The sequence below is a fragment of the Sporomusa sp. GT1 genome (genome assembly GCF_014634905.1).
GTDB classification, from domain to species: Bacteria; Bacillota; Negativicutes; order Sporomusales; family Sporomusaceae; genus Sporomusa; species Sporomusa sphaeroides.
The window spans coordinates 1-56,861 of record NZ_BMBX01000021.1 but is presented as its reverse complement, the minus strand read 5'-3'; the positions used below and the strand labels follow the sequence as shown (position 1 = coordinate 56,861).

Below are 56,861 nucleotides of genomic sequence, written 5' to 3'. Positions count from 1 at the left end.
AAGCCTTACACCCTGTATTCTAACAGGAGGTACTTTTTTGTTCAAAACTCTTTTTTGTTCGTTACAGGAATGCTCCTATCAGTAACATAAGGGGGGGAAGGCTGCAAAGCTACAGGCTTCCCCCGGGATACCGCCCGTTTACTCTTCTTCTGTCGCGTCTACCACATCACTGGATGCCTTTTGGACAAAGAACACCTTGCCTGCCGCGATAATTTGGAACAGGAATATAAAAAGCACCAAAAATCCGCCTGCCGTTGCCAGCGCCTTAACGCCGTCAACACCCTGGGCGCCGCCGCCGAAGGCTGCCATAACCACAGCCACAACGCCGATGATAATGCCCCAAATGATCTTAATGAAGCCGGGAGGCTCGGTACCGATGGGAACGTCCTTCATGCACATGGAACCTACGTTTGTCAGGGTGGCATCAGCCGCCGTAACAAAGGAAATGATGATGATAAAGATATTCACAGGAATAACGATGGCCCCAAGACCGAAGGGCAAATGCTTGAGGAACTCCCACATGGCCATAACCGCACCGCCCTGGTTGATAGCACCCACCAAGTCAGCCGTGCCGGTCATCTGCATGTGGAGTGCGTTGTTGCCCCAGATACTGAACCATACCAGGCCGAACACAGAAGGAAGAATCCAGTTGACAACAAGAAATTCCCGGATGGTGCGCCCCCTGGCCATCATGGCCAGGAAGATGCCGGTTACCGGTGCATAGGCGATCCAGCAGGCCCAGTCAAACAAGGTCCAGGAACGGGTAAGGGCTGCGCCGCCGATATCGATGGGATCCAAGCCCCATAACCAAAAGTAATGCAGCCACTCGGCCAGTCCGGCGGTGCTGTTGCGCAATATGAACAGCAGGGGGCCGGTGAACAGCAGCAGGGCCAAAATGCCGTAATAGAACCAGGCGTTGAGATTGCCCAACACCTTCAGACCCCTGTCCATGCCGACATAGGATGAGAATGTGAAGATGAAAATTAGTGCCACGCCAATCATTACAAACAGAGACAGGCTTTCCTGTATGCCGTAGGTGCGCAGGCCGGTAACTACCAGAGTAATGCACATGGCAAGGCCACCGCAGATACCTACCCCCAGAGCCATCATGGACAGGCAGTCCACAGAGGCAGCCAGAGCGCCTTGGGTAATCCGCTTGCCGAAAACAGGCTGAAGGGTGGCGGTAACATTGAGCTTTTGCTTTTTATTAAAGTACAGGTAGGCTACCAGTACGCCACACAGGGCATAAATCGCATAGGGAAGAAATGTCCAGTTATAAAAACTGCGCCCCATGGCAAATCGCGCCGCTTCGGCGGTAAAAGGTTTGATGCCTAATGCATCCAGCTCGCCCCAGACATTGCCGTAGTAGATCAGTGGCTCATTGACACCCCAGGTAACAATACCTGTGGCCACGCCGCCTGTGAGGGTCATGGCAAACCAGGTCCAGAAGGGGTATTTGGGCTGGGCGTCCGCACCGCCCAGTTTGATGTTGCCCAGCTTGGAAAACGTAATTATGGCCACCATAATGGTGCTGCCCATTACCACATACTGGTATAACCAGCCAAAGCTCTCCAAAGACCAGACAAAGAACGCCTGGGAACTTTGGGTCAGCGCCTTGTTGTTCATAATTCCTATAATTGCCGCAATACCGAAAAGAATGATGCCTGGAATAAAAACGTCCTTACGGACACCCTCCCAAAGGCTCTTACCGGAGTTTTTCTCTACCGGAGTATGGGTTTGTGTGCTCATAAGCTCTGCCTTCCTTTCATCAGTAAAATATTAGCCTTTCTTACAACACCGCTGCACGAAACTGCAACTATCACCTCCAACGTATAGGATATTGAACAGCCATTCGACCTCCCCCGCTCTCAATTACCGAGTGCTGTGGAAGTCTATTTCATCGGGCCGATGATTTCCTCGGCCAGCTCAACCAGCCTTCCGGTATGAATCATATCCCGCAGAAACTCGATGTGAGGGTGTAGGAAAATATCCTCCTTCATCACAGGTACCGATTTGCCGATTTCCTCCAGAATGCGGGCTGTTACCTTGCTACGGGCAAGAGTTGGGTCTAAAAATTGCTGTGCCTGATAGCCTGAAAGCAATTCGATCGCCAGGATATACTCCAATTTTTCCACTACCTGCAGCGCCTTTTTCGAGGCATTGTACCCCATGGCCACATAATCCTCCTGGTTGCAGCAGGTGGGGGTGTTGTCGATGACAGCGGAGGTGGAGAGAATACGCATGTCGCCCAACAGTCCTGCCTGGCTGTACTGAGCAAGCATCAGGCCGGAATTTAGCCCCGGATTATCCACCAGAAATGCCGGATAGCCTGACAGGCTCTCATCAATGATGCGGTTGTTGCGCCGCTCCGACATTTTGGCCAGCATAGTGGCGGCGATGGCAGCGCTGTCCATGGCAATGCCTACATAAGCCGAGTCGCAGTTGCAGGCGGAAATCACGTCGGCGTCACCGTCGGCATCCCAGATGATGGGGTTGTCGCAGCAGGAGTTCATCTCAATTTCCAGCGTTCGCCTTGCGTCATAAAAAGTTTTTTTAGAGGCGCCGTGAAGCTGGGGAATACATCGCAAGGACAGAGCGTCCTGCAATCTTGTACCCTCAAAGTGTTTGAGGACAGCAGAATCGGAGAGAATACGCCGCACATTTTCGGCAGTACCGTCCTGCTCCGGGTGGGGACGCACCGACATAACCCGCGGATCAAACGCCCGCATAACACCCCTGAGCACCTCCAGGGAAACCGCCCCAATGATGTCGGCACTTTTGGCCGCCTTAATCATATCGTACAAAGCAAGACTTGCCAGTGCCGTCACCGTGGTGGTGCCGGACACCAGTGCCAGTCCCTCCTTAGCACCCAGCGGCAGGGGGGCAAGCCCTGCCTGTTCCAGGGCGTTCTTCCCGGACATCAATCGACCCTCAACATATGCCTGCCCCTCACCCATGAGCACCAGCGCCAGGTGGGCTTCGGGTGCCAAATACCCTACCGAACCCTCCCGGGGCATCCAGGGGGTAACGCTACGGTTGAGCATTTCTCGCAGCAATTCCAGCAATTCCAGTCGTACTCCGCTGTGGCCCCTGCCCAGATTTTGCAGCACCATCAGCATGGTGGCCCGGGCTTCCTCCACGGTGTAGGGTGCTCCTACCGAGGTAGAATGGGAAAGCACAATGTTGCGCTGCAGCTGCTCTACCTGCTCAGCGTTGATTATCCGGGTGCTCAGGGAACCAAAACCAGTGGTAACACCATACATTACCCGGTTTTCATCAATAGCTTTTTCGATTAGTTGGCGGGCCTTGGTAACCCGCCGGCAATATTCAGGCGAAAATTCAATCTTTGCCCCAAAGCGGACGATTTGAAGAAATTCTTCCAGATTCAGCGGGAAGCCCAATGTAATGACAGTCATACTATTCCTCCTCTCACTCCCGGATCAGGGCGGTCAACTCGCCGCTTTGCAGCAACTCGCATACCGTTTGAATGTCCTGGGTGATATTGCGGTCGGTTTTATAAAAGGGCAGTACCTTGCGGACTATTTGGAACGCCTTGCCGGTATATTGGCCCAAAGACAGCTTTTTCCGGTATTCCATGGCCTGTGTTGCATGCATCAGCTCAATGGCGAAAATGATGTGCAGGTTCCGGTATATCCGCCGTAAGTTCTGTACGGCGTAGGTGGCGTTGGTGGAAGTGTCCTCCATATCCCCCGCCAGACTGAAAGTGTCCATTGAGCAGGGATTACACAGATGGCGGATTTCCACATCCAGGCTGGTAAAGGTTTTTTGCAGAGTGGCGAAGCAGAGGACGTCCACCTCCGGGGCCAAAAATCGGGGCAGGTTGGTGTAGTTGGGGGTGACCAGCTTAATAAGCCGCATACAGGCGGTTTTAGATACGTGGGACAAAGCGATAGCCAAGCTCTCTACCCCCAGCACCCAGTTGAGGGGGTCAAAGTTGGCGGAAGGACTTATCTGTCGGTCCTCCAGCAGCAGGCAGGGGTTATCGTCGGTGGTGTTGAGCTGGATTTCCAGCCGCTCCTTGGTGTAGGCCAGCATTTCCCTGGCCGCCCCGGTAATTTGGGGAGTGCTGCGGTAGGAAAGGGGGTCATGCACTGCCTTTTTGGGGTCTACTTCATAGATATAGCTGCCCTGAAGATAGCGGGTGATACGCTTGGCACTTTCTCGCTGTCCGGTAAAGCGGCGCAGAGCGTGGTTGCGGTCATCCAGGGGGGCGGTGTTGCCGTTGAGGCCTTCCAGAGACATAGCGTAAATCAGTTCACTCAAATCCAGCAGTTCTTCAATATCCTCCAGCAGCAGGGCGCAGGCCCCGGCACTCAGGGCATTGGAGCTGACAATGGCAAGGCCGTCCTTGGGACCAAGGGTCAGAGGATTCAGACCAACCTTGGCAAAGGCCTCGGTGGAGGGCATTTCCCTGCCGTTCATCCGCACGTTCCCCTCGCCAATAATGGCAAGGCCTATATGGGAAATAAGGCCTATATCCGCCTGCCCTACCGACCCCTTTTCAGGAATCAGGGGATGTATGCCGTGATTGAGCATGGCCATGTACATTTCGGGAATTTCGGGGGAAACACCGCAACAGCCGGTAAGCATGGTGTTAAGCCGGGCCACCATGGTTGCCCGAACGTCCTCGTCGCTGGCATAAGGCGGAACGCCTATGCAATGAGAGCGGATCAGATTGCAGTTATACTCCCCGAAAAATTGCTTAAACACCTTTTTATCCTTGTTTTGACCCACTCCCACATTAAACCCGTAGATAGGATAATCGGCGTCCACCAGGTCGAATACCAGTTGGCGGGCGTCCGCCAAGCGCTGCCGGGCCGTTGGAGTAATCTCTACAGGCGCTCCATACCGGGCTATCTGTAATACCTGTGCGGTTGTCAGTTCCGCGCCACTCAGAAAAACTTTATTCATGCCTCTGTACCCTCCGGTTCACAATATATATTCATGCATTGTTTTTTACTTGATATTGCATAATTCATGCCAATGTAAGGTTTAAAACAGATAAGTCATTTTCCCCTGGGAATCCCTGTATGTAAGGCACATCCCTGAAAACTACGCTGTTAAGCAGCAGCAAGCTTTGTTTATAACCGCATCAAAGTTTTGCGCATTATTTTATTGCATTACATCTTTACTCCCAGGCATATATTGGATAAAATATTGTTATTATTGGGAGTTGGTAGGTAGAATATGGATACTATTGATAAATCATTATATTTGCAGGCTATTGCCAATTACATGCAGGATGCGGTATATGTCATCAATCAGCGTGGTGACGAATTGTTTTATAATAATCGAATTGAACGTTTTGAGCCTTCCCAGCGAAAAGCTATGCTTGAAGAACTGCGCAGTGTATTTATTACAGGCAGACCGTCTTTTGACAAATATAAAAAATACCGTACCGTAGATCACCGTGAAGTACACATGCTGTCAACAGTAATACCCATTAAACGTGAAGGTGAGATTGTTGCCGTTTGTTCAATCAATAAAAATATTACTGAAATGGCCCATTTACTTAACAAGGTCTCCCAGTTGCAGGAGAAAATACAAAGTTACTGCGGCAGCAGCAATCGGCTGCAAAACGGCACCAGCTACGACTTTTCCTGTCTGGTTGGCGAAAGCCCGCAACTCACCAGGCTTATTGACAAAGCCAAAAAAGCGGCACTTAGCTCAGCCCCCATATTACTAACAGGTGAGACCGGTACAGGAAAAGAAATTCTTGCTCAAAGCATCCATAATTATGGCCCCGCTGCGGCGCAGCCGTTTGTTGCCTTGAATTGTGCAGCCATACCTGAGACCTTGCTGGAAAGTATGATTTTTGGCACAACTAAAGGTGCTTTTACCGGAGCCGAAAACACCCCAGGATTATTGGAACAGGCCGGAAAAGGCACTTTGTTTTTAGATGAGATCAACAGCATGAGTTTGGTACTGCAGGCAAAAATGCTGCGGATTCTTGAGGAGAAAAAGTTCCGCCGTCTGGGCAGCCACCAGGAAGCTGCCGTAAACTGCCGGATCATCAGTTCTACCAATATTGACTGCCACAAGCTGCTGGCTGAACACAAAATGCGGGAAGACTTCTATTACCGCATAGCTGTTGTGAATCTGACTATTTCGCCGCTCCGCGAACGACGGGAAGATATTTTGCTGCTTGCCAGCTACTTTATCAATAAATTTAATAAAGTCTATGGCAAACATATAACCCGGCTTTCAGCCGATCTGGAAAACCTATTGCTTAGCCATACATGGCCAGGCAATGTTCGCGAACTATGCCATGTACTGGAAAATGCGGTTAGCTTTTCAGATAATGAGGCAGCTTTAAGTTCAGCCTATCTTCCTGATTATTTTCATAAACAAGTGCTGTCGCCCCAACCCAATGCCTTTCCTAAAACAACCAAACAGTCGTTGCCTCAGACACTTGACGAATTAGAGCGTAAGCTGATTATCGACGCTCTCACAGCAAGTAAAGGCAATATTACCAAAGCTGCTTTGACACTGGGCATACACCGGCAAAATCTGCAGGTTCGCATTAAAAAATTAAATATTACTAAGAGTGTGCTTTTTTCTGCCGAATAAAGAACTTGCCCCCCAAAACAACGGGCGGGGGTGATGATTCGTACTTTAAAGATATTGCATTACATTACTAGTGCAAAATCCATGCCAAATATTGCTGCAACACCCTTGTTAAGCGAAATGTTTAACGGAATATACAGAATCTAAGCACTTTTTTGTCTTTTTCTTGTAATTTAACAGAAAAAAATGTGAGCAATTTTAAAAAAACCACTCACATTTTTCACCAAATTATCTTTTGTTTTAATTTGATATCAGGCAAAACTGTCATTTCTTCAGCTTCCCACTATAATTAGCGCCAACTTTTTTTGCATTATAGGTAAGCCTTAGTAAAAACCGTTACTAATTCAAACACAGCAGACGCCAAATAATTTGGCGTCACCGAGAAAAATTTTGCACTACCATTCGTAAATGTTTAATTTCTTCATCCGGTACTGCAGACTCTGCCTGCTTATTCCCAACTGCTGGGCACTATGAGTAATGTTTCCCCCGTTCGCAGTCAGCGTCTGACGGATTAATTCATATTCAAACCGTTCCATACGTTCAGCAAAAGTCCCTGAACCTTCTGTTGCATATCCTTTCAGGTCTTGGCATTGCGAGGCCGCACAGCCTTCATTTTCCAGCGTTCTTAAATAGCCTGGAAGACAATCAAGCGTTATTATGCTTGCATCATCTGCCGCACGGTTAAAAGCATATTCAATAACATGATGAAGCTCTCTTACGTTTCCCGGCCACTCGTATTGCTCAAACACAGCAAGTACTTCTTGCGCAATCGTCACTTGTTCCCGATGATATTGCTTACACAATTCACTCAAAAAATGCCGGGCCAGCAGCAAACTGTCTTGAGAGCGGTCCTTCAAATCAGGAAGGTCCATTTTGATAGCCGATATCCGGTAATAAAAATCCATACGGATTTTTTGCTGCTTTATAAGCGCATTAAGATCCTCATTTGCCGCCGAAATAATTCGCACATCACATTGTATATATTTGCTGCCGCCAATACGCTGAAAACGTTTCTCCTGCAGTACCCGCAAAAGCTTTACCTGTATTTCCGGACTAATAGAATTAACTTCATCAAGAAAAATAGTCCCGCCATTGGCTGTTTCAAACAGCCCCGGCTTGCTGACACTGCCTGTAAAAGCCCCTTTTTCCGTGCCAAAAAAAATACTCTCAAACAGATTACCAGGCACAGCACTGCAATTAATATCAATAAAAGGCTTATATCTTCTGGAGCTAAACGAATGAATACCTTGTGCCACAAGCTCTTTGCCTGTTCCAGTGGCGCCCACAATAAGAATTGCCGAGTCAGTAAGCGAAACTTTTTTAGCAAAGTGAATAAGCTCCCGCATGCTTTCCGCTTCATGCACAATATCATCAAACGTATACATAGCCGCCTGGCCGTCAGGTCCAGTCCTGCCAATATATGCTTCCAAATTGAAGGTACGTTTTTCCAGACGTTTTAATACCGACAAATCACTTTCGAATACAACAGCCCCATACAAAAAATTATCAACGATTAATGGATACCCGGAATTTATGGTGGTTAAGGTCGTCCCATTTTTCATTTTAAACCGGTCACAGCGATTGGCAACCGGCTTTTTAGTTCTTAAAATTGTCAGAACCGTGCTGTATTCCTCGTTGACATCATAAATATCCAGCAGGTGTTTTCCCTGGTATTCCCGGCTGTCATAACCCTCCAGTGTCTCACTTGCCGGATTGGCAAACAAAAAGTACCCATTCCGGTCATATACTTGAACCCCTTCAGACATAAGCCTGCTAATTTGCTGATAAAATTCAAGAAGCACTCCGTCACTGCTTACATACAACACCTTTTCCCCTGCTTCAGCGGCGCACTGATACCGGTAAAAATTATTATCCAGTTCTACCATTCCGTACTCTTTAAGCGGAGCCCCCAGCACATGGTCAATTTCCTGCCCGATCAATTGGGTATCTGCAAGAAGCACAGGGTGTCTGCCAACCTGCTGCAAAGCCTTTATGCGGCACTCATTATCAAGTTTAATGATCAAATCAAGCATAACCATTACCCCCTAAGGCTTCCACAAGTCACTTCAATTAGTTGTTTCCGCAAACAGATACTTTTTCATAAAACAGTATTAGCCTTTAAATACAAAACTCCTGCTGATTCTGTAAAAATCAGCAGGAGTTTTGTGCTTGCTACGCTTTCTCGGCCGCCACCGCAAACATTGAGGCCTTCGTTTTGGTGGATGCGCTGCTGTATGGCCGGTTTACTTCCGCCAGCCCAAGTCTCCTGTCCAGATCAGGCTCGATCCGGATATGACGTACGCCTAATTCACTCAGCACCGCTACATCCCAGCCGGGACGCTTTTCCCATGCGATCTGACAGGCTCCGGCAATCTCGTTTCTCTCCCTCAGCTGCTCCAGTGTCTGGGTCGGATGGGTGGGCGTTTCCTTTTTTTGGTCCGCTTCCCAAAAGGCCTTTCCGTAATTGGCGTCCAGATTCAGCAGAATTCCCCCCGGCCTTAAAACCCGGTGCATATGGAAATACATCCTTTGGGCGTCTTCGACAATCCACATTACATTCCGGGTAATAACAAAATCAAAGGAATTGTCCGCAAACGTCAGGTTCTGCGCATCCATTTGTCTGAAATCAATTCCTTTCCCGCCTCTTTCCGTGGCGTTTTTACGGGCTTGCGCCAGCATTTCCGGGGAAAAATCCACTGCCGTTACCCGGCATCCCAGTTTTCGCAGAATCAACGCAAAAAATCCCGCGCCTGTTCCGATATCCAGCGCTTCCAGCGGTTCCTGCTTCGCCGGCAGAAATTCCAGCAGGAAATCTTCATACGATTGCCGCGCGACCGACGCGAATTCATTCATCCGCAGAGCGCTGAACTCCGGCGCTCTGCCTGACCAGTAAGCATTTGAACGCTCAGATAAATTCTTCATGGAACCCTCCCGGCACACAAATTTTTTTCCTGCCAACGCTTTCCACACTGACCCGGATATTATATAAATCCGTCAGGTTCCGGTCTGTAAGCAACTCCTCCGGATTGCCGATTCCAATCATTTTCCCGTCTTTCAGAATCGCCGTAAGGCTGTTTAATTCCAAGGGATGGTCCGGAAAATGCGTAGTCATTAAAACGCCCGTTCCATTCCCTGCAAGCCGCTTAACCAGTTGGATAAAACGGTACTGGTTGCCAAAATCGAGATGGGCTGTGGGTTCGTCAAGAATCAGGAGATCGGGTTCCTGGGCCAGCGCGGAGGCAAGCATCACCAACTGCCGCTCTCCGCCGGATATGTCCGTATACGGTTTGTCTTTCAGGTGTCCGATCTGGAGGAATTCCAGCTTTTCCATAGCAATTTTTCTTTCCATTTCCCCCGGATTGGCCAGGTACCCCATCCGGGAAGTCCGCCCCATCATGACAATATCGAGGACCGGAAACGGAAACGCAGGGTAGTGATTCTGCGGGATATAGGCAATAATCCTGGCCAGCTCCCGGGCATTGTACGCGCCGGCTTGTGCATCATTAATAAAGACGCTGCCGCTTTGAGCTTTCAATTCATTGATCATACACCGCAGCAAGGTGCTTTTTCCTGTTCCATTGGGTCCCAGGATACAGAAAACCTGGGGTGAGTGATATTGAAAAGAGATATCTTCAAAAATCTTCCTGGCGCCGTCATAGGAAAAGGTCAGGTTCCGTACCTCCAGCTTCATTCCCATCTCACCTTGCCTTTATAAATAAAATAGATAAAGACCGGCGTACCAATAATCCCCGTTACCACCCCCAGCGGAATCTCCGCCGCCGTTACATTCCGGCAAATATCATCAATCAACAATACATAGCAGATTCCCAACGACAGGCTGACCGGCACCAGTTTGCGGAAGTCATGCCCCGCAATAATCCTGGCTAGATGCGGAATCACAATGCCGACCCAGCCGATCACCCCTGCCAGGGATACCACCAGCGCGGTCAGGACAGAGCAAGCCAGGATGACAACGGTCCTGTTTTTTTTGACATCCACACCGTAGGATCGCGCCTCCTGATCCCCCATGCTCAGGATGTTGATTCGCCAGCGCATCAGGAAAATGACCGTCATCGCCGGAAGGTAGAGTGGCAGGATCATTGCCAGCTTCTCATACGTCACGCCCGACAGGGTTCCCATCAGCCAGAAGACAATTTGCGGCAGCTGGTCATACGGATCGGCCACATATTTGATCAACGCCACCAGGGATGAAAACAAAGCACCCACCAGCATGCCCGATAATACCAGGGTGACCGTTGATCTTCTGGCCTTGGCAGCCAACAGAAAAGTAATGCCGATGGAAAGCAGCCCGAAAGCCAGCGCAGAAAGCTGGACAAAGAAGACATTCAGCCCCGCCCCGGAGGACAAAAGAATGGCCAGAGCGGCACCGAAACCCGCACCGTTAGATACATCCAACGTGTAAGGAGAAGCCAATGGATTTCGGAAAAGCCCCTGGAAAACGGCTCCGGCCACAGATAATGCTGCCCCGACCAGAACGGCTCCCAGAATTCTGGGCATTCGGATCTTCCAGATCATGTTCTCGGCAAGAGGGTTGTCTACATAACCCGTTCCGAGAAAGCGGTCGAGAACAATCTTGACAACGTCGAAAGGGCCAATGGGATATGGCCCTAACATTAATGACGCGATAAAAAAAGCGACCGGCAGCAGAATCAAGACAACCAAAAGAGTTATATTTCCGTTTTTTTTACCCATGCGCGCTTTTACCGTTTCAATTTATATCGTTCCCGTAAAATTGATGCCGTAAATTTCTTTGTAAAATTCCTTGGCCTTGACCTCTACGACATTCCGTTTAATTTGATCAGGATAGAATTGATACGCCAGCCACAGCTCACCCAGGGCAATGGAATCCGGTCCCGGATTTCCCCAGGGCTTGGTCCAGTATGGGGCGAGAATCACCCTGTTTTCTTTAACCGCCTTAATGTCCTGCCATTTAGCGTCGGCCAGAATGCTGTCATAAACACTTTTGTACCGGTCCTGAACCACAATGACATCCGGATTCCACTGCGCAACTTTTTCAAAGTTTACTTCCTTGTAGCCTTTAATCTCTTCCGCGGCGACGTTGACCGCCCCCGCTCGTTCCAGCTGGCAGCCGACATACTTGTCCGACCCATAGGTCATATTGTTTTCATTGGCAATAAAGACGCGTACCTTCTGATCGCCGGATATATTTTTCAGATGGTCCTCCACATATGTTCTGTTAGCCACAGCGAAATCCCATATCTTAACGGCCTTGTCCGTTTTGCCGGTGACTTCCCCCAGCTTCTTGACGGACCACTCACAACCTCTCGTATAAGCAACATCGGCATTGGCCAACTCCGGATTCTGCGCCTCTTTCTGTCTGCCTTCTCCGCGCAGGGTAACGGTCATGACCGGGATGCCCAAGTTCTCCAATTGTTGAATATATTCCTTCTTAAACTGCGCAGCGACAATTACCAGGTCGGGATTCAGCTTGGCGACCTCTTCCACATTGCAGTCTTCAAGCGACCCCGGCATCGGCAATGCTTCTATTCCCGGGAAAACATCTGTCATATATTTGCCCAACAGGCTGTCCCACTTGGATACCACGCCCACCACCTGATCCTGGGCACCAAGCATGGCTAAAATGTCCAGAGAATGATGCTGCAGGGCTACAATCCTCTTGACAGGGGCTTTTACAGTGACTTTGCGGTCATTTTGGTCCAAAAAGGTAATTTCTGTTTGCTTCGCTGTCTTTTCCTGCGGCGGTGTTCCTGCGGTCTGGTTCGCACACCCGGACAAGGCAAGTGCAACAATAAGCAGGAAAACCAAAACAAAGGAACATTTTTTCAAATTCATCATTTTTCTCTCCTTTAAGCTAATGAGCTTGCCTATACTCAGGGTGTGTTCCTGAAAAGCGAATAATCCTTAGCGGCAACCTGAACCATTTTTGCCCCTGTATCGAAAAACTCTTGCCGGTCTCCCTCCTGCATCAATCGCCATACTGTCTGCTGCTCAACCACAGCGGTTCCTGCAAGTATATCAATGCCATACTCAAACAGAACCGGACTTAATGGTGTACTGGGGCCTGCCAAAACCACAAAAGCATTGCGGCTCAATTCCAGCAGCCGGGGCAAGGTCTTATTAATCAGCGTAGTTGCGGTAATAAACACAAAATCCTGCTGTGGCAAAATATATTCGCAGGCCGGATCAGGATAGTCCCCCTGCTGCGGCCGGCGTTCCAAAATGGATAACTCACACAACGGCGCCAAGAGCTCCAAATCCCGGAAGTGGCCAATAACTGCCACCTTTTTCCCGCGAAGCTGTTCCCGCATCTGGACAAACACATCCTTGGGCGGCTGTTCTTCCCACTTTACGGCTAATGTCTCCTCCAGCCGCTGCGGTGTGTTAATTACCGAGTTAATTGCCGCCAAACCCATGGCAGCCTCGAAATAATTCCAGGATTTGACCCATTGAGCTACCTCCTTTACCGGGGCTCCGTTAATTTTACCGGTAAAGCAGTAATCCCGGCTGCCCTCCGGCGGAGTCATGGCAATCCCCACGCCTTTAGATCGTACCAGGAACCAGGATAACCCGGTTAAACATGCTTCAATCCTCAGATCATCAGGGATTGAAGCAATCAGTTTGTCGTAAATATCCCACTTGAACACCTCACCCATGCTAGAACCACCTTTTTATAATAGTTGTCAGTTATTGGCCGTCAGTAAGTATGGTACCGGACACAATGGTCAAGCCTCGGCAATCAGGGAAATACGATAATCTGGCATTTTGCCCGACACCTGGCGACTAAATCAGCGGCAAACACACCTTCAGTGCTTTTGACTCGCCGGTATCGATTTCAACCACCTTGACCTTTGTCATGTACAGATCGCTTAATACCGTGTCGGTTACCACACTGTCCGGGCTGCCTAGCGCCACAATTTTCCCCTGCTTCATAATCATCACCTGGTTGCATAGCAGAAAAGCATGGTTGGGAAAGTGCGAGGTCATAATAATTGAATACCCCTGCTTTGCCAGCTTATCAATCACGCGCAATATCCTGACCTGATTGCCATAGTCAAGACTGGCTGTCGGCTCGTCCATAATGAGCAGCCTGGCGCGCTGCGTCAGCGCCCTGGCAATGAGCGTCAATTGCCGCTCGCCGCCGCTGATACGGCTAAACAAGGCCTCCGCCAGGTGCGAGATACCCAGTTCAGCCAGACTCTCCTGCGCAATGGCATAATCTTCCCGGCCTGGTACTGCAGTAAAGTCAATATGCGGTGTGCGTCCCATAACAACAATATCAAGCACTCTATAGGGAAATACCGTCGCGGCTGCCTGCGGTACATAGGCCAGATCAGCAGCCAGTTCCTTTGCCGGTATTGCATCGATCTTTTGACCTCTGAGCCTTATACTGCCTGTCCGTATTTTGGCAATCCCCAATAAACACCTGAGCAAGGTCGTCTTGCCGGCGCCATTTGGCCCCAAAAGGCAAACAACATCCCCCTTATCAACGGCAAAAGAAATATCTGTGAGCAGATTGCCTGCTGACGGATAAGCAAAACTGATATTCTCAACCACAAGCAAGTATATGCCGCTCCCTTCTATTCGCGGGTTCAGACTTCGAGACTCAATTCCGTTATCGTCCCTTCTCCCTGACCGCTATTGCTATCTTAGCCACCCCGGCCCGCTGAATTTCATCCATTACCTCCACTACCTGTCCATGGCTGACTTCCTTATCGGCCTGAATGGATACAGCAGCATTTTTTGCACCGGTTAGCAGCGCCGCCAGTTCGCCCTTAGCCACCGGCCGGCCATCAACCGCCATGCGTCCATCCTGGGCAATTAATACCGTAACATGCTGCGTCTCCTGACTCTTGGCCGCTGCCTGGGGTAAATTTATGGTAAAGCCCGGATAGACGGTAACAAACGCCGTTGTCATCATAAAAAAAATAACCAGCAGCATCATTACATCAACCATTGGCGTCATATCAATATGGACGCCGATCTGTCGTTTATTTACCTTGCGTGGCACCATTATTCTCCCCTTTTGCCTTTAATAAAGACGAAAACTCCTTTATCCTTGACTCCAGGATGCGCAGCCGCCGTTCCACCCAGTTGCGGTAATGATTGTGGCAGACAATGCAGAATATGGTGACAAACAAGCCGGCCGCTGTGTTATACAGGGCTTCGGCAATGCCTTCCGACAATAACTGGGGATTGCCTGCCCCGCTGACCGCCGCCACATGGAAGGTTTTTATCATGCCTAATACTGTACCCAATAACCCCAGGAGCGGCGCGATTGTGGCAATTGTCGCTAAGATATATAAATATTTCTCCAACCGCATGCTCTCGCTGTCTAAAGCAGTTTCGCCGGCAAGCTCCACTTCCTCGCTTGCCGCCAGATAGTGCCCGTACATAACCATCCACAGCCTTGCCAGCGGTCCGTCACCAGTGCCAAAAGGTCTGGCACTGCCGGCGGCAATCGCTTGCCGTAAATCCGGCATATATATTTGATCTTCCCGGGCTACCTTCCGGTAAAACCACCACCTTTCAATGACAATCGTCATCGCCAGCAGCGAACAGGCAATAATTACACAAAACGTAGCTCCGCCCTTAGCCACAATGTCATACATCCAAAAACCATCTCCTTAGTGTTGCCGCCAAACCTATTTCACTCCAGGCCCCTTTTGCTTCTGGCCAGTAAAAAAACAAAAAAGGGCGCCCCAATTAAGGCTGTAAGAATTCCGACCTGTATTTCCACTGAAGCAAGGCTGCGGCTTAAATTATCCATTATCAACAGATAGGCGGCTCCCAAAAGCATGGACACCGGCAGTACTATGGCAAAATTTGCCCCAAACAGCATTCTGGCTATATGGGGAATCAACAGCCCCACCCATTGGATAATGCCGCCAATACTGGTAGCCGCCGCTGCCAGCATGGTCGCGCAGGCCAAAATCACCAAGCGGGTACCCCGGACATTGATGCCGAGTGTACGCGCTTCTTCTTCGCCAACACTAAGCACATTAATCTGCCAGCGCATGAAGTATAGTATGGCCATCGGCAGCATTATGGGAACCAAGAGCAATAGTACATCCTGATTCGTAACCTTGGAAAGCCCTCCCATTAGCCAAAAGCTGATTTCAGGCAGTGTGTTCATGGGATCGGCCATATATTTCAGCACCGAAACAAGGGCCTGGAAAAAGGCAGAAACTACAATACCGGCCAATACCAGCGATATGGTTGATTTATTGCCGAACCACGAACTGATCATAATGGCGCAGGATACCGCAAGCAGGCCAAAAATAAAAGCCAGCGACTCCACCCATATCCAGGACAGGTGGAAAACCATCCCCAAAACGGCACCAAAGGCCGCGCCCCAGGAGGCCCCCAGTATTGACGGTGACACCAGGGGATTGCGGAATAAGTTCTGATAAGCCGCCCCGGCCACTGCCAGCGCACTGCCCACTAACAAGGCAGCCATGATTCGCGGCAGCCGGATGTCGAACACAACGGTTTCCATAATATCAGTCCCGGCCGGCGGCAGTCCCAAGAGCTTGGCGCCCAGAATCATTACTACCATATCTGGGGCAAGGGGAAAACGTCCGACCAGAAATGAGCCGAAGAAGGCAATTACCAGTATCGCCAGCAACATCGAAATTTTCCACATAAGCTACTCTACTCTTTTCGCCCTGGCTGCCAGATCATCAAGTTCCTGTTCAGACAGCTGGTAGTGATAAAATAACGCATAAAACCGCTTAACTTCGGCACGGAAATCAAAAGGATAGACATCAGGGTACAATAAATTCGCCACCCATCTTATACCGATAAGCCGGCTTACCGCCGGCGGCCGGTCAAACCAGTTAAAAGGGCCTGTAGGAATTTCATATACCTGCCGCGCTTTAACCGCACGGACATTTTGCCATGATTTTTCACCCATAATTGAGGGGTAGCTGCTGCTTTCGCCATCGCGAAAATAGCTGATTAATACCACCTCCGGATTCCATGCCAGCACTTGTTCCATCGATACCGGACTCCGCCCAATAATACTGCCTGCCGGTAAACCGGGATCGGCAACATTTATGCCGCCGACAAATTCAATGATCTCGGCATGCCACGACCCCCGCGGCTCGGTTTCCAAACCGCGCCGGCCTTCGGCATAATACACGGTTACCGGGGTGCGGCCCTGTAACAGCGGCTGCTTTTCCGTCACCATCGCCAGCGTTTCCCGGCAATAGGCCGCAAGCTTAGCTGCCCGTTCTTCACGGTTCAGCACCTTACCGGCAAGCACATAGGCCTGTTCTGTTTTAGTTAATTCTTTATCCAACAGCACCACCGGTATTTTGGTCAATCGTTCCAGTTCATCCGCATATTGCCTGGTAGTATCATTGATATCGTTTATTGTTAAAATTACGTCCGGCTTCATCTTCATAATTTCTTCGGCATTACTGGTCGAACCGCGGGTGGTCCAGGCAAGCACCGGCAAGTTCCGGTACTCCGGCAGGATATAGCCTGACTGATCTGCCGCCATGTGATAACCCCAGCCTGCCAACAGCTCGGGCGCCAGAGTATAAATCAACACACATTCGAGCGGTGATGCCGGATATACCTTCTCAATTTTCTGCGGCAATATAACCTTACGGCCTGCCATGTCAATAATAACCCTGCCTGAGCCTGGCGCTGCGCCCGAATCCACAGCGCTTTGCCGGCCGCACCCGGTTAAGAGCATGAGCAAGCTGATGCAAAGCAAGATGATCAGTGTGCTTAACCTTTTCATAAACCCTCCTACATTTTCATGCTTATGCCGGCCATGAAGTTAATGCCGTCGCCCCGGTGGTCATATTTATCCCAGTATTTAGTGTCAAACAGATTGTTGATATGCAAATAATAGGACAGATTGTCATTCTCCTGATAGTTAAAATTAAGATCTACTGTATGATAGCTATCCAGTTTCTTATAGATATTTCCATAGTTATTGACTTCGTTGACATCAGTATTCTTAACATTGCCCAGGTAATGACCGATCAAGGCAGCCTGGAACTTGTCCACCGTGTAGGTTGCGCCGTAATTGAACATACTGTCAGGCAAATTGGCGGCATCGGTGGTAACCCCGGCATTAGTGTCTTCCGCCTTCAAATACGTGTAATTAACAAAGCCCCTCAGCCGTTTGCTGATCTGCTGGTTATATTCCAGCTCCACTCCCCGTATCTCGGTTTTAGCAATGTTGCGATATATCTTATTTTCATCTCTGTCAATCCGGTTATCAATATCATTTTTGAAAATAGCAATGTCCAGTGATGCTTTTTCATTAAGCTTGTGCTTCCAGCCGAGCTCCTGGTTAGTGGCCTTTTCGGTCCTAGGAACGGCATAACCATCCTTGCGATTGCCGTTAGCCTGCTTGGCGGTAACAAAATTATGGGTTTTTCCTGCCGAAAAACGCAGCGTATTTTTCTCATCCAATTGATGGGTCAGGTTAAATACCGGATCAGTGGTAGAATCATCAATATCTGCAAGTTCTGCCGGTGTTTTCCCCGGAATGTTGTCAAAGGCTTGCGTTACCTTGTCATGACGCACGCCTGCGGTCAGATTGGTTTTGCTGTCAAGCTGCCAGCTATCCTGCAGGTAATAGCCGATGCGCCTATCGCTGCCGCCGTCAGTAATGCCGCCTGGATTTAAACTTCTATTATCGCTGGCATCCCAGTCAAGCTTGCTGTATTTGGCGCCAAAGGTGATGGTATTGTTCCGGGCTGCCTGCCAGTCGGCAGTAAGCTCCATACCATTACCGCTTGAAGTCCAGTCACTGCTATATAACATCGGGTTTTGCTTGGTATTTGTCTTATTTAGGACGTTATTGCCATTCGTTACCTGCAGGGTATTGCGGTCGGTGACATGGTAAAATTTCACATCATATTTGAACCGGTCATTGACCTTTTGATCATACTGCACGGCAATATTGGTTTGTTTAAAATCCCGGTATCTCCAGTCTTTTACATCCGTCTTGCCGCCTATCTTGGTATCACCAGACCATCCAATATTAGACGAGGTTTCCTTACCGGTTTCCTGGTCAATGCCATTGGCGATGTCCCGGTCGGTATTCATATACCAGCCGCTGATTGTCAGGTTCTGGCCCTCACCCAGCTTCCATTTTATTTTACCGTCAAAATACTCCTTATCAAACTCGGAGTGTCTCTGATACCCGTCACCTTTGCTTTTGCCGGCAGCAAAGGAGTAGCTGGCATTATCATCACTGCCGCGGTAGGAGATGCTGTGGTCAAAGCGTTTATCAGAGCCTGCTGCCAAATTAAGCTGAAACTGGCCTGGCCCCTTGCCATCCTTGGTGGTAATTAAAATAACGCCGCCTTTATAGTCTGTGCCGTATTGCACCGGTCCGGGTCCTTTAATGATCTCAATCTTTTCAATATTATCGACAGCTATACCGGCCAAATCAGACGCCGAATTGGAGGCGATACCTGATAAGGGAAACACCGGCAGCCCGTCAATATAAACCCGCGTCTGGTCGGTGGCCGCCCCCCGGATACGCACCAGCCGGGCATTCTTATCAGCACTCGCCATATACAGCCCGGGTACTGCTTCCAGAGCCTCAGCCAGATTTCTTGCGCCGGTTTCCTTAATTTTTTCCGCGGTAATAACTGTTGTGGTCACTTGGTATTTCTCCAGGGATGTCGAGTGGACTTCCACGCCCTCAAGTGTGGCCTCATCGACCTCTTGTGCTGTGGCAAGCTGGAATGAGCTTAATAAGCAAACAGCCAGCACCGGGGGAATCATCCTTTTTTTGAAATTTTTTCTCATACATACTCCTCCTCCTTGTTGTGCTCTTTAATATAAACACTATATTTCTATCAGCGATCTAGGCTGAACGTAACCGGCACTCTCACCCTGCCAGGTACAGCCTGTCCGCCGCGCTCGGCAGGATTAAACCGCCATTTGTACAGCACTACGTTCACCGCCGCCTGATCCAGTACATCATAACCTGAGCTTTCGGCCACTTTCGCCTCGGCGGCTCTTCCCGCAGCCGTCACCAGTACACTGACAAATACCTTTCCCTGCCAGTGATTGCGCCTGGCTTCAACCGGATATTCCGGCAAAGGCGCATAAGCCAGCGACGGCCGGCGGTCAACCTGCTCTGCTGCCGGCCCGGTTCCGCCGGCAGAGACGCTATTTCCTGTCCCGCCGCCTGCCGCTGCTCCTGCTCCTGCCTCTCCGCTAAAATCGCTGCTGCTTACGCCTGATGGCAGACCGGCCACAGCGACAGCTGCAACCTGCGGCCAAGCCTCGGTCTGCTCCCTGACGGGGGCCAAGCGGGAAGCTGCCGGCCTGGCAGCCGGATAAACCTGCTTATTGCTGCTCAGATCCGGGCTGTGATTGCTGGCCGCCGGTACATCCTTCGCCTGAACCGGTTTAGCAGCAGGGGGGAGCGGTGCCAGCTCAACTTCCATATATTCAAATTGTGGCTCCAAGGCTGTTTCCGCCAATAATCCCTGCCCCACTAAAGCAAAAACGCTAAGGTGAACGGCCAAAGCCACCGCAAAAGCTGAGCCCCAAGTCCCTGCCATCCTCATAATGACGCTCTTCCTTTCACCAGTACCCGATAAACTTGTTTGTTCGAACACTCAGATATCGAACCCCGACAGGCTGGTCCCCCCATTGAATTCTTGGGATTTAAGCGCTACTTTCTGCCCTGTCTTGTAAATCGGGCTGCGTTCCAGGCCTGCCACAATCTGTGCCGCACCGGCATTATCCTTAACCACAAAGCCTGATAAATCATTGACACCGAAAGCAAATAGCGACGGTGCCAATGGTGTGGATGGACCGACAAGGATAACATAAGCATTTTTTGATAAATTCAGCAGACGCGGTAATGTCTTGTAAATAAGACTTGTACAGCTTAAGACAACAAAATCATATTCCGGCAGGATGTAGTCGGCGGCCGATTCCGGGTAATCACCTTCCTCCTCCGGCTCACGCGCAATAATGACAAGGTCAGAAACAGGCCGGAACAATTGTTCAACATAGGGAAAATGACCGAAAACAGCTACTTTTTTATTTTTTATCCTATTTTGATAGGCAATAAAGGGATCATTAAGACGATCCTCACTGTATAAGCTGTTAGCAAGCACAATGCCATTGTCTGCCGCAGTTGCCGGCGAATTATACCAGGTATTTATGGCCGCCAAACCGACAGAGGCTTCGACGAAATTCCAGGATTTAATGCATTCTGCCAGCTTCCGCAAGGGCATATTAAGTGTCTTTTTCATCGTCTCCGGCAGGGTATCGCCTGGTATGATATGGCTGAAGCCACACCTCTCCCCGCTGCGTATGAGTACGCCATAAGTGCCGCAGATAAATTCGTCGACAAGACACTCCTCCGGTATTCCCGCAATCATAGTGTCATATAACTCCCACATTTTCTCACCTCCTATCTGTCATAAAAACCGCTGTCGCAGCCTCTAATTCTCTTTGGCACATTCCCTTTGTGTCCTTGGCATTCTCTGCGGCCATTTATCACAGGACAGGCATCAACGGCTTAACCCGCTCTCCGTACCGCAATTGTTGCCTGACAGCCAGCATCATGGCATCCAGTTTTTCAATATCACGCAAGCTTTCGGCTTCTTCGTCCGATGTCTCCAGGATTTTATAGATACCGCCATTTTTGATAACAATCCGTTTATCGGCACTCAAAGCCAGCAGCGGGTCATGGGTGGAAATCAGTACAATCTTTTGGTTTTCAGTCAACAGGCTGATGGCCTGCTTCCGGTCAATGCCGGCATTTTCGATTTCATCAATCAGAACAATGGGCGAGGCGCTCATATGAGCTGTGTCGGCAATCATCAGCGCCCGTGATTGCCCCCCTGACAGCTCAGTTACTCTAGTATCCATGGCAAATTTTTCACCAGCCATTTCGTTGGCGCAAACAAAGCAGCGGTTGATGACTTGCCTGGGATTTTCGCACAGGCGAATCTTTGCATGCATTGCCAGAAATTCCGTTACATTCACATCCATAACAAAATTCATATTTTGCGATAACTGCGCCACCAGTTTATTGCCCATATCAAACCGCTGTTCATCAGTCAACACATGATCATTGATCAAAATTTGCCTGTTGGTCGGTGTATCGCATTGCGCCAGGCATTCAATATCTCCTAAGAGACGGCTTTTCCCTGAACCGGTAGGGCCGACAATGCTGATAACCTCACCGGCGGCAATGGTAAGCGTCACATTCTCGGCTTCCCCTGCTTTATTTCTACCGCCGATGATGGTAATACTTTCTACCTTTTCCTGTGCCTCAAGGTTTCCTGCCAATGCTGCCACGAACCGTACCAGTTCTTCCGTCAAGCTGAATCTATCAAGACCGAACTCTGCCAATTGCTCCTGTGGTATTTCGGCCAAAGCCTGAGCCAGCGTAAGATTTTTCTGCAGATTCGGCAAATTATAATTAATAAAAAAATCCTGTACCACCGGATAAGTATTGATAATTTCAGCAATTGTCCTGCTTGCCGCACACTCTCTGATTGCTTGCCTCATGATTCCACCTTGAATTCCATCTTTTTCAGCATTCCCATCTGGTAGCTTTCACCGATTCGCGTTTCACCGGTACAGTAAGCGCATACAGAAGCCGGCATGGAAAAGCGCAGGCGCCGGTTTCTCACACTGGTAATAGCAGCTGCATTCATAACATGCTTGCTTAAGAGAAACGCCCCCTGACCGGTAATGCCATTCACAAAAAGAATGGAGGCTCTGGGGTTAACCTGCCGGACACTCCCCATAAACACCTCCCGTTCGGCTTGGGAAACAATATCACCCTTGGTAATGACAACAATATCGGCCAGCTTGAGCATAGGGCCAATTTTGCGGGGAGTATTCACCCCTGATAGATTATCAATAACACAAATGGCAAGAATTCCCTGGATATGCGGGGAACAGCGATTACATAAACCCGCGCTTTCGCTGATCAATATATCCAGCCCGGTGCGTTCTCCCCACTCCACAGCATCAGCAATGTTAGTAATAAAAAAATGATCAGGGCAAAATTTCCCGGAAAAGCCCACCTGCACTTTTACGCCATATTCTTCGTAACGCAGTTGATCAAAAGAAGTCAGACAGTCAAACTTAACCACGCCGACCTCCTGCCCACCTTGCCTAAGGCAATCAATCAGCCGTAAAATTACCGAGGTCTTACCCGAAGAAGGTGCCCCTGACACCGTAATGAGCTTCATTAAGCTACCCCCACCCTGCATCGCATCCATAATTTACTATATTTATCATCTTAATACAAAAATAAACACCAGTCAATAAAACCATCAAACAAACATCATTATTGTTTGTTTTTGTTTGTTTATGTTGTTTATATTTAAAAATGCGCTTAAAATGATTCTAAGCGCATTGGTTACCGTTGAAACCGTGTTATTAAAAAACCCTCGTTTTCTTTTTAAATAGTGTAATAATGTTTATGTTATGCTTATTTTTATTTTAAAATTAATGCAAATGATAAAAGGGCAAAAAGCAAACCATTTTAAGGTTGTAATAGCTTGTAACAGAAAGGCGGCGAAATAATGGCTGGTTATCGAATAAGGAATAGTATCCTCATCTTTCTACTGACGGCGGTGCTGGCGGTTTTACCGGTACCGCTCGCCAGAGCGGTGGCAGACGCCTATACGGCGCAGCATGTGACACTAACCTGGACAGACAAGGTAACTGTCACGCAGACTATTACCTGGAAAACAGAATCATCCTGGCCTGTCGGTAAAATCATGTATGCTGAAAAGGCCGACAGTAATGTATTTGCCGCTAAAGCCACGGTTGTCACCGCCGTCTCCCGGCCGCTGCCTGCCGACGGAAGCGGCCTTGTCGTCCATGTGGCGGCACTGACAGGGCTGAAGCCTGATACAACCTACATGTACCGGCTGGGAGATGGCGACAGCTGGAGCCGGTCGTACTGGTTTACAACAGCACCTGCCGATACGGCGGCTTTTCGCTTTCTTGTTTTCGGTGACTCACAGAGTGACGGGTATGAGAATTGGGGCCGGCTTGTCAGGCAAGCCTACCGGGACAATCCCCAGGCGGCGTTTTTGACGGTAGTCGGCGATCTTGTCGATGTCGGCGCCGATTACAGCCAATGGCGGGAGTGGTTTGACGCAGCCGAAGCCGTTATCAGCAACGTCACCATCATGCCGCTTACCGGCAATCATGAAACATACACGCCGGTGTGGGGCGAGCGGACTATGCCTGTTTTGTTTACCGCCCAGTTCAAGCTTCCCGCTAACGGGCCTGACGGTTTACAAGGCCTTGTGTATTCGTTCGATTACGGCGACGCCCATTTCGTTATCCTGGATAGCCAGGAACGGGAAGAGGCGCGCTTTATACCGGATATGCTGGCAAGGCAGCAGGCCTGGCTTGATGCTGATCTGGCGGCAACTGCTAAGCGCTGGAAGATTGTGCTGCTGCACAAGACTCCCTATCCTGTCAAATCAGGCCGGAGCAACGAGTCGGTCAAAGCGGCGTTCGTCCCGCTGTTTGACAAGCATCGCGTTGATGTTGTCATAAGCGGGCACGACCATGTTTATGCCCGCACCTATCCGCTGACAGGCGACAAGATAACGGCAGGCGGCACAATCTATGTTACGGCAGGACGCAGCGGGGCAAAAGCTTACCAGTATGTTACACCCAACGAACTCCATGAATTCTTTTATAATCCTTTTGAGGAGCCAAATTATCTTGTCGTCGAAGTTGAGCAAGACAAGTTGTCTGTCAAAACTGTTTCGCAAAGCGGCCAGCAGATCGACAGCTGGCAGAGGCCGCTGGAGAGGAAGAAGGAGAAAATCGCCTCATGAAGCTTATTACCGTGAAAGCTTCGGTGATTCTCAGATAAATCAACTGCCTGACTTTCGCCCAACGGTGCTAGAGGCAGTATGGCATAAAGACCTGTTTGTCTCGGCGACAGTTGCCTTACTAAAAACAAAAAAATCAACGTCTTGTTGAAGACGTTGATTTTAGCGTACTTTATTAGCATAGATTTAATATAAAACTTCCTTGCGTCTATCATTAGTCATTAAACCACGTCAAAACCCACATCTTCCACAGCCTTGACCAGCGCATCCCGTGCAGCAGTACCTGTCACCAGGGCTTCCTTTTTTTCCAGGTCAACACTTGCGCTCAATACTCCCGGAATAGCCTGGAGTGCCTTCTCAACACTCATTTTACAATGTCCGCAGGACATACCTTCAATTTTTAATACAATCGCCGCTGCTTGACTCACAAAATTCACCTCCTTTCGTTCCTTACTTTAACTCGCCGTAAGGGTCAAACCGTTTTAATCTCAACGCGTTGGTTACCACCGAAACCGAACTAAACGCCATGGCGGCACCTGCCAGGACAGGAGACAAAAATCCTGCCGCCGCCACCGGAATACCCAGCGAGTTGTAGACAAGCGCCCAGAATAAATTCTGCTTAATGTTGCGCATGGTTGCCTTACTTAAGCGAATGGCTGCCACCAGGCCGGTTAGCTCTCCCCGTATGAGGGTAATGTCGGCAGCCTCGATAGCCACATCGGTCCCGGTGCCAATAGCAAAGCCCACATCAGCAATAGCCAGTGCCGGGGCATCATTAATGCCGTCACCAACCATGCCCACAACCTTGCCCTCTTGTTTCAGCGCCTCCACCTTTGCAGCTTTGTGCTCCGGCAGCACCTCGGCCATAACATTCGTAATCCCTACCACTTGGGCAATGGACTGTGCCGTACGGGTGTTGTCCCCTGTCATCATCCACACTTCAATACCCATCTTTTGCAGTTCGGCTACGGCCTGTGCCGAGCTTTCTTTTACCGTATCGGCTACCGCCAGCAAACCGCTTAGCTGGTTTTCCACCGCCAGCAGCATTACGGTTTTACCCTGAAGCTCCAACTGTTCGATGGTTGCCACCGCTGTTTCATATTCAATGCCGTTTTCCTTCATTAGCTTACGGGTACCCACTAAAATTCGCTGGCCCTCGATGGTAACCTCAATCCCCCGGCCCGGAATGGCAGTAAACGACTCCGGGTCGCTCAGGGCTATCCCTTGCTGCTGTCCATAAGCAACAATAGCCTGCGCCAGGGGATGTTCCGAATTCTTCTCGGCACTGATGGCCAGCCTCACCAGTTCGGCTTCCGCCATCCCGGCCAGGGTGACAATATCGGTCACTTCCGGCTGGCCTTTGGTAATTGTGCCGGTTTTGTCAAGGACAATGGTTGTCAACTTATGGGCATGTTCCAAATGCTCAGCGCCTTTTATCAAGATGCCGCTTTCCGCCCCCTTGCCTGTACCCACCATAATGGAGGTCGGCGTAGCCAGTCCCAGAGCGCAGGGGCAGGCAATAACCAGGACTGCGGTAAAGTTAACCAGGGCGCGCGCAAAATTTCCCGGGTCCAGGATAAAGAACCAGACAGCAAAGGTTACCAGCGACAGTCCGACGACAACCGGGACAAAATAGCCTGAAACCACATCTGCAAACCGTTGAATGGGAGCTTTCGACCCTTGCGCGGCTTCGACAATACGCACAATTTGGGCTAAGGCAGTATCTTTGCCAACCTTAACGGCCTCAAATTTGAAGGTGCCTAATTTATTAATAGTAGCGCCAACCACCTGGTCGCCCACTGCTTTGTCAACAGGCAGGCTTTCACCGGTAAGCATGGATTCATCAACAGTTGATGTTCCTTCACGAATAATACCGTCAACCGGAATTTTCTCGCCGGGACGTACTACCACCACATCCCCGACTAAAACCGCCTCGACCGGAATATCCATTTCCTGCCCGTCGCGAACCACCCGGGCGGTCTTGGCCTGCAGCCCCATCAGCGCTTTAATGGCCTCAGAGGTTTTCCCCTTGGCATTGGCTTCAAGCAATTTGCCTAAGATGATAAGGGTAATCAAAATAGCGGAGGTTTCAAAATACAAGTGCGGTTCATGGCGGAGCACATTGGCAATACTGTAAAAATATGCTGCCGAGGTGCCAAGCACCACCAATACATCCATATTGGCACTACCGTTCTTAAGCACCATATAGGCTCCCCGGTAGAACTGCCAGCCGGCAATAAACTGCACCGGCGTGGCCAGCACGAATTGGAAATACGGATTCATCAAAAATTCGGTAAACCTGCCCATCACGCCTGCCATATGCAGAATCATGCCCAGCAGGAGCGGCGCAGAAAACCCGGCCGCCAGGAACAGGCGAAACCGTTGTTTATTACTTTCGGCTTCATGGGTTTGCTGTTCTTTATCTACCGCCGCCGTATCGGTTAAATCCAATGCTCCAAAGCCGGTGGCTTCGATTTTGGCCTTAATGTCCTGAACGCTGACCACATCCGGATAATACTCGACTGTGGCCTTCTCCACCGCCAGGTTGACGACAGCATTAACGACACCGGGCAGCTTTTTCAGGCTTCTTTCCACCCGTCCCGAGCAAGCGGCGCAAGTCATGCCGGTAATTTTTAACTCTACTTTATCCCGAATCACTTCATACCCCAGCGCTTCAATCTTCTGCGCAATCTCATTGAGCGAAAGCTGCGACCGGTCATAGGTCACCGCAGCCTTTCCGGTTGCCAGATTTACTGCCGCCTTCTCTACTCCCGGCAATTTGGCAAGCCCCCGTTCCACCCTGCCGGAACAAGCGGCGCAAGTCATGCCGCCGACCTTTAGTAATACCGTGTCGGCAGACAGGTTGTTCCGTGCTTCAGCCATATCTGTTTCACCCCTTTAACCTAAAGCTTTATTTTGCGAATTTGGACAAAACGCTCATCAGTTCATCTACAGCTTGTTCGGTACGGTCTTCTTTTATCGCATTAACCACACAGCTTTTTGTATGGCTTTCAAGCATAATCAGTGCCACCTGATTAAGCGCCGCTCTGGCAGCCATAATTTGCTGCAGGACATCCACACAATAGCGGCTTTCCTCCACCATTTTTTCAATGCCATTAATTTGTCCGCCGATACGGCGTAATCTTTTTTTTATGCTAACCTTTTCCTGTTCGTTTAACATAGCCATCCTCCATATACTATACCCCTGTATAGTATAATAATATAACGCTGCTTACTTATAGTCAATATTTTTTAGTATTTCCTGCAAAAAGATAAAGTAGACTAACCTTCAGCTGGGGTTTTAACCCCCTCTGAAGGCTAGTCCCTTGATAATATATAAAAACAAAGCAGCCCGGGAATTATCCCGGGCTGCTTTACCGTCTCAGTCCCTCATTTCGAAGAAAGCCTGAACTTTGGCAACAAGTTTATTCTTCACCAAACAACGGGGTTGACAGATACCGCTCACCGGTATCAGGCAGAATGACCACAATGTTTTTACCCTTATTTTCCGGGCGTTTAGCCAGTTCTGTCGCGGCGTGAAGGGCGGCACCGCTGGAGATACCGACAAGCAGGCCTTCGGTGGCTGCCACTGCTCTTGCGGTTTCAAACGCATCGGCAGACTGCACTTGAATAATTTCATCAATGGCCTCGCCATTAAATACATCCGGAATAAAACCGGCGCCAATTCCCTGAATTTTATGCGGACCGGGGTTGCCGCCAGACAACACCGGCGAATCAATCGGTTCTACTGCCACAGCTTTAAATCCTGGTTTACGGGGCTTCAACGCTTCGGCAATGCCGGTAATGGTACCGCCGGTACCGACGCCGCCTACCACAATATCCACTTCGCCGTCGGTATCTTGCCAGATTTCTTCGGCAGTCGTTTTACGATGAATTTCAGGATTAGCCGGATTCTTAAACTGTTGAGGAATCCAGGAATTAGGAGTTGCCGCTGCCAGTTCCTCCGCCCGGGCAATGGCGCCTTTCATCCCGTTGGCACCTGGCGTCAGCTCCAGCTGCGCCCCTAAGGCTTTGAGTAATTTACGGCGTTCTATGCTCATGGTTTCCGGCATAGTCAGAATCAGCTTGTAGCCGCGGGCTGCGGCAACAAATGCCAGAGCTACGCCGGTATTGCCACTAGTGGGTTCGATAATTACCGTATCTTTATTAATAAGGCCTTTGTCCTCAGCATCTTTAATCATCGCATAGCCAATGCGGTCTTTAACACTGCCCAGCGGATTAAAATATTCTACTTTAGCGATAATCCGTCCGCCAACCTCTTTGATGCCAGCATATTTTTTCAATTCCAGCAGTGGAGTATTGCCAATCAGTTCTGTCAGATTTCCATAAATTTTAGCCATAATAAAATCATCCTTTCTTAACCGGTTAATTATATTGTAACCCTTTTTCTGCCTAATAGTAAGACCTGCGTACTATTGAGCATTTAACTTTCTGCCGAAAAAACAAAAGGAGACAATCGTGACTGAACAAGCCAGCGATTGCCTCCGGTCTTCCGGTCAGCAGAATATTTATGTTGGCTATATACTAACATAGCCGGGTTTTGACTGTCAACCTTTTTTTACTATATTTTCACCATTATTGTTTAGGAGTGATTTTTTCCTTAAACACTTGTTTGCCATCTTTCATTTCAATAACAACGGCGCTCTTAATAGGATTATGATTGGCATCGATTGTTACAATACCTGTGCTCAACTGCAAATCCTTAGTTTGTTCTATGGCATCGCGAATTTTTTGCGGATCGGTGCTGTTAGCCCGTTTGATGGCGTCAATCATCAGCAAACCGGCATCATAGCCCAGAGCGGAGAAAACACTTGGGTCCTGGTTGTATTCTTTCTTATACGCAGCAATAAATTTCACGACATTAGGATCGGTATCCTGGGAAGAAAAGTGACTGCTGAAATAGGTATTGTTCAGCGAAGCGGCACCGGCAATTTCTACTACTTTGGCATCATCCCAGCCATCGGTTCCAATGAACGGCATGTTCATGCCCATTTCCCGTGCCTGCTTAAGAATTTTGCCCACTTCTTCATAATATGCCGGAATAAATACTACCTCAGGATTAAGTGCTTTAATTTTGGTCAGCGTTGATTTGAAATCCTGATCCTTTTGCAAAAAGGCTTCCTGCCCTAAAATTGTACCACCATTTTGGGTAAATACGGTTTCGAAAGATTTGGCAAGTCCTTTGGAATAGTCGGAACTGTTATCAATATACATAACTGCGGTTTTTACTTTCAGCGTATTGCTGGCAAAGTTCGCCATAATGGTGCCTTGCAGCGGGTCGATAAAACAGGAACGGAAAGCGTACGGACGCGTTTTGCCATTATCAACAGTAATCTTTTCACTTGTTCCGGTAGGAGTGATAATAGGAATTTTATTATCCTGGGATACCTGTACTGTGGCTATCGTATTTGAACTGGTGGCAGGTCCGAACACGGCTACGACTTTGTCCTGGGTAATAAGCTTGGTAAGAGCATTGGTTGCTTCGGCAGCTTCCGATTTATTGTCTGCCAATACTAACTTTATTTGTTTACCTAACACACCGCCGGAGGCATTAGCTTCTTTGATGGCTAGTTGGATGCCGTTTACTGCTTGTTTGCCATAGTTGGCCACACCGCCGGTTAACTCGAAGTTACCGCCAAGCTTGATTTCATTTGCGGCCTCTTGTTTGGTTCCGCCGCCGCAGCCGGCCAGCGCACCAGCCATCATCAGTGTGCTCATAGCCACTGCTAACAATTTTTTTCGCATATTTTCTCCTACCCCTTTTTCCCCCGTACTATAGCTCCTATTCAGTCTGTACACTGAGATTCACGGAGTGTATCTGCCGGGGAAATTCTATATTTTATAATCAAAATATACTATACACCTTTACATGTTTATTGTCAACAAGGTTTTTGTCGTTTTCATATAAAGTACATTTGTATTCATTAAGAGCACAAATATAGTGCCTAAAAGAAAAGCGTCACCCCTTTCCCGGCGAAAGAAGTGACACTAATATTACTAAGACGTATGCAATAAAATACTGTTTCTTAATGAGCACCATCACGCCCGGCCTTGCTACCGCAGCACCCTAAAGGTGCAGCCGGTCAGCGCACGCGCTTGGCATCGCGAATAAACAGTGCAGGCACAATAGCCAGAGCACACAATACCCCGGTGAGCAAAAATACATCCTTGAAGGCAAGAATAGCAGCCTGCTTGGCTACCATGCTTTTCACCACCGTCAGTGCCATAAGGTTTGCCTCGCCCAGAGAGTTCCCGCTATGCACAAAATAGCTCTGCAGGGTGCTCAATAGCCTGACAGCCGTCTCTGACGCCGGATTAATATAGTTGGAATAAATGGCTGTATGGAAAATAGTTCTGTCATCCAGCATTGTGCCCATAACCGCTACCCCCACGCTGCCGCCAATATTTTTAAACAAATTGAATACCCCGGAGCCAACCCCGATTTTATCCTTGGGCAATGATCCCATAACACCGTTAGACAACGGCGACATGGTTAACGCCAGTCCAATACCCATGATAATAAGCCCAAAGGCAATGTAGGAATAAGCAGTTTTATCATCCAAAATACGAAAAGAAAATAAAGCCACCGCCATAATAGCCATTCCGGTTGAGGCCGGAATTTTTGAGCCGAACTTGTCGGCAAGCCGCCCGCCAAGCGGCGCCAGCACCACTAACGACAGCGTCATCGGCAGCATGGCGATACCGGCGCGTATAGCAGTGTAGCCTTGAATATTGCGCAGATAGAACGGCAGTAGAAACAAGCCGCCATACATGGCCATATATGACAAAAATCCGACGATATTGGATACAGTAAAAGTTACATTTTTAAATAAACCCAGATCCACCATAGGTTTTTCAATATGGCTTTCCACCAGGAGAAAGGCCAGCAGCGACAGGGCCGAACCGGCACACAGGCTTATAATATAGAGTGAAGACCAGCCTTCTTTAGAACCTTGGTTCAGCACTAACAGCAGGCCGCTCAAGCTCATGACCAGCAGCGTACCGCCAATATAGTCAATGCCGGTTTCATTGCTGCCGGCTTTGGATTCGGACAGTACTTTCACCCCCAGCAGCAAGCCGCCGGCCGCTACCGGTAAAATAGAATAAAAAATCAGGTGCCAGTCCAGGTATTCGACAATAGAGCCGCCAATCGTCGGACCAAGGGCACTGCCGGCAGCAGCCAGTGCCCCCCATATTCCCAACGCTTTACCGCGTTCCCCGGCGGGAAAGGCTTCGGAAACTAATGCCATGGCATTGGGAAATAACAGTCCGGCTCCAATCCCCTGCAGTACCCGGAAAATGATCAGCAGCGTGCTATTCCAGGCTAAACCCACCAGCAGTGTGGCAATAGTAAAAAGACTTAATCCAATTAAATACAGCCTTTTTCTGCCAAATTGATCTCCCAATTTGCCGGTAATGGGCAGGATCGACCCATAGGGCAGCATATAAGACAGCGATACCCACACTACCGAATCCATAGTAAAGCCGAAAACCTGCATAATATTGGGCAAAGCAATATTTACCGAACTGCTCACATAACCGCTTAACATGGTTCCCAAAGTTACTGTAAACAGCACTAAATACTTGTTCGCCGGCGTAGAATTTTTCATATATACCTCTTATGACTTGACATGCACACTTATAATAGCCGACATGCCGGGTTTTAGCGCAAAGATTTCATTGGCCGAAACCTTAATTTTTATCGGCAGTTTTTGCGTAAGCTTAGTATAGTTGCCTGAAGTGTTTTCCGTCGGCAGCAAGGCAAACTGCGAGCCGGTGGCAGCACCTACCTCGCTGACTTCGCCGGTAAAGTTCCGGCCCGGGTAGGCGTCAATAGTAAAATCAACACTTTGTCCGGTATGAACTTTTCCGATATAGGTTTCATCAATATTGGCGGCCACCCACACATCTTTCAGATTTGCGATATTGACAATGGGTTGACCGATTGACACGCTTTCACCAATATTAACCGACTTTACTGCGATAACACCGGCAATCGGATCCCGGATTACGGCATGTTCCAGTTGAAGCTCGGCATTTTTCAGCGCCGCTGCTGCTTGTTCCACCAGAGCGGCAGCTGCCTGAATATCTTCAGAACGCGCCCCTTCTGCCGTCAGGCTATACGATTCACCTGCTGCATGATATTGTGCCTGGGCAACAGACAGATTGGCTTGCGCTGTGTCCCGTTGTTGCGCGGAAACAGCGCCTTGCTGATAAAGCGCTTCGGCACGTTCATACATTTTCCTGGCATTTTCTAAGTTTGCCGCCGCTTGTTCTGTAGCAGCCCCAGCCTGAGCCAGTTGCTGCGGCCGGCTGCCGGCCTTGACGCCCGCCAGTTTGGCCTGAGCGACAGCCAGACTGGCTTTAGCCTGAGCCACTTGCACCTCTAGCTCCTTACTGTCCAGTTTTGCAATCACCTGACCGGCCTGCACTTCATCGCCTTCCTGAACCGGCAGTTCGTCCACCCTGGCCGAAATTCGCGAACTTACGGTAACAATCGTCCCTTTAACTCTGGCATCATCGGTTGAGACTACACCGGCGTATTTGATCCACCACCATAATCCCCCGCACAAAACGATAGCGAGAACAAGTCCCGCCACAGCCATAAACTTCTTTTTCGTCACTTTTTTATGACCCATTATTATTCCTCCCTGCCCTCACCAAACAAATCCCGGCGCAGTATCTGAAGCTTGCGTTCCGACTCATTAATTCTTTGCCTGACAATTTCCCGCAGGGTCGGTATATAGGACACACCTTGCTCAGTAATCGAATATACCCGCTTGTTTCGGGTATCAGGCTTATCCCAGCTGCCAACAATGTAGCCGCGCTCCTCCATCTTCCGCAGTAACGGGTACAAGGCATTGGGATTGGGTGAAATCATACCCAAAGTACGGCCTTTAATGAGTTCCGCAATTTCATTTCCGTAAGCCGGACTTTGTTCCAGGATCGTGAGTATATATAGCCCGACAAGAGCCTTGACTCTTGTCTTATATTCATTGTCCTTAACCATTCCGTAAAGCCTCCTCATCGCATTGAATTGCAATATTATTAATTTTAATAACATTAATTTTAACATCTTTTTGTTTAAATTACAAACCCCTAAAAAAACATACGGCGATGAACTATAAGCAGTTCATCGCCGTATGTTTCTTTAAATTCCGTCGCCATGAAGGCCGGTTAATTTTCCTACCCGGTATTTTTCGGTTCTTTCCACCTGCATAATCTGCCCTGCCTGGATTTGCATAGCCACTTTTCCATATTCCATGCCGTCAACTGACTGCAATATCCGCATTCGCACCCCAGTGGCAGCTGCTGCAGTTTTACCTGCGCCCTTCGGCGGCTGTTCGCCTATCCGGATTTTTTCCAGTTTCTCCATTTGAATAATCCGTGAATCCTGGAGTACCAGGGTAACAGAACCAAAATTAATATGTTTCACAGCTTGCTCAATCAACGCAAGCACTTCCTCAGAAATATGTTTATTCATACGCTCATTCCCTTCCAGTGCTGCTAAGCCCGCTTTACCCGGAAACCGTGCGTTTCAGCTACCTTGCGGCCAATACCCTGAATTTTGCCGGTAATACACGAACGGCAATGAGCCGGCGTGTCGTTGATACAAATCTTCCCCGGGTAGAGCAAATACAGCTGCCGGTATTCGCCCTCGGTAACATTGGGCATCACTACATTGGCCCCCCGTTGCAGCGCCAGTACCCGTCCCTGCGGGTTCAAAGACTCCATAGCGGTTGTCGCCGGAATATTAATATCCGGTAACAGCAGCCGGGTCATAGCCATCACCTTGGTGCTTAATTCAAAAGTACCGCCTGCCTCTTTGGCTAACGGCGTGTCCGGATTAGGAATAAACGGACCTACACCAATCATGTCCGCATCCATGCTCTTGAAAAACAAAACATCATCGGCCAGCGATTCAACAGTTTGCCCCGGTATACCGACCAGAGAACCTGTTCCCAGCTCAAAACCCAGCTCTTTTATGTCCTGCAGGCATTTTACCCGGTTATCCCAGCTCATGCCCGGATCGAGTTTTTCATACAATGCTTTGTCGGTAGTCTCAATTCTGAGCAAATACCGGTCGGCACCGGCATCACGGTATGCTTGATATACCTCACGGGTTTTTTCACCCACACTCAGCGTAATCGCCAAACCAAGTTCCTTGATTTTTTTGATAATATCAACCATGGCAGCCACATCAAACCATTCATCTTCGCCTGACTGCAGCACAACCGTGCGATAACCGTATGACTTGGCTTTGGTTGCAAAATCAAGGATGGTTTCCGGTCCCAGACGATAACGGTTTACCTTTTTATTATCCCGCCTTAGACCACAATACAGACAGTTTTGTTTGCAGGTGTTGGAAAACTCAATCAGCCCACGCAAATGTACCTCGTCGCCCACATACATTCGGCGCACCCGGTCGGCGGCAGCAAAAAATTCCGCTTCGTATTCGGTATCTATCAGCAGCGCAACAATTTCATCTTTAGTAAGCTCATGGGTTGTTTCAGCTTTTTTTATTAATGCCAGTATATCTTTTTTATCAGTCATACTGTTACTGCCTCCCCGTATTCCCAAAATAGTTATGCCTGTTGAAATCATGATATCCGGTTTTTCAACCGGCGTCAATATCAAGCAGGCAAGCAGATAAAAAGCATAAAAATATCTATTGACAAATTGTATTAAGTATGCAAAAATAAAATCCAATAAAATTAAATAATTAAACTTATCGAGAGTGGTCGAGGGACTGGCCCTATGACACCCGGCAACCGGCAGCAATGCAAGGTGCTAAATCCAGCGGAGCAATCCGGAAGATGAGTTATCAGCGCATACAGGCGACTCTTCTTACGGTGGAGTCGTTTTTTTGTTGCCTGCCGCAAACACAAAATAGGAGATGATATGTTATGAAATTTGCCACCAAAGCCGTCCACGCAGGTCTTGTCACCGATAAAACCACCGGTGCCATCAGCACTCCCATCTACCAGACAACCACCTTCCGCCACCCTGAACTCGGCCGCAGCACCGGCTATGACTATTCCCGTACCCAGAACCCTACCCGTAAGGCGGCGGAAGAAGCCGTAGCCGCCCTGGAGGAAGGACATGCCGGCTTTGCCTTCGCTTCAGGCATGGCTGCCATTTCGGCAATACTGATGCTGTATCAGCCTGGTGATCATCTGATTATTACCGAAGACTGTTATGGCGGAACCTATCGCATTATGGACAAGATATTCAGCCAGTTCGGTCTGACAGTTACTTTTGTCGATACCAGCAGCCTGGAAGAGGTGCGCCAGGCACTGCAGCCTGCCACGAAAGCCATCTTACTGGAAACACCCACCAATCCGCTGATGAAAATTGCCGATATCCGGGCAATAACGGCTATCGCCCGTCAGCATACCCCACAACCGGTGCACGTCATTGTGGATAACACCTTCCTCTCCCCCTATTTCCAGCAACCGCTAACTCTGGGCGCCGATATTGTCTTCCATAGCGGTACCAAATACCTGTCAGGCCATAATGATGTGGTCTGCGGTCTGGTAGTTGCCGGTGACCCCGCGCTCTGTGAAAAAATCGGGTTTATCCAAAACGCTACCGGCGCCATCCTTGGGCCGCAGGACAGCTGGCTTTTACTGCGGGGGATCAAGACACTGGCAATCCGGTCACGCCAGCACGAAAAAAACGCACAGGCTGTCGCCGAGTGGCTTACCACCCATCCCAGTGTTACCAAAGTCTATTACCCCGGCTTAGCCAACCATCCCGGTAAAGAAATCCAGGACGCCCAGGCCTCTGGCTATGGCGGCATGCTGTCTTTCACCGTAGACCATCCCCGCCTGCCTGCCCAAGTGCTGCGCAAGGTAAAAGTCCTCCAGTTTGCCGAAAGTTTAGGCGGCGTTGAATCGCTGATCACCTTCCCAGCAGTCCAGACCCACGCCGACATCCCGGCCGACATTCGTGAGCGCTTAGGCATTAGTGACTGTCTCTTGCGCTTGTCTGTCGGCATTGAAGATGTGGAAGACATTATTGCCGATTTGGCCCAGGCGCTGGAACAGTAAGATAGAAATGAGTCAGAAATTTTTTCTGACTCATTTCTATCTCTAAATTATGATTGATAATGCCGGACTCTAAAATCAACACCAATTCTGTTGGCAATCTCCCGGCAGGACTGGATATTGTCATCAGACATAACATCAACAACAGACAGTACTACCTGGGGAATATACTTTTTGCATTTAGCAGCAAACGCAAGCATAGCCTCATAGGCTTTTTCACCATAATCGGATTGGCATAATTCCTGATATTCTTTATTGTTTTTTGCATTCATGCTAATAGAAACAGCATCCACCAGCCCTGCTAACTGTGAAGTGATATCCTGCCCGCAAATCAAATTGGCATGCCCGTTTGTGTTTATGCGAATAGGTATATTATATGTATTTTTCAAACATCTGCATATTTCAACAATATCATAAGTTCGCAGCATGGGTTCTCCATATCCGCAAAATACAAACTCCCGGTACTTATAGATATCCCTGGCTTGAATATCTGCCAGAACTTCACTGACCGTAGGTTCCCGTTCCAGCCACAGATTCATTCCCCGGGAAATACCTTCCTGATTATTTCTCACGCAAAAAGTACAATTATTGGTACAGCGGTTGGTAATATTGATATATAAAGAGTCTCCCCATTCATACGTAATCGTCATCATCACCCCCTTTTTTCAATCAACTATGCCTTAGATACCATCTCCGTAAATTCCTTCCTGTTCGTTAATCCGCCGTTTTTCGGTTTTCTCTATCTGTTCCACCTTGCCATCTTCAATTCGGATAATCAGCTGCCCATACATCAGACCTTCAAGCTGAGCAATGATTTTAGGCTGAAAAGAGTGCTGTCTTGCTGGAACATCCTGTACTATATAGCCGGATTTATTTTTAGCGGTAAAAATAAATTTTTCTGTTCTCTCCATTTTAATCACATAGCCGTCCTGCACTGTCAAAATTAAGTGCCCATACTTAACCGTATGAAGCGAATGACGGATCAACTCCATAATTTGCGGCAACAAACGTTTCTTGGAACTTAACTTTTCCACATTACACCCCCGAATTAATTATTATCGACAAATCATCAGCCAAACAAGATGCAATGCAAAAGTGTACTGATTCAGTTTACAATGCTGCCGACGCAGATATGGATTCAGCCACATTTTTTCCAGATAACTTCGTCTTGCCAGCGGTGAAATGCTCGGTTTGCAGTAATTCCCAAATTTTGTGCCGAACCCAGCCAAAGTCGGCTGATGAACGGATACCATCACGCGGTCTTGGCAGATTAATCGTAACAATTTCTTTGATTGTTCCGGGATTTGCCGTCATTACAGCTACCCGGTCTGCCAGAAATACTGCTTCATCAATACCATGTGTAACAAAAACAATGGTTTTCCTGGTTTTTTCCCAAATGCGCAACAATTCTTCCTGCAGAACCTCCCGGGTCTGAGCATCAACGGCTGCAAACGGTTCATCCATAAGCAAGACCTCCGGATCATAAGCCAATGCCCTGGCAATAGCTACGCGCTGCTTCATGCCTCCGGACAATTCATGGGGGTACCTGTCCTCAAAGTTTTTCAGGCCGACTAATTCAATATACTGCTGACTGATTTCCTTGCGGTCTTTTGACGGCACCTTTTTTATTTCAAGCCCAAATTCAACGTTTTTTCGCACTGTTCGCCAGGGAAACAACGCATACCCCTGCATTACGATGCCACGGTCCAAAGCCGGACCGTCAATCAGTTTACCATCCATATATATTTCGCCGGAGCTGGGGTGAGCCAAACCGGCAATCATGTCCAGAAAAGTTGATTTCCCACAGCCGCTTGGGCCGACAATAGCTAAAAATTCTCCTTGTTTAACAGTAAGATCCAACTGTTTAATTGCTTCAAATTCTGTAGCTGTTTCGTTTGGCTTGCGCTTAATTTTGAATACACGCCGGATATTGCGGGCAATGATTTTGTCATCTGCACCAAAAATCTCTGTTGGTGCTATTTGATTGCTGGACATCCAACTTCCTCCTTTATTGTCTATCGTCAAACTGCAATCCAAGCAGTATCGAAGCTATAAACTTGATCCTTCATTTTCTGCAAAAAGTATGGTGCTAAGATACCGCTCGCCGGTATCCGGCAAAATAACCACAACCAATTTCCCCTTATTTTCCTGTCTTTTGGCTACCTGCAGGGCGGCAAACGCCGCTGCACCGGAAGAGATACCGACCAATACACCTTCTTCCTTAGCCAAACGCTGTGCGGTAGTAATAGCTTCTTCATTCTTCACTTTAAAGATTTCATCAATTACATCCAAGTTCAGTACATAGGGAACGAAACCTGCCCCAATTCCCTGAATCTTATGAGGGCCGGGCTGCCCACCGGAAAGAACAGGGGAATCTAAGGGTTCAACCGCGACCACCTTGATATCAGGATTGCGCTGTTTGAGTACTTCGCCCACACCGGTAATCGTACCGCCTGTGCCAACACCGCCAACGATAATATCTACTTTACCGTCTGTATCCTTCCATATTTCGTCTGCGGTAATGGCCCGGTGAATTTCCGGATTAGCCGGATTATTAAACTGTTGCGGCACAAATGAATTTGGCGTCACAGCAGCTAATTCTTCGGCTTTTAAAACAGCGCCTTTCATGCCTGCTGCGCCGGGAGTGAGCACCAGTTCCGCACCGTATGCTTTCAACAGGCTGCGCCGTTCCACACTCATGGTCTCCGGCATGGTCAGGATAAGCCGGTACCCTTTGGCAGCGGCAATGAAGGCCAGGGCAATGCCGGTATTGCCGCTGGTAGGCTCGATAATTACCGTATTTTCATTGATAAGTCCCTTTTCCTCAGCGTCCTTAATCATGCTGAAACCGATGCGGTCCTTAATACTGCCGCCAGGGTTAAACGACTCCAGTTTAGCCACGATTTCCGCCTGAGCTCCGGCTGTTACCTTATTCAAGCGCAGCAATGGCGTACCGCCAATTAAAGCAGTTATACTGCCGGCAATGTTAGACATACTAACACATCCCCTCTACGAATTTATTCAAAAATAATAACAAAAAAAGGCCAAAGTACATCCTTGCGGATAAATACCTCAGCCTTCAGCCTCTCTGATCAGCCAAATTTTGGAATGTTATTGTATTTAAATTATACTGCCCGTAACCTATTTGTCAATAGTTTCCTACTGATTTTCTGCCGCACCCTGAGACTGCATTTGAGCTGCTGCATAGCGAAGACCTGCTTCTACTGTATCGCAGTATTCTGAGATAAAAATCCCCTTATCTCGCAACCGCTCTTTCGCATGATAGCCGATACGCATTGTCAGTACCGCATTACAATCTTTCAGCGCCTCAATAATCTTCTCCCTCCCGCTGTCCCCAGCCTCGGCATCACACTCTGACATCCCGGCACAATACTGACCCACCGTCCGGGTCTCACGGAGCTGAAACCGCAGTCCATCGCCCTGGTAAATAAGCAGTTTAGTGGCATGACCAAAATGCTGATCCACCAGTTTTCCATATTTTGAGGTAACAGCAATCCGGTAAAGCTTCCGGTTCCCGTTGTTTACCGTTACGCCGTCCTGAGGCCGGTCGCACATCCGGAATTCCTGCGAACGGTCTTCATACAGCAAGCCGATGGCATCGGCCCGGCATTGCTGGCAGTGGCGCATCTGGCGAATATCAAGCTGACAAACATCCCTTAAGGCATTCAGTTCTTTCATGCTGGTCTGGGGTAAGTGCTCAAAGGCACTGCCCGGCGCGGGAATAAGCGGCATAATATTGGTAACAAACACTCCCAGTTCCTTTACTTTTTTGACAACCGCCGGTATGTGTCTGTCATTAAGCCCTTTAATCATAACTATATTGATTTTAACCATAACACCATGTTTAACTAAATACGCTATGCCTGCCAACTGATTATGCAGTAACAGTCCTGCTGCTGCGACACCTGTATACCATTTACCCTGATAGGATACAAACTGATAAATTTCTGCCCCGATCGCCGGATCCAGCGCATTAACCGTTACTGTAACATGACGGATACCTAAAGCCACAATTTCAGGCGCATATTCTGGCAGCAGCAATCCATTTGTCGATAAGCAGAAGGTAATCTCCGGATCCAGGGCTTGAATGTGTTTAATTGTCTGTTGGGTGAACAGCCAGTCAGCCAGCGCATCACCCGGTCCGGCAATGCCAACAACACTGAGGTGTTCCATTTTTTCTTTAACCCAGACAAATTTATCTTTAGCATACTCTGGTGTCAATACCTCGCTGGTGACTCCCGGACGGCTTTCGTTGACGCAGTCAAACTTACGATTACAATAATTGCATTGAATATTACACCGGGGAGCCACCGGCAAATGCATCCGGGCATATTTATGATGAGCATCTGCCGAGTAGCAAGGATGTTTACTTGTTTTTTCCAGAACATCAGCATGTAGCGTACTGAAGCATACGCTGCCCATACAATTCACCTCGCTTTTTTTGCCCCCGTTTAAACAACATGCCAGCAGCGGCAGGGGAGGGCTTAACTTCCGGATAATCCCTCTTAGATACCAGCCGCCGCACTGCGAACCTCACCTGTTTCCATGGCCAGCAGGTGATCGGCCCATGTGGCGGCCCACTTGCGTAATTCGGCCGTTTCCAGAGGGGATGGAACTTTGGATTCTGTGGTTTCTATTACCTTTTGGGCTAAGCGGCTGTAAATTTTCGCCTGCTCAGAACCTGGCGACGCTTCCACTGTCGTTTTTCCCTGAAGCTCGGCCTGGGTTACGGTTACTGAACGGGGAATATACTCCACCACCCGGGTTTGCGTCCGCTGTACAAAATCATCCACAATCTCTTTTGCATAGGGAACATTAATTGAATTGGCAATCAGCCCTCCCAGCAGTGCACCGCCGGAATTAGAGTATTTCTGAATTCCTTTGAATAAGTTATTGGCCGCATAAATTGCCATAAAATCGGCTGAAGATACGGTAAATACATGCTCAGCAATACCTTCACGGATAGGTACGGCAAAACCGCCGCATACCACATCGCCTAAAACATCATAAATAACAACATCCAGTTCCAGTTCTTCATATACTTTTAATTGCTTAAGCAGCTGAACTGCCGTAATAATGCCCCGCCCGGCGCAGCCGACACCGGGAGCCGGCCCGCCTGCTTCCACACAATACACACCATTAAAACCCTTATAAATTACATCTTCGGCTTGCACCTTGTTTTTCTCACGCAGTGTATCAAGCACTGTAGGAATGTACGTACCGCCGCGCAGCGTATTGGTTGAGTCAGCCTTCGGATCGCAGCCAAACTGCATTACCTTGTAACCCAATTTTGACAACGCTGCACTGATGTTGGAAGTTGTTGTCGATTTGCCAATTCCGCCTTTGCCATAAATTGCAATTTGCTTGATTTTTTTGCTCATGTGTTACCCCTCCCAGCTTGTTAGAGAATCCTGTTTTTAAGAATTTTTTCTTTTAGAACAAAAAAAGGCCAGAATGACAGTCCTGCAGAACTGTTATCCTGACCTTTGGTTGATCCACCAATCAGTCTCATTTGTATTTTTTTTATTAACTTGTAATTTATTATACTGACCACTTGCCAAAAATACAAGGTTTTTTTGTGGAATTTTTCATGAGTTTTTCTCTCAAATTCTTGACAATTCCCCGCACTAATGGTAGCCTATATTTATATATTATTTACTTCCAGCTAGCTGATCAGAGAGACTGAAGGCTAAAGTATTGTCTGTCCCGGACGTACTTTAGCCTTTTTTGCATACCCTGATCCTGCTTCATAACCAATATTACTTGGCTAACAGCTTATATTCTATGAATAAGGGTGATTACTATGACTACTCGATTTGATACTGTAATTACGCGTCAAAACAGCGGCAGCACCAAGTGGGATGACGCTGCCACACTTTTTGGTTCAAAAGATGTGCTCCCCTTTTGGGTTGCCGATATGGATTTTGCTGCACCGCCGGCGGTAACGGAAGCATTAGCTGCCCGCGTTGAGCATGGCATTTTTGGTTATCCTTCGCCCCATTCCTATGCCTATGATGCCGTAACTGCCTGGCTGGAGAACCGTCATAACTGGCAAGCCAATCCCGATTGGATGCTAAGTACTCCCGGCGTAGTAACGGCCATTACACTGGCTGTACAAACATTCACCAATCCCAATGATAAGGTTATCATCCAGCCGCCTGTATATCCGCCCTTTTTCTCCTGTGTGGAAAGTCAGGGCCGCACCGTGCTGGAAAACCCTTTAGTATATGAAGACGGTGAATACCGCATGGACTTTGCGGACTTAGCCGCCAAAGCCAAGGAAGCTAAAATGCTAATCCTGTGCAGTCCGCACAATCCTGTGGGCCGGGTTTGGTCGCAGTCAGAACTAACCCGGTTGATAAATATCTGTCTGGAAAATAACGTATTAATTCTGGCAGATGAAATCCACGGTGATCTCGTATATAGCGGCCATCAGTATATACCGCTGGCCTCCCTGCAAACCGGCAATGCAGACAAAATCATTACCCTTACCGCTCCCAGCAAGACCTTTAACACCGCCGGCCTGTATACCTCGATTGCCATAATTCCGGATAGCAAATTACGCCGGCAATTTTCACAAATTCTCCAGCAGCTAGGCATAAGCAAAAGCAACGTATTCGGCATCACCGCGCTGGAAGCCGCTTACCGCCATGGCGGGCCGTGGCTTGATGAGCTGTTAGTCTACCTTGAAGGCAACGCCGAGTATCTGACAGAGTTTATTACCGGCAACATTCCGGCAATTAAGGTCAGTAAACCGCAAGGCACCTATTTAGCCTGGCTTGATTGCCGCAACCTCAATCTCCCACAGCAAGAGCTGGCAAAATTCTTTGCCAGCAACGCCAAAGTGGGACTAAATGACGGTGCAACTTTCGGCCGGCAAGGCAGCGGCTTTATGCGCCTAAACTTTGGCTGCCCGCGCCCGGTGTTGGCAGAAGGACTTAACCGAATCGCCCAGGCCGTCAATCAGTTGGGCTAACCAAAAAACCGGATAATATAATATGTAAAGCTGATTAGAAAAACTAAAGGCTCAAAAATGACTTAGGTCGCTTTTGAGCCTTATCTTAGTTAGGGAGGGATAGTACCATGAAACAACATGAATGGATACTCAGTCAAGGCCGCAAATTATCTGCTATGATTCACGTCAACAGCTTCACTGTAACCCAGACACCGATTGTCATCTGCTGCCATGGCTTCACCAGCGAAAAAGTCGGGGCAAATCAGCTAATGCTCCATGTGGCCAATGCTATTGAAGCAGCAGGGTTCATCGCCGTTCGTTTTGATTTTACCGGTTCAGGTGAAAGCGATGGTGAATTTGCCGTTGACACCACCATCAAAAACTGGCAGACCGATTTACGCAATGTGATTGATTGGGTCAAAAACCTGCCGGAGTTTGATGGCTTACCCATCTATTTACTGGGACATAGTCTGGGCGGCCTTATTGTACTGAGTCATGAAGATCAGGCCATTGCCGGGCGGGTGGCTTTGGCTCCGGTAACTCAACCGATCGAAAATTTCCGGAACATTATATTAGGGCCTGACCTGTGGCAGCGTTCCTTACAAGGCGAGACAGTATCGAACTTTTTAGGTAAGGGGTTCAGCCTCACGCCCAACTTTGTCAACGACTTACTGGAAAATCGCTATGATCCTTTGGCCCGAACCCGGCATCACCGTTCACCACTGTTGCTTATTCATGGCAGCCAGGACATTGTGGTGCCACCGTCAGGGTCGGAAATTTTGTATGATGGCTACAGGGGTAAAAAGGAATTGATCCGTATGCAGGCAGATCACGTGTTTACAGGCAAACACGCCGAGCTTACCTCCCAGGTAAGCAGATGGCTGAAAGCAGACTCGGTTCTGCAGGTCTGAAAGATACGGGGATTTTGCCTGGACTCATTGATTACTATAAGGGAGAGCTTGCCTTAAGACTTGATAAGGCAAGCTCTCCTTTGCTTCTGCCGTTATACGCTCAAACTAGTTTACTGGCAGGCAACAGAATGCAATGCCCCGTCTGCCAGACGGAAAGTTTGATCCGCTTGTGCCGCCAAACCCACGTCATGGGTGACAATAACTACACCACTGCCCGCCTGGCGCGCAGCAAGCAGGCAGGCAGCAACTTCTCCGGCCAACGCCGGATCCAGATCATTTGTCGGTTCATCGGCCAATAGGATTGGCGGTTTAAGCAGTAATGCCCTGGCCAGCGAAATCCGTCTCAATTGACCAAGACTCAGTTCCTGCGGCTTATGATGCAGGCGGTGGGACAAACCGAAATGCGCCAGCAAAGCCTGTGCCTGCTGTTCCAGATTTTCCCCGCGGCGAATAAACCAGGCCGGTGCGATGACATTTTCCAACGCAGTCAGCGAATTAATTAACCGGGCTCGTTGAAAGACAAAACTGATATATTGACCGCGCAGTTTAGCCAACATGGCAGAAGATAAACCGGCAATATCCAGACCGTCTATCCGTACCTGTCCGGAAGTCGCCTTTTGCAGCAGTCCCATTATCGATAATAGTGTAGTCTTACCGCCGCCAGAGTGTCCGATAATGGCTATCGCCATTCCCCTTGCCAGCGTAAAGGAAAGCCCTGATAAAATGATATCCTCGCCGTAACTTTTGCCAATGTCCCGCATTTCCAGCAGATTCTCCATATTTCCCCTTCTTTCTCCTTAATCAAATTCTCCTCTGGTCATAATAACACTGGGATCAATACGGCTGCCCCGGTAGGCCGGCAGCCAGGCGGCCAGAGCACCCAGTCCGGTGAACAGTACGGTAATACCAATAGCCAGAACACCAATAAAGGTCCAGGATGGCGGTACAAAGGGAAACGATTGGTAGGATTCCAGTAACGTCAAGCTGCCTTGATACAAGCCGCCCCCCAATAGCAGGCCGGCAGCCGCTCCTGTTATGGCTACCGTGGCCGCTTCGCCAACAATCACAGCACCAATATCCCGCCCTGAGGCACCAAAAGCCAGATACAGCCCCCACTCTGCCTGCCGTTCCCAGGTCAGTGTATAAAACCGGGAAAAAAGCTGCAGCAAAGAGGTTAGTACTGCCAGGATACCGACAATGCCAATTAAAAGCAAAAATACCGTAAACTGATCGGCAATACGTTTTTTCACTTCTGCCGCCACAATTGGTTTCATGAGTCCGGCACTTTGGATAGCGGTTACCACTTCATTCATATCTGCCCCCTCATCCACCTGCACTAAAATAGTCGAAATAAGTTCAGTCGGGGAGCCTTGTTTCTCCCATATTCCCCGCAACGATTTATCTTTGGCAACCACCCGTCTGGCCTCATTCATACTGACCAACAGGGAATAGTCAAGCGTTGTCCCGGTTTCTTCCGCCACGGCGACAATATTGTACCACTGATCTAAAATCGATATTTTTCCCTGTGTCCAGGTAGGTACTTTGGCTCCTAAAATGACCTCATCATCCTTAAGCTCATCTTTATGAACCTTCTTCAGCCATGGAGCAATAATCCAGTCACTGGCCGCATCATACCCAATCATCCGGTTCTGGCTGCCAATATCATGACAATCTGCCGTTAGAGAATGAGTATAGAACTGCGGTGTAGCCGTACGAACACCCGGGACGGCGCGTACGCTGTCCACATATCCTTCCGGCATATAGGAATTGGCCGTCGCCCCGCCAAATAAGAGCAGGCTGGGCTCTAACGTCACCCCATACGGCACAATAACAATATCAGCGCCCATACGCTGCCGGGAAAGCTCCATGCCTGCTGCCACCCCTTTATACATGGCGGCAACGCTAAAAATGATGGCTGCGCCAACAGCAATCGAAACAATCATGGCGATACTCTGCAACCGTCGGTGCAGCAGGCTTTTCCAGATAAGAAATGTCATACTCCTGTCTCCCTTCTTTTTCAACATGCCTAAGGGTAAAGAAAACACGACTTGCGCCGAGCCTTTGGCCAAAGGCATGCTTTCTGTCAGGATAACGAAAAGGCTTGGCGCTACCCCTGACAGGGGTAGCACCAAGCCTCCAGTATTTCTGGTCAACTTCGCATAACTATTCACCTTATTAAATTAGTCTCAGGCTACTATGCTGTTACTCCTGGTGAGTATCCTCCTCATCAGAACATACGAATTTATATTCCTGGAGTTCGTGGATTGCGGGATTTGTACCGCATAGCCGGCAACCGCTCTGCTTGCGCAACTGTATGGTGCCAAAATGAGAAAACATTCCATCCAGGAATAATACTCTATCGTGTAAGGTATTCCCCTGACCGGATAATAATTTAACGGCTTCGGCTGCTTGGAGAAAGCCCATGATTCCCGGCAACGGGCCAAGCACCCCGGATTCAGCGCATGTCGGCGTACTGCCGCCGGAAGGAATGTCCGGCAGCGTACAGCGATAGCAGTGGCTTTGGGGTGTTATAATACTCATACAGGTGCCATCAAATCTAAGTACACCGGCATCAAGCATTGGCTTTTTCGTGAAAAAGCAGGCATCATTCAGCAGAAAGCGGTCAGGAAAATTGTCAACTGCAGCAATAACAAGATCATAATTTTCAAGGATACTATAAATATTTTCTTTGCTCAGAGCTGTATGATATGTATCAATACTAAGTTGCGGGTTTATGTCATGTAAAAACAGGGCCGCCGATTCCACCTTCGGCATCCCGATTCTTGACCCGGAATGAAGAATTTGACGGTTAAGGTTGCTGATTTCAACCGCATCATAATCTACCAGACCGATTGTGCCAACACCGGCTGATGCCAGCGCATAGGCGGCAGGCGATCCCAGTCCGCCGGTTCCGACAATCAGCACTTTACTGTCGGTCAGGTCAAAATTCAGGGCGCTGGTTGTTTGTACCGAAGCTAACCCGGCCAGGGTCTGTTCCAGTTCTGCCTGGCCAACCTTAGAAAACTCCATGGAGAAAAGATTGCAATATAAGAAATCACCTGCGGTTTCGCCAATATCCAGGATCAGTTTAATTGCCTCCATAGCACACAACGCCCCCAGGAAGCAGGTTGAAAAGACTTCGGCAGTTACCTTTGTATCAGCAGGATAGGCGGCGGCTGGTTGTAAATCAGGCAGTTTTGCCAGGAATACATTCAGATCATCCTCGGCTTTAAACACCTGGATACCACCCAGCCAACCGTAATAAAACGCCACTACGGCAGGAAGAAAATGTGTAGAAGCCAACTTGGATTTTTTGATAAACTCCGGCCCACCCAGAAAAATTCGCAAACCGCTATCCTGTCCGTCTGCTAAACTAATCGAGACATCGCCGTTTAAATCACGAATACGGGCAGCAAGCTTGTCAAAGCCCGCTTTATCGGCAAACTGACAGTGTATGGAACCGATACCGGATGCAGCCAGATAATATATCGCCGGCGCTGCGGCGCTCACACTTTCTCCATAGATAAAAACCGACGACTCTAAAAGTTTTTTCTGTCCCGGACCACTAATTTCAGGCATGATAATATGCCGTAAATATCTATTTATCTGTTCCTTGGCCAGAATCACCCAGGTTACCTCCCTCATAAATCTTATTAAGATAAGTTATTACGATATTCCATCTAATTCCCGTTTGTATTTATCGTAGTATCATCTGTTTCCATTGTCAAGGCCTACCACCAACTCATTGCAGCCGGTTATCCATATAGTGTTCTTAAATCTTATTTCATTTCTTGACATTCCCCATTGAGTATTATATATTGATTATGAAACATAGTTCAAAATATGGAAGGATATTTTTGAGTCGGCCATATAATCACTTAACCATTGAAGAAATGCAGGCCATGCGCCATTTTACTTGCCCCGGATATCAAGCTACTACTGTTCATCGTGACGAAACATAAAATTTTTTGATCATATTATGAAATATATTTCATAATATTTTACAAGACTCCCACGCTTTCCGTAGTAAGTCCCCCTTTGGCATTAACGTACTGCCCTTGTTTTACCTATTATAACGTTTACGAAGGAGGTCTCCTTATGACCGAAAGCATGAACTCCTTAAAACAGAATACGGCTAAACTCTCAATCATCGCCACTTCTCTGCTGTTAATATTAAAGCTATTTGTCGGTATGTTTACCGGCACCATCAGTGTCATTTCCGAGGCCATTCATTCGGCCGTCGATTTGCTGGCAACTCTGATCGCTTATTACGCCATACGAAAGGCTGCTGCCTCTCCCGATGACAATCACCACTACGGGCACGGCAAGTTCGAAAATATATCTGGCACCATAGAAGCATTGCTCATTGTAGCAGCGGCTTTGTGGATTATATATGAAGCCTATGAAAACTATATCCAAGCCCATTCGCCCGTGTTTCTGGCATACGGAATGATCGTCATGATCGTTTCTATCATAGTCAACTATTTTGTTTCTTATAAAATGCTGACAGTTGCTAAACTAACTAACTCCCCAGCCCTGGAAGCCGATGCACTCCATTTGCAAACCGATATATGGACATCCGGCGGTATATTGATTGGCTTATTCTTCCTCCACATCACCGGCTGGGCATGGATCGATCCGGTGATTGCCATGGTGATGGCCATAATCATTTTGAAAACAGGCTACACAATGATCAAAAAAAATATCGTGGAACTAACCGACATCAGTCTGCCTAAAGAAGAAGAACAGCTAATTTCTCAAATCATTAACCAGCATGATCAAGTAATATCCCTGTGCCAGCTACGCACCAGATATTCGGGAAGTTATCGCCTAATTGATATGCATCTCATCTTAGATAAGCACATGCCGTTGGATGAGGCTCATGCCATCTGCGATCAAATTGAAGCAGCCATCAGACATCATTTGGGTATCTGCGATGTAATGATTCACTTAGAACCTGAAGAAAGAAAAGCATCGCCGCTTATTTCTAACAACGATTTTTCTTCCTGCAGTGATTAAATCGAAATCCTTCTTGCCGAAATCGCAAGTAAGGGTCTCATCTATGAGGGTTTGTTATAAAAAGGAATAGCACTGTTTCGACTAGAATAACTTCAATAATAAGTTTTTGAAAGGAGGTATCTAAAGTGGGAACTGTTCTATCTATTCACATAAGCTCAAGCAAAGGTATCGAAAAAAATAGCATAAATAGGGTAAAGGTGATTGAACATTGGGGGTTGGAAAATGATGCCCATGGCGGTAACTGGGATCGGCAAGTAAGCTTATTTCCAATAGAGGCTATGAACAAAGTACCCGCCGAAAAATATGATGAGGTAATAAACGGCGGCTATACTGAAAATATCACCGTTTCCGGGATTCCGCTTGAGCAGTTTTCTGCCAACAGTTTCGTACAAATTGGCAATGAAGTTTTAATACAAATTAAACATGTCGGTAAAGAACAATACAAAGAGCAGGGCAGGCCTTATATAGTTAGCAGAGAAGGCCGGTTTGGCATCATCTTAAAAGGCGGTTATATTAATATAGGGGACACTGTCTTCTTAACTGACAAGACGGTAATATCCCCCAAATTACCAAAAAAACATATCCAGTGATATATTTTTTAACACAATTGTGAAATATAGTTCATTTTCTACAAGAGGGAGGCGAAGCAATCTTTGTCTTAACCAGACTGCCTGCACCGACCAGTTGGCGCAGGCCTTGGAAGAACTGAAAAAATCATAGTGAGGGAGGATTTTGTTATGCAAAACATTGTGGTAATCGGCGGAGTGGCTGCTGGCCTGAAAGCCGCAGCTAAAGCCAGACGGTGCGACCCGGCGGCGCACATCACCGTCATCGAAAAAGGCGACCTCATTTCTTATGGTGCCTGCGGCATGCCTTATTACATAGCCGGTGATGTGAAAGACATTGAAGATTTAATGAAAACACCGGTGGGCATCCTGCGTAGTCCCGGCTATTTTAAAAATGTCAAAGATATTGTCGTACGACCCCGGACTCTAGCCACAGCCATTGACCGCCAATCCAAGACGGTAACCATTAAAAATCTAGCTTCCGGCACCGAAGAACAACTTATCTATGACAAACTGGTCATTGCCACCGGCGCGTCAGCCATCAAACCACCACTGCCGGGCGTAGACCTAGCCAATATCTATCAACTCTGGCATCCGGCTGACGCCAAAGCAATCCGGCAAGGGCTGGAAGAAAAAAGCTTTAAAAATGCCGTCATCATTGGAGCCGGACTGGTCGGCATGGAAATGGCCGAAGCCCTGTCTAACTGGAACATTCCGATCACAATTGTAGAAATGAAAGACCAGGTGTTTCCGGCCTTTCTGGATGCGGAAATAGCCGGTATCGTGAGCAAATATGTGCAGGATAAAGGCCTTACCCTGTTGACAGCAGAAAAAGTGGTACGCTTCACCGGCGGCAATGCCGTAGAGGCAGTGGAAACCGACAAGCACACTCTCCCCGCCGATCTGGTCATCCTGGCCATGGGCGCCCGCCCCAATGTAGAGCTTGCCAAGGCGGCCGGATTATTGCTAGGCTCAACCGGCGCCATCGCCGTAGATGAAGAACTCCGCACCAGCGACCCGGCAATCTATGCCGGCGGCGACTGCGTAGAAAATACAAATCTGCTATCAGGCCGGAAAGTATTTGCCCCTATGGGATCGACGGCCAATAAGCATGGAAGAATTATCGGCGAGAATCTGTGCGGTGGTCATGCAAAATTCAAGGGTATTCTCAATACTGTTGTCGTCAAAATTCATAACCTAAACGTTGGCAAAACCGGCCTGACAGAACAAGAAGCCAAACAACTGGGCTATGAATATATCACCGCCATGGTAGCCGGTCACGACAAACCGCATTACATGCCGGGAGCCAAACCAATTACCGTAAAATTGATTGCCGATGCCGCTACCGGCAAAGTACTGGGCCTGCAGGCCGTAGGGAAAGGCGAAGTGGCCAAACGGGTGGATGTTGCGGCCACAGTCCTGACATTCGGCGGTACCATTAATGACTTATTTGATATTGATTTATCGTATGCCCCGCCGTATAACTCGCCTATCGACAATATTGCCGTAGCGGCCAACGCGGTCATGAATAAACTAGCTGGTAAATTAAAAGGCATTTCCTCCCTTGAGGCTAAAGAAAAAATGACATCCGCACAAACTGTTTTCCTCGATGTGCGCACCCCGGATGAATGCCGTCAAATTCGTCTGGCTGACTGCAAAAACATCCAATATATTCCCTTGGGGCAGTTACGCAGCCGCCTGGACGAATTAAACAAAAGCGATGAAATTGTAGCCTTCTGCAAAATCAGCCTGCGCGGCTATGAGGCTGAAGGCATTTTGGAAAGCGCAGGCTTCGACAATGTTAAGGTTATGGAGGGCGGCATTGTATCCTGGCCATTCGCTTGTGAAAAAAATTAAGCAAATGAAACTTTGCCGCCGGTCTTTGCATAGGACGGCGGTCACTAAGTAAGCGCCAAGGCGCATCGGGAAGAACATTGCATCACCCTGAATGCGCCTTTATCTATGCCAAAGCAACACGACCCGTAGGATAAGGAGGATGATGGTATGACACTACTCCAAGAAGCCAGAACAAAACTTCGCCAACTAGCGGCAACCTACAAATGGAATGAGAACGAAAAGGTTCATATTGTGTCCGCACACGATCTCACTCCCGCAGAAGCGATTGGAAAGCCGGACCGGGACGATTATCCCCTTCTCACCGGAAAAGAAGTCATGATGGAGGCCCGCTTTCGCGGTAGCGCCGGCCAAGCCTTTACCGACCGGCCAGGGCGGTTTGAAGGCACGCTCGGTGAAGTGCTGCAGTTGCCGCTGGACACCAATTTTCGCCGAGCAGTATTTGTTGCAACGTTGAACGCTGTCCTGCGTAATTTGCAGCAGATAAAGGCAACCGTCCACTGCAAAGATAGCGAACCAGCGCTTTGCGCTCAGAAACTGCCGGCCTATATTCAGATGCGGTATGGCCAGCCCAAGATCGCGTTTATCGGGCTGCAGCCCGGCCTTATCCAGGCTCTGAAGAGCGCCGGCTTTGACCTGCTCGTAACCGATCTTAACCCGGATAATATCGGTCACATTCGCTGTGGCGTACGGATTGAAGATGCGTCCCTCAATGCCGAACATGTCCGTTGGGCGGATATTGTCCTGGCCACAGGCAGCGTCCTGGTCAATGACACTTACCAGGAACTGCAGCAAGGAAAGCCTGTCATTTATTATGGTGTGACTGCAGCAGGTCTGGCAAAATTATTTGATCTTCCCAGAATTTGTTTTTGCGGGCGCTAAAGGAGCAGTCTTGCAGGGGTAATTACACTTGCCTATAAAGCCGATTGCGCTTGGCTTTCCACCGCTTTTTTCGCCCATAGCGAGTCCTGTAATACCGCCCGGCCGATACCGAGGAGATCGGCCTTGCCCTGAGCTAAAAGTTGTTCGGCGGCCTGTACGTCGGTAATGCCGCCGGTAAGAATAACCGGAATGGCAACAGCTTCCTTAACTGCCGTACTAAGTGGGGCAAAATATCCCTGTTCATTGTTTCCCGGAATGGTATAGCCGGAAAAACCGCCGGAAATATCAATGATATTGACTCCGGCTTTTTCAAATTCGCTGGCGGCAATCTGACTGTCGGCGGCGGTGGTTCCCCCTTCTGCATAGTCGGAAGCTCCCAGACGCAGGAGAACGGGGAAGTCTTCCCCTACAGCGGCCCGTACGGCAGCAATAACCTCTTTATGGATCCGGATTCTTCCCGGCAAATCACCACCATATTCATCAGTGCGCCGGTTGGTCAGCGGTGATAAGAATTGATTCAAAAAATAGCCATGCGCGGAGTGAATTTCCACGCCGTCAAAACCGGCCTGTTTTGTGCGATAGGCAGCGGCACCGAAGGCGGCAACAATTTCACCAATTTCTTGCCGGGTAAGCTCGTGAGGAATGCCGCCCTTACGGGGATTTTTTACGGCAGAGGGCCCCACCGGTATACTACCGGTGATTTCCTGAGAAGCGGCACTCCCGGCATGGTTGATTTGCAGCACCGCTTTCGTGCCATTTGCCTGAATAACAGCCGCCAGCCTTTTTAAGCCGTCAATCACACTGTCATCGGCGACAGAAAGCTGATTTTCACTGGCCTTGCCTGCCTGCTGGATAAAACTATGTTCAACGATAATCAAAGAAAAATAACCGCCTGCTGATTTCTCCCGGTAGTAATCCAGGACGGCTGAACTCACCTTGCCGTCAGGTTCGGCTTTGGCAGTAGCCATCGGCGGCATAACCAGGCGGTTGTTCAATAATAAGGAACCTGCCTGTAATGGTTTTAATAGATAAGGCACGGTAAATCATCCTCCTTTAGTGTTTGGTGAATATTTATTACTATAATCTTACATTTTATACGTCTTATCGGCAAGTACCTATTGTATTGATTGTGCTATGGCTCATTTTTTGAAGTATCCCTCATTTTTCTGCAGTAAAACCGTTTGTCCTTTTGCCTGTTACTTAACCTTGCTGTGCTTCTTTGATGTTGTCAAACGGATTACTTGCATACCATTCAGGCCGGAACGGCAGGGCTACATTGGCCGCTATTTTTTTTGCAAAAGCGGTATTCTGAAGCCTTCTCGCCGCTTTTCTCGCCAGTTCAAAGGCTCCTGAATAACCCATATAGTTAAATGACTGGCCAAAAAGCGGTGTGGTGGGAATACCCAGTTTGGTTACCCAGGCGTTGGCTCCCGTATGGCCGACATAAAGGTCAGGCCTGAGGCGGCTGAGTACAACCAGTTCTTCGGCCGGCTGCCCTGGCGCCACATCAACAACAGCCTCCGGGTCATCAATATCATCAATCATCGGTACGGCAAAACGATCAAAATTATGCGGTTTCAACCCCAGAACCTTCATTCCTAAAGACTGATAAAATTCGGCGGTTGTAAAAATACGGGTCTCGCCGCCGCCGACAAAAACAGTTTTGCCGTTAAGCACTTTTTTAAAGGGTTCGAGAGCGGCTTCAATCTGGAGAGTTTCCATGGCGATTAGTTCTTCTGCTTCATTTTCGAGCTTAAAGAATGCTGCAATAGCCCGCAGCCATTGATTGGTATTCTTAATACCGATCGGCAGGGTATCGATTATATATTCTGTACCAAAACGCTCTTTCAAGTGACCAATCAGGTAATCGTCATGGGTGGCGCAAATGCTGACATTGAGTGCAGCTTCCCCCATACGGGAAATTTCCTCAATACTTGCATACAGCGGCATTACACGCACTGTCAGGCCAAGAGCTTTAAGCAGCCTTGATAACTCCACTTCATCGCCATAGCTGGTGGAGCCCACGTTCAGAAGATTGACAGTCTTATTGTGAATATATTGTTCCACTGCAGTTGTCCCGGCACTGTCGCCTGGATTTGTTTTTTCATCTTTTCTTACAGGATCAATCAGTTTCTTCAATACTCCATGGTAAGCCGAATCATAGCCGGTGGCAACAAACTTGCTTTTAAACCCTTCGCAGTGAACAGGCACTATCCGGGCCGAGAGCTGCCCGTCCAGTTCGTCGATTAAAGCATCAATATCATCACCGATAATTCCAGGTACGCAGCTATTACCAATGACAATAGCATCAGGACGGTATTCTTGCTCTGCATATACTATTGCTTCACGCAATTTGTCAATGCCGCCGGAAATAACATCATTTTCATCCAAATTGGTGTGTAACCAGATATTATCGGTAACCGGTTTATGCTTTAGCACCCTAAAGGTCTTACTATAGCCGGCCACCCCCAGGTTATTGGAAGCGCAGCCCAGCGGCCCGTGGATGATGACCACGGTATTCTGAAAGGTTCTGACGATGCCTAAGGCTAAGGTTAACTGGCAGCCGCCGCCTTGTGCAAACTTCCGGCAGTTATACTTAGTGCAGCCCTTTCCCATGCCAAGTTTCAGACTTGAGCAAGAACCACCAAAGGCATAGGTTGCTTCAATCCGTTCTTCTCTGGTAGGCGCAGCCTCGGCGGCTAAATAATCATAAGTAAGGTTTTCGGTTAATTTGGACATGATTCTGCCTCCTTCTATCGATTACTGACAAGCGCTGAAAATAGATCTTCGGCAAGTGATAACCCGCCCCGGTAACCGGTGTAGCCTTTATTCAAAACAGCCCGGTTAGTGACCGGAAAGGAAACCGGCAGGAATGCGGCTCCGATCTTCTGGGCAGTAGACCCTTCCAGGCTGCTGCCGACAAGGAAAGCCGGACTGAGTGCATCATAGTACTTATCATTGCTGTTATGAGGCCAGCTTTGCCGGATATGGTTCAGCAGCTGTCCGGCATGCTGTTCAAAAACAACTTTGGGTTTGGCCTCTGAAGTCAGTTGATTAAATTTCTGGTCATATCGCTTTTTGCCAAGCTCATCCACCTCTTCATTGATAACAACAAGATGCGGTACCCAACCCAAATCGTCAGCCAGAAAACTGATTAACGGAAAAGCATAATTAATATCGGCCGAAACGATGGCATACCGCTGCAAGTCGATATCGCCGTAAATATCCAGAAACCGTTCGAGATAGCTGTAATAATAGCGCCTTTCCTCAGCAATAAGCGCATCAATGGCGGCCGGCTCAATTCCCAGACGTCTGCCAATTGTGTGTAAAAAAGCATCTGTCCTGGTCTCGCCAATAGGAAGATCTGCAGTAATATACGGAATGTTATGCTTTTCCTCAAAAACCTTGGCAGTATCGATGCCGTATTTGTCGGAAAAAACAATTGTCAGCGCTGCGTCTCCGTAATTTTTGATGGTTTCGATGGTTTCCCCATCGCCAAAAAAGGTATTGGCTTTGATGCCCAGCTTATTTAATAATCTTTGAATGCCGCTGATATTTCCCCGGTAAAAAACATCCTGCCCTGGCATTATGCCTAAAATATTGACGGTCTTTGCCGCTTTGGCAGCTTTGGGCTCGATAAATTCGGCAGCCAGAGTACTCAGCACCACATCATAGCCCTTAAAGCCATTGCCCAAAAAACCGGGGGTATTGGCTGCCAGCACAGGCAGTTTACCATCCTGGAAGCGCCGGGTCACACCGACGGCATCATCACCGATGATTTCTACCTGGCAGCCGGTCACAACAAAATACAGATCTCCATCGATTATTTTGATCGTGTGGGTAATTTGTTCCTCCAGCCGCTCCTCGCCGCCAAAAACAATGTCTTTTTCAACAACATTCGAGGTAGGTGTCATATGGCCGCTGCAATAGCCTGAACCTTTGTAGCCGCTTGCCTGGTTATAGGTGCCTGACAGCATGGTGGCGCACCCGCCTGATGCATGAACAATGGGAATAGCCCGCGGCAACGAAGCTATGGTAACAATGGCACCACCCAGAGCGCATGTCGATTTTGCCCGTTCAATAAAAGTACCCATATAATAACCTCCTTCAATAATCTTAAAGAATCTCTTTAATTCTCAGTTTTACATAGCATTTCACATATTTAAGACTCG

At 48.5% G+C, this 56,861-nt stretch carries 50 protein-coding genes and 1 riboswitch; of the genes, 9 read left to right on the top strand and 41 right to left on the bottom strand.

The annotated features are described in order from the left end of the window. Window positions 1–138: 138 nt before the first annotated feature. From GT1_RS17640 to hutH (GT1_RS17630), 3 genes are all read right to left on the bottom strand, one after another. Window positions 139–1,749 (bottom strand): BCCT family transporter, encoded by a 1,611-nt coding sequence (locus tag GT1_RS17640; protein ID WP_188399809.1) that lies wholly within the window; start codon window positions 1,747–1,749, stop codon window positions 139–141. A gap of 143 nt (window positions 1,750–1,892) precedes the next feature. Further along, window positions 1,893–3,416 carry a histidine ammonia-lyase gene (gene hutH / locus GT1_RS17635; protein WP_188399808.1) on the bottom strand — a complete coding sequence of 508 codons (1,524 nt, stop codon included), beginning with the start codon at window positions 3,414–3,416 and terminating at the stop codon, window positions 1,893–1,895. 13 nt (window positions 3,417–3,429) lie between these two features. Further along, window positions 3,430–4,932, bottom strand: a complete 1,503-nt coding sequence (gene hutH / locus GT1_RS17630; protein WP_188399807.1) for a histidine ammonia-lyase — start codon at window positions 4,930–4,932, stop codon at window positions 3,430–3,432. A gap of 276 nt (window positions 4,933–5,208) precedes the next feature. Between hutH (GT1_RS17630) and GT1_RS17625 the strand changes: the two genes are divergently transcribed. Further along, window positions 5,209–6,591: a sigma-54-dependent Fis family transcriptional regulator gene (locus GT1_RS17625; RefSeq protein ID WP_188399806.1), complete on the top strand. Its 1,383-nt coding sequence runs from the start codon at window positions 5,209–5,211 to the stop codon at window positions 6,589–6,591. 392 nt (window positions 6,592–6,983) lie between these two features. Here the strand turns inward: GT1_RS17625 and GT1_RS17620 are convergent, their stop codons facing one another. The 16 genes from GT1_RS17620 to GT1_RS17545 all read right to left on the bottom strand — a co-directional run bounded on the left by GT1_RS17620 (window position 6,984) and on the right by GT1_RS17545 (window position 22,799). Beyond that, window positions 6,984–8,621, bottom strand: a complete 1,638-nt coding sequence (locus GT1_RS17620) for a sigma-54-dependent Fis family transcriptional regulator (protein ID WP_188399805.1) — start codon at window positions 8,619–8,621, stop codon at window positions 6,984–6,986. A gap of 139 nt (window positions 8,622–8,760) precedes the next feature. Continuing rightward, window positions 8,761–9,510: a class I SAM-dependent methyltransferase gene (locus tag GT1_RS17615; protein WP_188399804.1), complete on the bottom strand. Its 750-nt coding sequence runs from the start codon at window positions 9,508–9,510 to the stop codon at window positions 8,761–8,763. Then, window positions 9,494–10,279: an ABC transporter ATP-binding protein gene (locus GT1_RS17610; RefSeq protein WP_188399803.1), complete on the bottom strand. Its 786-nt coding sequence runs from the start codon at window positions 10,277–10,279 to the stop codon at window positions 9,494–9,496. Before GT1_RS17610 ends, GT1_RS17615 begins: the two co-directional genes overlap by 17 nt. Continuing rightward, window positions 10,276–11,301, bottom strand: a complete 1,026-nt coding sequence (locus GT1_RS17605) for an iron ABC transporter permease (protein WP_188399802.1) — start codon at window positions 11,299–11,301, stop codon at window positions 10,276–10,278. Before GT1_RS17605 ends, GT1_RS17610 begins: the two co-directional genes overlap by 4 nt. Before the next feature lie 21 nt (window positions 11,302–11,322). Next, window positions 11,323–12,426: an ABC transporter substrate-binding protein gene (locus tag GT1_RS17600; RefSeq protein ID WP_223226341.1), complete on the bottom strand. Its 1,104-nt coding sequence runs from the start codon at window positions 12,424–12,426 to the stop codon at window positions 11,323–11,325. 35 nt (window positions 12,427–12,461) lie between these two features. Beyond that, window positions 12,462–13,244: a Rossmann-like domain-containing protein gene (locus GT1_RS17595; protein ID WP_188399801.1), complete on the bottom strand. Its 783-nt coding sequence runs from the start codon at window positions 13,242–13,244 to the stop codon at window positions 12,462–12,464. Between the two features lie 127 nt (window positions 13,245–13,371). Beyond that, window positions 13,372–14,145 (bottom strand): ABC transporter ATP-binding protein, encoded by a 774-nt coding sequence (locus tag GT1_RS17590; RefSeq protein WP_188399800.1) that lies wholly within the window; start codon window positions 14,143–14,145, stop codon window positions 13,372–13,374. A 58-nt stretch (window positions 14,146–14,203) separates the two neighbouring features. Then, window positions 14,204–14,602 carry a biopolymer transporter ExbD gene (locus GT1_RS17585; RefSeq protein ID WP_188399799.1) on the bottom strand — a complete coding sequence of 133 codons (399 nt, stop codon included), beginning with the start codon at window positions 14,600–14,602 and terminating at the stop codon, window positions 14,204–14,206. Next, the gene (locus GT1_RS17580) at window positions 14,580–15,200 is read right to left on the bottom strand and encodes a MotA/TolQ/ExbB proton channel family protein (protein WP_188399798.1); all 621 of its coding nucleotides are present in this window, start codon (window positions 15,198–15,200) and stop codon (window positions 14,580–14,582) included. The genes GT1_RS17585 and GT1_RS17580 overlap by 23 nt, the downstream gene beginning before the upstream one ends. A gap of 38 nt (window positions 15,201–15,238) precedes the next feature. Further along, window positions 15,239–16,234 (bottom strand): iron ABC transporter permease, encoded by a 996-nt coding sequence (locus tag GT1_RS17575; RefSeq protein ID WP_188399797.1) that lies wholly within the window; start codon window positions 16,232–16,234, stop codon window positions 15,239–15,241. 3 nt (window positions 16,235–16,237) lie between these two features. Next, window positions 16,238–17,341 (bottom strand): ABC transporter substrate-binding protein, encoded by a 1,104-nt coding sequence (locus GT1_RS17570; protein ID WP_188399796.1) that lies wholly within the window; start codon window positions 17,339–17,341, stop codon window positions 16,238–16,240. 8 nt (window positions 17,342–17,349) lie between these two features. Beyond that, the gene (locus GT1_RS17565) at window positions 17,350–19,374 is read right to left on the bottom strand and encodes a TonB-dependent receptor (protein WP_188399795.1); all 2,025 of its coding nucleotides are present in this window, start codon (window positions 19,372–19,374) and stop codon (window positions 17,350–17,352) included. Between the two features lie 50 nt (window positions 19,375–19,424). Beyond that, window positions 19,425–20,144, bottom strand: coding sequence for an energy transducer TonB (locus GT1_RS17560; RefSeq protein WP_223226340.1), 720 nt, complete (start codon window positions 20,142–20,144; stop codon window positions 19,425–19,427). Window positions 20,145–20,195: 51 nt separating this feature from the next. Further along, window positions 20,196–20,990 carry a DUF364 domain-containing protein gene (locus GT1_RS17555; RefSeq protein WP_188399793.1) on the bottom strand — a complete coding sequence of 265 codons (795 nt, stop codon included), beginning with the start codon at window positions 20,988–20,990 and terminating at the stop codon, window positions 20,196–20,198. Window positions 20,991–21,087: 97 nt separating this feature from the next. Next, window positions 21,088–22,107 carry an ATP-binding cassette domain-containing protein gene (locus GT1_RS17550; protein ID WP_188399792.1) on the bottom strand — a complete coding sequence of 340 codons (1,020 nt, stop codon included), beginning with the start codon at window positions 22,105–22,107 and terminating at the stop codon, window positions 21,088–21,090. After that, a complete protein-coding gene (locus tag GT1_RS17545) occupies window positions 22,104–22,799 on the bottom strand; it encodes a GTP-binding protein (protein ID WP_188399791.1) in 696 nt (231 codons plus the stop codon). The genes GT1_RS17550 and GT1_RS17545 overlap by 4 nt, the downstream gene beginning before the upstream one ends. A 336-nt stretch (window positions 22,800–23,135) precedes the next feature. Here GT1_RS17545 and GT1_RS17540 point away from each other — a divergent pair, with 336 nt between their 5' ends. Continuing rightward, the gene (locus tag GT1_RS17540) at window positions 23,136–24,413 is read left to right on the top strand and encodes a metallophosphoesterase family protein (RefSeq protein WP_223226339.1); all 1,278 of its coding nucleotides are present in this window, start codon (window positions 23,136–23,138) and stop codon (window positions 24,411–24,413) included. A gap of 218 nt (window positions 24,414–24,631) precedes the next feature. Here the strand turns inward: GT1_RS17540 and GT1_RS17535 are convergent, their stop codons facing one another. From GT1_RS17535 to hydE, 10 genes are all read right to left on the bottom strand, one after another. Continuing rightward, complete coding sequence (locus GT1_RS17535) at window positions 24,632–24,838, bottom strand: heavy-metal-associated domain-containing protein (RefSeq protein WP_188399790.1); 207 nt, start codon at window positions 24,836–24,838, stop codon at window positions 24,632–24,634. Window positions 24,839–24,860: 22 nt separating this feature from the next. After that, entirely contained in the window at window positions 24,861–27,293 is a 2,433-nt protein-coding gene (locus GT1_RS17530; protein WP_188399789.1) for a heavy metal translocating P-type ATPase, read from the bottom strand. A gap of 28 nt (window positions 27,294–27,321) precedes the next feature. Next, complete coding sequence (locus GT1_RS17525) at window positions 27,322–27,591, bottom strand: metal-sensitive transcriptional regulator (protein WP_075753824.1); 270 nt, start codon at window positions 27,589–27,591, stop codon at window positions 27,322–27,324. 244 nt (window positions 27,592–27,835) lie between these two features. Next, window positions 27,836–28,771 (bottom strand): cysteine synthase A, encoded by a 936-nt coding sequence (cysK, locus tag GT1_RS17520; protein WP_188399788.1) that lies wholly within the window; start codon window positions 28,769–28,771, stop codon window positions 27,836–27,838. A gap of 235 nt (window positions 28,772–29,006) precedes the next feature. Further along, on the bottom strand, window positions 29,007–30,176 hold the full coding sequence (locus tag GT1_RS17515; protein WP_188399787.1) for an ABC transporter substrate-binding protein: 1,170 nt from the start codon (window positions 30,174–30,176) through the stop codon (window positions 29,007–29,009). Window positions 30,177–30,514: 338 nt separating this feature from the next. Next, window positions 30,515–32,041 (bottom strand): DHA2 family efflux MFS transporter permease subunit, encoded by a 1,527-nt coding sequence (locus tag GT1_RS17510; protein ID WP_188399786.1) that lies wholly within the window; start codon window positions 32,039–32,041, stop codon window positions 30,515–30,517. A gap of 9 nt (window positions 32,042–32,050) precedes the next feature. Then, window positions 32,051–33,070, bottom strand: coding sequence for an HlyD family secretion protein (locus GT1_RS17505; RefSeq protein WP_223226338.1), 1,020 nt, complete (start codon window positions 33,068–33,070; stop codon window positions 32,051–32,053). Window positions 33,071–33,072: 2 nt separating this feature from the next. Next, window positions 33,073–33,441 (bottom strand): PadR family transcriptional regulator, encoded by a 369-nt coding sequence (locus GT1_RS17500; protein ID WP_188399785.1) that lies wholly within the window; start codon window positions 33,439–33,441, stop codon window positions 33,073–33,075. Window positions 33,442–33,582: 141 nt separating this feature from the next. Next, entirely contained in the window at window positions 33,583–33,915 is a 333-nt protein-coding gene (locus GT1_RS17495) for a YezD family protein (protein ID WP_188399784.1), read from the bottom strand. A gap of 23 nt (window positions 33,916–33,938) precedes the next feature. Next, a complete protein-coding gene (hydE, locus tag GT1_RS17490; RefSeq protein WP_223226337.1) occupies window positions 33,939–34,985 on the bottom strand; it encodes a [FeFe] hydrogenase H-cluster radical SAM maturase HydE in 1,047 nt (348 codons plus the stop codon). Between the two features lie 172 nt (window positions 34,986–35,157). Further along, a riboswitch (SAM riboswitch) is annotated at window positions 35,158–35,255 on the top strand. Between the two features lie 83 nt (window positions 35,256–35,338). On the opposite strand from hydE, the gene GT1_RS17485 reads away from it, so the two are divergent. Continuing rightward, the gene (locus tag GT1_RS17485; RefSeq protein ID WP_075753814.1) at window positions 35,339–36,484 is read left to right on the top strand and encodes a PLP-dependent aspartate aminotransferase family protein; all 1,146 of its coding nucleotides are present in this window, start codon (window positions 35,339–35,341) and stop codon (window positions 36,482–36,484) included. 47 nt (window positions 36,485–36,531) lie between these two features. Here GT1_RS17485 and GT1_RS17480 read toward each other — a convergent pair whose 3' ends face one another. From GT1_RS17480 to nifH, 6 genes are all read right to left on the bottom strand, one after another. After that, complete coding sequence (locus tag GT1_RS17480) at window positions 36,532–37,134, bottom strand: TatD family nuclease-associated radical SAM protein (RefSeq protein WP_223226336.1); 603 nt, start codon at window positions 37,132–37,134, stop codon at window positions 36,532–36,534. Window positions 37,135–37,161: 27 nt separating this feature from the next. After that, window positions 37,162–37,515 carry a DUF2292 domain-containing protein gene (locus tag GT1_RS17475; RefSeq protein ID WP_188399782.1) on the bottom strand — a complete coding sequence of 118 codons (354 nt, stop codon included), beginning with the start codon at window positions 37,513–37,515 and terminating at the stop codon, window positions 37,162–37,164. Between the two features lie 76 nt (window positions 37,516–37,591). Next, window positions 37,592–38,476, bottom strand: a complete 885-nt coding sequence (locus GT1_RS17470; RefSeq protein ID WP_188399781.1) for an ABC transporter ATP-binding protein — start codon at window positions 38,474–38,476, stop codon at window positions 37,592–37,594. A 54-nt stretch (window positions 38,477–38,530) separates the two neighbouring features. Continuing rightward, complete coding sequence (gene cysK, locus GT1_RS17465; protein WP_188399780.1) at window positions 38,531–39,475, bottom strand: cysteine synthase A; 945 nt, start codon at window positions 39,473–39,475, stop codon at window positions 38,531–38,533. A 165-nt stretch (window positions 39,476–39,640) separates the two neighbouring features. Next, complete coding sequence (nifB, locus tag GT1_RS17460; RefSeq protein WP_188399779.1) at window positions 39,641–40,924, bottom strand: nitrogenase cofactor biosynthesis protein NifB; 1,284 nt, start codon at window positions 40,922–40,924, stop codon at window positions 39,641–39,643. Window positions 40,925–41,007: 83 nt separating this feature from the next. Continuing rightward, a complete protein-coding gene (nifH, locus tag GT1_RS17455; RefSeq protein ID WP_075753806.1) occupies window positions 41,008–41,883 on the bottom strand; it encodes a nitrogenase iron protein in 876 nt (291 codons plus the stop codon). Window positions 41,884–42,305: 422 nt separating this feature from the next. Here nifH and GT1_RS17450 point away from each other — a divergent pair, with 422 nt between their 5' ends. Then, the gene (locus tag GT1_RS17450; RefSeq protein WP_188399778.1) at window positions 42,306–43,478 is read left to right on the top strand and encodes a MalY/PatB family protein; all 1,173 of its coding nucleotides are present in this window, start codon (window positions 42,306–42,308) and stop codon (window positions 43,476–43,478) included. Between the two features lie 107 nt (window positions 43,479–43,585). Then, a complete protein-coding gene (locus GT1_RS17445) occupies window positions 43,586–44,368 on the top strand; it encodes an alpha/beta hydrolase (RefSeq protein ID WP_188399777.1) in 783 nt (260 codons plus the stop codon). Between the two features lie 110 nt (window positions 44,369–44,478). Here the strand turns inward: GT1_RS17445 and GT1_RS17440 are convergent, their stop codons facing one another. From GT1_RS17440 to GT1_RS17430, 3 genes are all read right to left on the bottom strand, one after another. Beyond that, window positions 44,479–45,147 carry an ABC transporter ATP-binding protein gene (locus GT1_RS17440; RefSeq protein WP_075753800.1) on the bottom strand — a complete coding sequence of 223 codons (669 nt, stop codon included), beginning with the start codon at window positions 45,145–45,147 and terminating at the stop codon, window positions 44,479–44,481. Window positions 45,148–45,165: 18 nt separating this feature from the next. Beyond that, window positions 45,166–46,365 (bottom strand): ABC transporter permease, encoded by a 1,200-nt coding sequence (locus GT1_RS17435; RefSeq protein WP_188399776.1) that lies wholly within the window; start codon window positions 46,363–46,365, stop codon window positions 45,166–45,168. A gap of 205 nt (window positions 46,366–46,570) precedes the next feature. Further along, window positions 46,571–47,995 (bottom strand): ThiF family adenylyltransferase, encoded by a 1,425-nt coding sequence (locus tag GT1_RS17430; RefSeq protein ID WP_188399775.1) that lies wholly within the window; start codon window positions 47,993–47,995, stop codon window positions 46,571–46,573. A 471-nt stretch (window positions 47,996–48,466) separates the two neighbouring features. Between GT1_RS17430 and GT1_RS17425 the strand changes: the two genes are divergently transcribed. The 4 genes from GT1_RS17425 to GT1_RS17410 all read left to right on the top strand — a co-directional run bounded on the left by GT1_RS17425 (window position 48,467) and on the right by GT1_RS17410 (window position 52,689). Further along, the gene (locus GT1_RS17425) at window positions 48,467–49,387 is read left to right on the top strand and encodes a cation diffusion facilitator family transporter (protein ID WP_188399774.1); all 921 of its coding nucleotides are present in this window, start codon (window positions 48,467–48,469) and stop codon (window positions 49,385–49,387) included. A 125-nt stretch (window positions 49,388–49,512) separates the two neighbouring features. Further along, window positions 49,513–49,977 (top strand): MOSC domain-containing protein, encoded by a 465-nt coding sequence (locus tag GT1_RS17420; RefSeq protein ID WP_188399773.1) that lies wholly within the window; start codon window positions 49,513–49,515, stop codon window positions 49,975–49,977. 147 nt (window positions 49,978–50,124) lie between these two features. Then, window positions 50,125–51,810 carry an FAD-dependent oxidoreductase gene (locus tag GT1_RS17415; protein ID WP_188399772.1) on the top strand — a complete coding sequence of 562 codons (1,686 nt, stop codon included), beginning with the start codon at window positions 50,125–50,127 and terminating at the stop codon, window positions 51,808–51,810. Window positions 51,811–51,957: 147 nt separating this feature from the next. Next, the gene (locus GT1_RS17410; protein ID WP_188399771.1) at window positions 51,958–52,689 is read left to right on the top strand and encodes a Rossmann-like domain-containing protein; all 732 of its coding nucleotides are present in this window, start codon (window positions 51,958–51,960) and stop codon (window positions 52,687–52,689) included. A gap of 32 nt (window positions 52,690–52,721) precedes the next feature. Here the strand turns inward: GT1_RS17410 and GT1_RS17405 are convergent, their stop codons facing one another. The 3 genes from GT1_RS17405 to GT1_RS17395 all read right to left on the bottom strand — a co-directional run bounded on the left by GT1_RS17405 (window position 52,722) and on the right by GT1_RS17395 (window position 56,783). Continuing rightward, the gene (locus GT1_RS17405) at window positions 52,722–53,726 is read right to left on the bottom strand and encodes an NADH:flavin oxidoreductase (RefSeq protein ID WP_188399770.1); all 1,005 of its coding nucleotides are present in this window, start codon (window positions 53,724–53,726) and stop codon (window positions 52,722–52,724) included. Between the two features lie 163 nt (window positions 53,727–53,889). Beyond that, complete coding sequence (locus tag GT1_RS17400; RefSeq protein WP_188399769.1) at window positions 53,890–55,428, bottom strand: nitrogenase component 1; 1,539 nt, start codon at window positions 55,426–55,428, stop codon at window positions 53,890–53,892. 14 nt (window positions 55,429–55,442) lie between these two features. Then, the gene (locus tag GT1_RS17395; RefSeq protein WP_188399768.1) at window positions 55,443–56,783 is read right to left on the bottom strand and encodes a nitrogenase component 1; all 1,341 of its coding nucleotides are present in this window, start codon (window positions 56,781–56,783) and stop codon (window positions 55,443–55,445) included. Window positions 56,784–56,861 lie beyond the last annotated feature (78 nt).

Coding starts and splice junctions, on each gene's coding strand:
- GT1_RS17410 (WP_188399771.1), top strand. CDS start 51,958: ATGACACTACTCCAAGAAGCCAGAACAAAACTTCGCCAACTAGCGGCA.
- GT1_RS17400 (WP_188399769.1), bottom strand. CDS start 55,428: ATGTCCAAATTAACCGAAAACCTTACTTATGATTATTTAGCCGCCGAG.
- GT1_RS17505 (WP_223226338.1), bottom strand. CDS start 33,070: ATGGGTCATAAAAAAGTGACGAAAAAGAAGTTTATGGCTGTGGCGGGA.
- GT1_RS17585 (WP_188399799.1), bottom strand. CDS start 14,602: ATGGTGCCACGCAAGGTAAATAAACGACAGATCGGCGTCCATATTGAT.
- GT1_RS17515 (WP_188399787.1), bottom strand. CDS start 30,176: ATGCGAAAAAAATTGTTAGCAGTGGCTATGAGCACACTGATGATGGCT.
- GT1_RS17470 (WP_188399781.1), bottom strand. CDS start 38,476: ATGTCCAGCAATCAAATAGCACCAACAGAGATTTTTGGTGCAGATGAC.
- GT1_RS17550 (WP_188399792.1), bottom strand. CDS start 22,107: ATGAGGCAAGCAATCAGAGAGTGTGCGGCAAGCAGGACAATTGCTGAA.
- GT1_RS17415 (WP_188399772.1), top strand. CDS start 50,125: ATGCAAAACATTGTGGTAATCGGCGGAGTGGCTGCTGGCCTGAAAGCC.
- GT1_RS17500 (WP_188399785.1), bottom strand. CDS start 33,441: ATGGTTAAGGACAATGAATATAAGACAAGAGTCAAGGCTCTTGTCGGG.
- hutH (WP_188399808.1), bottom strand. CDS start 3,416: ATGACTGTCATTACATTGGGCTTCCCGCTGAATCTGGAAGAATTTCTT.
- nifB (WP_188399779.1), bottom strand. CDS start 40,924: ATGGGCAGCGTATGCTTCAGTACGCTACATGCTGATGTTCTGGAAAAA.
- GT1_RS17485 (WP_075753814.1), top strand. CDS start 35,339: ATGAAATTTGCCACCAAAGCCGTCCACGCAGGTCTTGTCACCGATAAA.
- nifH (WP_075753806.1), bottom strand. CDS start 41,883: ATGAGCAAAAAAATCAAGCAAATTGCAATTTATGGCAAAGGCGGAATT.
- hutH (WP_188399807.1), bottom strand. CDS start 4,932: ATGAATAAAGTTTTTCTGAGTGGCGCGGAACTGACAACCGCACAGGTA.
- GT1_RS17440 (WP_075753800.1), bottom strand. CDS start 45,147: ATGGAGAATCTGCTGGAAATGCGGGACATTGGCAAAAGTTACGGCGAG.
- hydE (WP_223226337.1), bottom strand. CDS start 34,985: ATGACTGATAAAAAAGATATACTGGCATTAATAAAAAAAGCTGAAACA.
- GT1_RS17445 (WP_188399777.1), top strand. CDS start 43,586: ATGAAACAACATGAATGGATACTCAGTCAAGGCCGCAAATTATCTGCT.
- GT1_RS17480 (WP_223226336.1), bottom strand. CDS start 37,134: ATGATGACGATTACGTATGAATGGGGAGACTCTTTATATATCAATATT.
- GT1_RS17560 (WP_223226340.1), bottom strand. CDS start 20,144: ATGAGGATGGCAGGGACTTGGGGCTCAGCTTTTGCGGTGGCTTTGGCC.
- GT1_RS17450 (WP_188399778.1), top strand. CDS start 42,306: ATGACTACTCGATTTGATACTGTAATTACGCGTCAAAACAGCGGCAGC.
- GT1_RS17425 (WP_188399774.1), top strand. CDS start 48,467: ATGACCGAAAGCATGAACTCCTTAAAACAGAATACGGCTAAACTCTCA.
- GT1_RS17640 (WP_188399809.1), bottom strand. CDS start 1,749: ATGAGCACACAAACCCATACTCCGGTAGAGAAAAACTCCGGTAAGAGC.
- GT1_RS17495 (WP_188399784.1), bottom strand. CDS start 33,915: ATGAATAAACATATTTCTGAGGAAGTGCTTGCGTTGATTGAGCAAGCT.
- cysK (WP_188399788.1), bottom strand. CDS start 28,771: ATGGCTAAAATTTATGGAAATCTGACAGAACTGATTGGCAATACTCCA.
- GT1_RS17570 (WP_188399796.1), bottom strand. CDS start 17,341: ATGAAAAGGTTAAGCACACTGATCATCTTGCTTTGCATCAGCTTGCTC.
- GT1_RS17510 (WP_188399786.1), bottom strand. CDS start 32,041: ATGAAAAATTCTACGCCGGCGAACAAGTATTTAGTGCTGTTTACAGTA.
- GT1_RS17580 (WP_188399798.1), bottom strand. CDS start 15,200: ATGTATGACATTGTGGCTAAGGGCGGAGCTACGTTTTGTGTAATTATT.
- GT1_RS17540 (WP_223226339.1), top strand. CDS start 23,136: ATGGCTGGTTATCGAATAAGGAATAGTATCCTCATCTTTCTACTGACG.
- GT1_RS17625 (WP_188399806.1), top strand. CDS start 5,209: ATGGATACTATTGATAAATCATTATATTTGCAGGCTATTGCCAATTAC.
- GT1_RS17555 (WP_188399793.1), bottom strand. CDS start 20,990: ATGTGGGAGTTATATGACACTATGATTGCGGGAATACCGGAGGAGTGT.
- GT1_RS17600 (WP_223226341.1), bottom strand. CDS start 12,426: ATGATGAATTTGAAAAAATGTTCCTTTGTTTTGGTTTTCCTGCTTATT.
- GT1_RS17605 (WP_188399802.1), bottom strand. CDS start 11,301: ATGGGTAAAAAAAACGGAAATATAACTCTTTTGGTTGTCTTGATTCTG.
- GT1_RS17525 (WP_075753824.1), bottom strand. CDS start 27,591: ATGTTAAACGAACAGGAAAAGGTTAGCATAAAAAAAAGATTACGCCGT.
- GT1_RS17595 (WP_188399801.1), bottom strand. CDS start 13,244: ATGGGTGAGGTGTTCAAGTGGGATATTTACGACAAACTGATTGCTTCA.
- GT1_RS17545 (WP_188399791.1), bottom strand. CDS start 22,799: ATGAAGCTCATTACGGTGTCAGGGGCACCTTCTTCGGGTAAGACCTCG.
- GT1_RS17395 (WP_188399768.1), bottom strand. CDS start 56,783: ATGGGTACTTTTATTGAACGGGCAAAATCGACATGCGCTCTGGGTGGT.
- GT1_RS17620 (WP_188399805.1), bottom strand. CDS start 8,621: ATGCTTGATTTGATCATTAAACTTGATAATGAGTGCCGCATAAAGGCT.
- GT1_RS17530 (WP_188399789.1), bottom strand. CDS start 27,293: ATGGCTGAAGCACGGAACAACCTGTCTGCCGACACGGTATTACTAAAG.
- GT1_RS17565 (WP_188399795.1), bottom strand. CDS start 19,374: ATGAGAAAAAATTTCAAAAAAAGGATGATTCCCCCGGTGCTGGCTGTT.
- GT1_RS17575 (WP_188399797.1), bottom strand. CDS start 16,234: ATGTGGAAAATTTCGATGTTGCTGGCGATACTGGTAATTGCCTTCTTC.
- GT1_RS17615 (WP_188399804.1), bottom strand. CDS start 9,510: ATGAAGAATTTATCTGAGCGTTCAAATGCTTACTGGTCAGGCAGAGCG.
- cysK (WP_188399780.1), bottom strand. CDS start 39,475: ATGTCTAACATTGCCGGCAGTATAACTGCTTTAATTGGCGGTACGCCA.
- GT1_RS17435 (WP_188399776.1), bottom strand. CDS start 46,365: ATGACATTTCTTATCTGGAAAAGCCTGCTGCACCGACGGTTGCAGAGT.
- GT1_RS17610 (WP_188399803.1), bottom strand. CDS start 10,279: ATGAAGCTGGAGGTACGGAACCTGACCTTTTCCTATGACGGCGCCAGG.